We start from the raw sequence: 57,671 nt of genomic DNA on the forward strand, positions 1-57,671 counted from the left end.
AAAAAAAAACGCCTCTAGTACTAGAGGCGTTTTTTTAACAACTTTCTGGTGTACCTTCTCTATCTTTTGCTTTAAACGAAGAACCACAGCCACAGGATATTATCGCGTTCGGATTGTCAATGGTAAATCCGCCACCCATCATATTTTGCTTAAAATCGATCGTTGTGCCTTCAATTACAGGAATATCTTGCTTAAAGATCGTTACAGGGATGCCATTATTTTCCTCTTTTAAATCGAGATCCTCGTTGACTTCATAATCAAATCCTAACGAATAGGAAAGTCCACTACACCCTCCCCCTTTCACACCAAAACGGAGACGTACAGATTCTTTATCTTCATCTTTCATCATTTCTAGAATTTGAAGACGGGCATTGTCTGTTATATTTAGAACCATCCCACTTCCTCCTTTCATCACTTAAAATAAGTATACTCATTTTACACATGACTTTCAATCAATCAAGATTCTATTCATTTGTCCACTCGAAAACACCAGTGGCCGTTGTTTCCGCTTTTCCACGCATCCACACATGACTGTCTTTGCTCCACTTGATAAATAAGTCCCCTCCACTTAAATGGACACAAACTTCTTTCTCTTTTTCAGCTAAGCCATTAAGTATAGCAGCAACAACAGCAGCACAGGCCCCTGTACCACATGCTTGAGTTATACCAGACCCTCGTTCCCAAACGCGAAAATGCATTTCTTGTTTATTTACTACTTCAACAAATTCAACATTTACACCCTCCGGGAATCTTTGGTCACTTGTTATAACTGGTCCAAGTTTGCTTAACGGTGCTTGTTCAATAGTTGGAACGAAAAATATAGCATGTGGATTGCCCATTGAAACAGCAGTAACTTCTATACTTTGTTCCTCGATAGGAAATGGTTCAGCAATCACTCGTTCGTTAGGATTTCCTAACATTGGTATTTGCTCCCGTCGTAATTGCGGTTCACCCATGTCGACTGTTACCTCGTCAACACACTCTCCAATAAGGTGTACCTCAGCAGTTACATTGCCACCTTTTGTTTCAATCGTAAACGTTTTGGTTGTGACAATTCCTTGTTCATAGGCATACTTAGCAACACAGCGTAACCCATTTCCGCAGTTCTTTCCTTCTGAGCCATCTTTATTAAAAATGCGCATTCCAACATCGGCTTTTTCACTCGGATGGATTAATATTAAACCATCTGAACCTATGCCGGTATTTACATTCGCTACATCAATTGCAAGTGGGGCCAATTTCGATTCTTCTAGATGAAAAGAAAACAAATCGATATATATATAACTGTTCCCTAAACCATGCATTTTAGTAAATGGTATTTTCACGTCTACACCTTCATTCTCAATTATCTATATTAAAGCATTTTCTTCTAAGTAATCATAAACTTTTTCAACTAATTCGTCTGCATTATCAGCTACAATCGGGTCACCATTTATGATTGCAACAAAATACCGTGAGCAAATACCGCAAAAGCTTGTGCACCCATATTCTACGATTTCAAGGTCTGGATCTTTTGCTAATTCTGCTCTTGCTTTTTGTGAACCATTTGCCAAGTTGCTAACACAAAACTCGATTACGATTGGGTTCATTGTTATCTCCTTACATGTATAACTTTTATACTACTTCTATGGTTAAGGATACCATATCCAACAAACACAGACTATACTTACAGACTCCACTCCGCTTCCCTCTAATTATGCCTTTAATAAGTTTGTTTTGCTATAACCCAACTATTTCATTTTACAAAAAATCAAATTAAAGTTAAAATGATAAAAAGTAATTGATAAATAATCTCAATTACTGTGATTCAAATCATAGATATTTCATCAAAAAAAATATATAATAGTTGATAGGATGAAAGGAGAAGATGGATGATGCAAGAACAAGTACAAGAAGTGTTAAATAAATTACGTCCATTTTTACTACGTGACGGTGGGGATGTTGAATTAGTTGATGTGGAAGATGGCATTGTACGTCTTCGTCTTATGGGTGCATGCGGGAACTGTCCTAGTTCAACGATTACATTAAAAGCTGGTATCGAACGAGCATTAATGGCTGAAGTCCCAGGCGTTACCGAAATCGAACAAGTATTTTAATATGTCCAAAATCCTCTATGAGTAATAGAGGATTTTTTATTAGGAAATCTTTTTGCTAAACGAAAGTGCTGAAGTTCGACGTGGCTGCCGCTGAATGTTATCCATGCTTGGATTTATTTTATACTTTTTACCTTGCGCAAAAAGACGAATAGCGTTTAAACTATTCGTCCGTTTGTCTTAATATGATACATTTAATTTCATTGAAACAAGCCCCTCATTTTCGACTTGCAATGGTAGCCATTCAAAGTGCGAGTATGCTTCTTTCCATGAGCTTAATTTCTCCTCTATTGTTGCGTTGCTTGCAATGGCAATCATCGTTGGTCCTGCCCCACTTAAGAAAGTCCCAAAGACATCTTCTTCTAAGAATGCTTCTAGTTCCTCATAGTGGGGTACTAATTTCTTACGATAGGGTTGATGAAAAAGATCCTTCTTCATCATTTTACCTAACAATCTCCAATTTTTCTGACAAATGGCAGCAACACTTACGTTAGCAATACTGCTTGCGTGTACGCTCTCTTGATATGAGAAGGAGTCTGGTAGAACAGCCCGTGCTTCTTTTGTTTTTAATTCGAAGTTAGGAATAATAGCAAGGAACGTAACATCTTCCACTGGAACTTTAATCCAATCGACTTCATAGTCAAAATGGCCGATTACACACCCTCCCATCAGAGACGGTGCAACATTATCTGGGTGTCCCTCAATGTTAGTAGCTATTGATAATTTATCTTCTTCTGATAATTCTAGATTTAAAAGAATGTTCGCTAACTCAATCCCTGCAATTGTTGCCGTTGCGCTACTGCCAAGACCTCTAGCTAATGGAATATCGCTTTGCATTTCTACTCGGCATGGCGGAAGCTCACCATAGTTAAACTGTTTAGCTACTGTTTCTGCAATTTGATAAACAAGATTCTCTTTCCCGGTCGGAATATCCATTAAACAATCTGAGACTGGGATAAACTCCCAAGTCTCTGATTGGGTTACTTTCAATTCCAAGTACAAATTCAACGCTAAACCTATCGAATCAAATCCAGCCCCTAAGTTTGAAGTACTAGAAGGGATGCGAATTACCCAATTCATACTAATACACTACCCATAATTTCTTGAATGACAACTTCTTCTTCGTTAGGTAGGACACGAGGCTTAATTTCACTATAATCAATAGCTGTGTTTGGATCTTTAAGACCATTACCAGTTAACACGGTAACAACAGTTGAACCCGGCTCTACCTTGTTTTCCTTCATGGCTTTGAATAAACCAGCAATCGATGCACAAGAAGCCGGTTCAGCAAAAATCCCTTCGTTTGCAGCTAACCATTGATAAGCCTCAATCATTTCTTCATCTGTTATTTCATCTATAGCACCGTTTGACTCATCCCTTGCATTTACTGCTTGTTTCCAGCTAGCAGGATTCCCTATCCGAATAGCTGTACCGACTGTTTCTGGATTTTCAAATACTCGGTTGTGCACAATCGCTGCTGCACCACTCGCTTCAAAGCCCATCATTTTTGGCAGTCCTGTTTGCTTTTCTTCGTTATATTCCTTAAAACCTTTCCAATAAGCCGTAATATTTCCGGCATTACCTACCGGAATAAACAAATAATTAGGTGCTTTGCCTAAAGTATCGCAAATCTCAAATGCTGCCGTTTTTTGTCCTTCAATTCGATATGGGTTTACTGAGTTTACTAATGCGATATCATCTTTTTCACCAAGCTTACGGACGTAACGTAACGCATCATCAAAGTTACCCTCAATCGAAAAAATCTCTGCACCATACATAACTGCTTGAGCGAGCTTACCTTGAGCAATTTTGCCCTCGGGAATAACGACAATACATTTTAATCCTGCACGTGCTGCAAATGCAGCAGCAGAAGCAGATGTGTTTCCTGTTGAGGCACAGACAACAGCTTTCGCCCCATCTTCTATTGCTTTGGCCATCGCCATTACCATACCTCTGTCTTTAAACGACCCAGTTGGGTTTGCGCCTTCAATTTTTGCATAGACGTTAATTGAATGTTCCTTGGATAACTTCTCCAATTTAATTAAAGGCGTATTCCCTTCGTGTAATGTTAATGCAGGTGTTTGGTCATTAATTGGTAAATACTGTTTATACTCTGAAAGTAATCCTTTCCAAGCCATTTCTTATTCCTCCCCGTCAACGCGATAGTTGCTAATAATTTTATTCACTACTGATAATTGGTATAAATTTTCAAGACTATTTAATAGCTGTTGTTTACTTATTTGATGAGTTACCATAACAATCTCAGCTGTTCCTTTCGTGCTTCCTGGTAATTGTAAGATTTTTGCAAAACTTACCTGTTGATCAGAGAACACATTCGTAATTTTCTGGAAAGTGCCAGCCTCATCACTAACTTCCATACGAATGAAATATTTAGTATATTTGTCCGCATTTTCCTTAAGTTGTGTGCGGTACTGTGGAGAGATATAGGAGTTACCACTAATTCCTAATCGGATATTTTTAACAACCTCCATTAAATCAGACACGACAGCTGTTGCTGTTGGCATACTTCCTGCACCAGGTCCATAGAACATTGTTTCTCCAACCGCTTCACCGTAAACATAAACAGCATTATATTCATTTTTAACCTGTGCGAGTGGATGTTCGTTCGGTAATAACGTTGGTTCCACACTCACTTCTACTTTCCCACCATTAATGGAAGCTATTCCAATGAGCTTAATCGTGTAACCTAAGCTCCTTGCGAAACTAATGTCTTCTTGGGAAATATCTCTAATACCAGAAACCTCTACATCATCCAAGCTGATTTCCATTTTAAACGCTAGATTAGCAAGAAGTGTCATTTTTCTTGCAGCATCTAGACCTTCCACATCAGAAGTAGGGTCTGCCTCAGCAAATCCAAGCGATTGTGCTTCTTTTAAAACAGGCTCAAATGCTTTTTGCTCATCGGTCATTTTTGTAAGAATATAGTTGGTAGTTCCGTTAACAATCCCCATAATCTTTTGGATTTTGTCTGAAGCTAAACCGTCGGATAAGGAACGAAGAATGGGGATCCCCCCCGCAACACTTGCATCATAAAATATATCACAATTATTACGCTTAGCTAACTTTAACAATTTTTGTCCATGGACAGCCATAAGATCTTTATTTGCGGTGACAATGTGTTTTTTATTGTTTAACGCTTGTTCTAGTAACAGGTTTGTATCATCGATTCCACCCATTACCTCTACGATAACATCAATGTCTGGATTATTTACTAATTCGTTCGCATCAGTAGTTAACCATTCTTGATTAATGACAACATCTCTTTTTTTATGTACATCATTAACCAATATTTTTCTAATCGAAATCTCTGTGCCTGTTTTATGCTTTATTTCATCTTTGTGATTTTTAAGGATTTTAACTACACCTGTACCTACAGTCCCTAACCCACACAAGCCTATATTGATCTCTTTCAATTTTGTCCCCTCCCTGTATGTTTAAAGAGTACATCTGTTTATCTATAGTGGACATTATACCGTTACCTTTGTCGTTTATCAAGGAACAATTGCCTAAAAATAAGAAAATGAGCGCCTTGCCAAATCCCAAAGGGGTGAGCAAGGCGCTCTTCGCTTTTTTAAAAGATAAGAAACCACCATGGCTTTCTACAGCCACCATCTATGATGAAAAAGGATAGCATTTATTAATTTTTGAGTGTACTTATTAATTTATACTGCTTACAATGCCTTTTTTCATACAAAAGTATAAAAAAATCCAAGCGTTGTCTAGCTCCGAACGCCTCTTCGCTTTTCTTACTATACTGGAGTTTTAGGAGATAGTCCAGATAAAACAAAATCAATGTTTTCTAAACACAAATCAATCATTGTTGTTCTAGTAGCGATACTTGCAGAACCAATGTGCGGTAAACAAACGACCTGATCTAATTGTAATAACGGATGGTCTTTTTTAATAGGCTCCTGTTCAAAAACATCTAAGCCACATCCTTTAATTTCCCCATTAACCAGTGCATGGTATAACGCATGCTCATCTACATTTTGCCCTCTAGACACGTTAATAAAAATAGCAGATTGTTTCATCATGTGAAATGCCTTTGCGCCAAACATTCTCTTTGTTTTAGGAGTAAATGGCACTAAACAAACGACGAAATCAGAAGTCTTTAGTAACTCATCAAACTCCACATAACGTACACCTAATTGTTTTTCAGCTCTCTCCTTACGAGAACGATTATGATACAATATTTTCATCCCAAACCCTGCCGCACGTTTCGCTACAGCCTCACCAATTCTGCCCATTCCAACGATACCAATTGTTTTCTGATAAATATCACTTCCTGCTAACAAATACGGTGACCAATTCTCCCATTTACCTTCCTCCACAAATTTCTGCGCCTCGACAATTCTTCTCGCCGTGCTTAGCAACAAAGCAAATGTTAAATCAGCAGTTGTTTCAGTTAGTACATTTGGCGTATTTGTCACTATAATATTCCTTTTCTTTGCTGCAGTAATATCAATATTATCAAACCCAACAGCTAAGTTTGCAATCACTTTCAGATTGGATGCAGAAGACAGTGTTTCCTCATTAACAGGATCAGTTAATAAGGTTAATAACCCGTCTGCTTCAGCTATCTTTCTATTTAACGTATCTTGGTCGATTGGTTGATGCTCATGTGGCCACATCTCAATCGCATATTTCTCAGAAAAAGGTTGTATTCTTTCTTCTGGAATTTTACGGGTTATATAGATCTTCTTCATAATATCCCCCTCGTTCAGTTACCAATCTAACAGCGGAATTCCTAGTGTCCTAGCATCAACATCCATGTTGTCGTAAAACCTTGTTAAATTCCTTTCATATTTGGCATGTTGCTCTAGTAAGTCTTTATATTCTCGATATACTAATTCGGGATTATTATGGGTAAATCCTGCTTCAACAAAATCAAAAAGATGAACCGGGAATAACAACCTTGCATATAATAAGCGCCAGCTGAAAACCGACAGTGGTCTTACTTTCTCATAGGCTGTGAAAAAATGCTTTAATTCCTTAATCGATGATTCATCTTCAGCTAATAGGGCAGGACGAATATATTCTGCTATATCTCGTACGGGGTGGTCGTAGGTCAAATCTGAAGACCAAATAACTGGCTGTTGTAGCTGATTGTTATAACGCTGGAATGTAATACAAGGTTGGTCGCTATCATGGTATCTCGTCTCCGCTTCTGATTCTTGCAAATATTGTAAAGCATTTTCTGACAACCCTATTAAGTATGGAAAGGTATCAAGAAATAAACGATTAAATTTGGAAACTGGCCTTTCTTGATATTGTTGATTGTAAAAATTTTCAAAACCAGCAATTCTATTTTGCCAAAGAATTTTCCATTTTCCATAACTAGATAAATAATTTGGTTCATAAGGGTAAGCTTCCCCCTTATTATGAAAGTCAGCTAACAATTCCGGGTGAGACTTGCCAGTAAAGTTGTTTGCTAATTTTGTTTGAAAAACACAATAATCCTGTTGGTTCATTTTTGTAACTAGCGAACCTTGCCGATTACCGATTGGTACGGCAAGGTGTGAGTAGCCTTTTTTTATAAGGAAATGCCCGACTTCCTTTTGTTCCATATAGATTTCTTCATTATTTTGTTTAGGAATGGTAAAATAAATATAATCTCCCTGTTTATACCCATCTATTCCATTGATTGTCGTTTTCTTCCCATAAAAACCTTCTACATGGTTAGATATGACATTCATCATAATATTATTTCCTCTCCTTTAGAAACCGCTTGTTTGTATAGAGTCTATGTTTCATAAGAGAAATTTTGAACCATAACTGTCATTTAATAAATAAATAGTGGGTATAATTATAGACAGACTTCTTTAGTTAGGATGTGAGTGATTTGAATCAACGAACAAATCCAACAGCGTTAGAAAAAAAGGCACGAAATTGGTTAATCGAACGAGGAGTAACAATCGACGACATTGCTGACCTTGTCTATTATTTACAAAACAAATACCATGATAATTTGACGATGGAAGATTGCCGACTTCATGTTGATCGGGTTTTAATGAAACGAGAAGTTCAAAATGCTATTCTTACAGGAATTCAGCTAGATGTTCTAGCTGAGCAAAAAAAATTAGAATCCCCTTTACAAGAAACAATTGAAGTGGATGAAAGTCTTTACGGTGTCGATGAGATTATTGCCTTATCCATTGTCAATGTATACGGTTCGATTGGTTTTACCAATTACGGCTATATCGATAAGCAAAAACCCGGAATCCTAAAGAAACTTAACGACAAAACAAGTGGTGAGTGCCATACATTTCTTGATGACATTGTTGGAGCAATTGCTGCTGCAGCATCAAGTCGATTAGCACATAGTCAAGCGAACGACCCAGACGTTGATTAAGCTAGCTGTCTTTCATTTACTAAACGATCAAAATAATTTAAAAGAATTGATTTTGTCATTTTAAAATGTTCAAGGATAAGCAAATATTAAAAACCAGAGATGACTAGCGCAAAGAGCCTCATGCTTGGCAAGGCACTTTGCGCTTTTTTTACAATTTTATTATACGTATGTTCCGAATTGATAGGTTTAGTCAACAAAATAATCTTCTTGTGCGTTGATATTTCGGAAGGGAGCTTCTTCGTCTATCGTTATCTTTTTCACATGAACATTTTCGAACAATGCTCGCATAGAGCGTTTTTCATTTTGGAGCAACTGTGAAATAGTTTGTTTAACAGAACTGTGATATAACCCAATTAGTGGTTGATCTCTACCGGCAACCGTAGGGATAATCACCTGCGATTCTGTATCAATTGCAGCAATCAACTGCTGAACAACCCATTTTTCCATAAACGGAACGTCAGTAGGTAAGATAAAAAACCAATTAGCATCTATTTGTTCCATAGCCGTAAGAATGCCAGCCAAAGGTCCTTGGCCTTTCACTTCATCTTGGTCAGTAACAATAGTTATGTTCGGTTCTTTTTCCTTAAAGGTTTGCGCTAAAGATTGGTTAGTAACAATTAACAGCTCGTCACACATAGAATTTAAAGCGTCAATGGAGTAGTGATAAAATGGTATCCCTTTATGTGTAGCAAAGGATTTTGGTGATCCATATCGACGTGACTTTCCTCCTGCTAGTAATACACCCGCTATATGCAAATAAATCAACTCCCTCTCCCGTTTAGGGTTATGTTAACATAGAACTTATTAGCCTCTTAACTGACAGTTAGTAGGTTACGACAGGATAAATGATTCCATCCACTCAAAAAACTTTTGCCTGTCAGAGTTGTAAAAAATAGGATGAGCTAGATTGTTTTCTTCTATTGGTATGGAAGTGATGACTGCCTGTACGTTCGATACCTGTTCCAAAAGAGAGAGATCCTTCTCTTCTTTAATCATTATGATTTTATCAAAATCCAATGATTTATACCCTTCAACAACTAATAAGTCTACTGAAAGTACCTGATAAAAAGCAACAAGTTGGTCAAATGAAATGGAATCTGTCGACATCGTTAACTGAAATACACCACCGCCGTCTACACCAGCAAGAAGCGAGCCAGAAGCCCTATGCTTTTCACTATCTGTTCCATCAGCCAACTTTGGTTTGCCACCATGGCCATGGTGTTTAAGACTTGCTACTTTAAGACCTTTATTAGTAAAATAATTTATTAATTGGCTAGTTAATGTCGTTTTGCCACTATTTTTGTAGCCAACTACTTGGAGAATACGCAAGGATAACACCTCTTAATCTAGAACTAATTACAATCATAATAGAACGGAGCTGATTTGTGAATGAATGAGTTTACGCATTTTAATGATCATGGTCGCGCAAAGATGGTCGATATCACTGACAAACAGGAAACGTCAAGAATGGCAAAGGCACGTTCAAGCGTTTTTATGAACCAACAAGTACACGAAAATATAGTACAGCAAAAAAATAAAAAAGGTGACGTCCTCGCGGTTGCCCAAGTTGCTGGAATTATGGCAGCCAAACAGACATCAAGCCTAATTCCAATGTGTCATCCGATTCCAATAAGTGGTGTTGATTTGTCCTTCCAATGGCAGACGATTAATGATGAGGAGTATGAGTTAGTAATGGAGGCAGAAGTGAAAACCAAGGGCAGTACAGGAGTTGAAATGGAAGCATTGACTGCTGTAACTGTTGCAGCATTAACCATTTATGACATGTGTAAAGCAGTAGATAAGCGTATCGTCATTGGTTCTACCTACTTATTAACAAAAAGTGGTGGAAAAAACGGCGACTTTATCCGGTAAGAAAGGCACAAGTCGCGCCTTGTTACACTTATGACCCCCGAGGGGCTAGGCGCCCGGAGCTAGATAGCTCTTGGATTTTTTTATACTTTCTTAGTTTTGCCGATTTGTCTGATTAATGGAAAATAATAGTAAAAATGAAATAAATATACTAATCCCAACATATTTCCAAGCTAAGTTGACGTTTCCAGATTCGATTGCAAGATAAATGACAGTTGGAATTGTTTGTGTAACTTCTGGAATATTACCGGCGAACATGAGCGTTGCACCGAATTCACCGAATGCACGGGTGAAACTTAGAATTACTCCAGCAGTAATCGACCGAATGGATAACGGTAGGCTGATAAACAAAAGAATTTTAATTGTTGAGGCACCATCAACCTTAGCAGCACCTACAATGTTTTCATCAATAGAAATAAAACCTGTTTTCACCGACTGATACATTAATGGAAAAGCAACAGTTGCAGAGGCTAAAACAGCAGCTGTTGCTGTAAACATAATGCTACTACCTACTATGTATTCGATGAAACGACCAAATGGGCTATTTTTACCAAAGACAATGACTAACATAAACCCTATCACTGTAGGTGGTAAAACTAAAGGTAAGAAAAAGAATGTTTCCACTAGTGGTTTCATTCTCACACGTCTTGTCACCATAATATGAGCAAAAAGTACCGCAACAAAGAACGTTATAACTGTTGCTATCGTTGCTATAAAAAAAGATAATTTAATCGGAAACCAAGTCCACTCCATACATACTTCACCACTCTATCCCAAACCGGGGAGATACATTCTACCTTTAAGTCAACAGCCGATCATCTTAAAGTCAACTCAATCAGCGGTCATTAACTTCTATCTCAAACCCATTCGATTCAAAAATTGATAACCCCGCATCACTCATCACATAGTCAATCAACAATGTTGTCGCTTCCTTCTTTATCTTCGTATTTAATACGGCCACGTAGTAATTAATTGGTTCGTGCCTATTAGGGTTTATTTTCTCTAACAATTCAATATTCTTCTCATTAATCATATCACTCTTGTAAACAAAACCTATTTCTGTTGCCCCCTGGCTCACAAGCGTTAAGACATGTCTCACATCCTTGGCAAAGACAAATTGATTTGACAGGCTCTCCCACTTATTAAGGCTCTCAAGGGCTTCTTTGGCATAAGTGCCTGCTGGAACTACGTCTGGAGTTCCCATCGCTACCTTAGCATTGCCATTATTGTCAGCAATCCACTGCTCAAAGGAATTAGCTTGTACGCCCACACCTTTGATAATAACCAATTGATTGGTAACTAGAATATTCCCCTTAGCAACAAACCCGCCATCGACTAATTTCTGATAATCTGCTTCCGATGCTGAAAAAAAGACATCAATAGGTGCTCCTTGTTCTACTTGTCTTCTGAGAGAACCAGTACTACCAAAATTAATCGCAAGCTCAACATTTGGATTATCCTGTTCAAATTGTTCCTTTATTTCAAGCAAGCTATCTGTCAAACTCGCTGCTGCGGATATCGTTAGTTTTGTCGTCTCTGTTTGCTCCGCTGTCTCCTGACAACCAGCGGTAAGCACAACGAAACTTAATAGAAAGAAGATAAACCTTTTCAATCATTTTCATCCTTATTTACTTATTTAAATCTTTTTTAAGTTCCATAATAATATGACCAAGCTCTGGTATGATTAACTCCTGAAGCGCCAATTTAACCGCACCTGATGAACCAGGAATCGAAAAGATTGCTGTATTGTTTGCTATTCCAGCAGTTGCCCGTGACATTATGCTTGCCGAACCTATATCTTTGGTATAGCTGAGATATCGGAAGATTTCACCAAATCCTGGTAGCTCTTTATCAAAAAAGGGCTCCACTGATTCTATCGTTACATCTCGTTTTGCTATCCCGGTGCCACCGTTAATAATAATTGCATCTATCTTTGGATTCACTAGTGCTTTTTTCAAACAATCTTCAATGAGCACCTGTTCATCTGGTGAAATCCAATAGTCTAAAACAATATGCCCTGTATCCTTAAGCATCGCTTGGATTAGTTGACCACTTTTATCTGTTTCCTTATTCCTAGTATCACTAACAGTAATAATTGCACAGTTAACAACTGCTTTTGCTTCTTTTCGATGTTTTTTCAGCATTACTAAGAACCTCCGATCTAGCCCCCACTAACAGGAGGTATAATGGCTACTGCATCTCCAGATTGAATAGTATCCTCATTTAAAGCAAATTCTTCATTGATAGCTACCATTGCGTGTTCTAACTGGGATAAGTGAAAGCGTTGTGCTAAATCCTTTTTCAATGCATCTACTGTGATGCGATCAACTTCAAGTTCTATTTGAGAAGTTTTTGCTTCTTCTTGTAAATGGGCAAATAATAATACAGTTATCATGATTCTTCATCCTTTATTTCAGGTTTACCTGCTGGATATGGAACATTTTCTAATTGATCACCAATCCACGTCTCTCCATCTTCCCAGTGTTCTTTCTTCCATATCGGTACAATTTGTTTGATTCTTTCAATGGCATACTCATTGGCTTGATAGGCTGCTTTCCGGTGAGGTGAAGAAACTGCAATGACGACAGCAATATCAGAAATGTCTAGCCTCCCAATACGATGGGTAATTGCAAGCTTAGTATCTGGCCATTGTGCCTGAATTTCATGATCAATTTGCTTTAGCATTTTAACCGCCATTGGCTTATATGCTTGATACTCTAAGTACAGAGTCTTTTTCCCTTTTGTCCACTCTCTAACTGTTCCAATAAAGGTGGTAATTGCCCCCGCTTCTCGTCTTTCTACCTTTTTTATTACTTCGTCCGTTTCAATTGGTGTTTCTAGTATTTCAAACTGCTGATCAGCCATGTCCTACTACCCCCTTACTATTGTTTTACCACGTCACCTAAAAACAGACTAGTCAATTCAGCACTTTACATAAGGAGAAGCTATCCATCTAAAGACACTTGTAGCCCTTCTTGGTCTTCTAGCAACATGATTTGAACCTGATCTCCTTCTGTGTAACCCTTAGTACCTCCAGGAAGTACAATGAGAGCATTTGCTTTAGCAAGTGATGAAACAACGTTTGACTTATCAAGACCTGCTGGTGTTGCTACTAAACCTCCATGTTTATACGTTACATGTCCCCTTACAAATCGGTCAAACGGATTTGGCTTCGGAAAATCAGCACCTAACGTTCCCATAGCTTTTTTCGTTAGCGGGTTTACGCAATGTAAATATGTCCGAATAATTGGTCTAACAAACAACTCGAAACCAACATAACATGCAGATGGATTACCAGATAATCCAAATAACAACTTACCGTCTTTTTTAGCAACTGTCGTGACACTACCAGGACGCATGGCTACCTTATTAAATAAGACATTGGCACCCAATTCTTTGTATATTTGAGGTAAATAATCATAGTCTCCGACTGAAACACCACCAGTCGTAATCAAGAAATCCACCTTATCTAACGCTCGTTTCACTTGGTCAAAACAAGTAGCAAAATGATCACTAAACTGCCCCAAATACAGCGGTGTCGCGCCTGCACGAATTATCTGTGATATAACCATATAAGCATTACTATTCCTAATTTTTCCTGGTTGCAATGGCTCACCAACGTCAAGCAATTCACTTCCTGTTGCAATGATTCCAATTGTTGGGCGTTGACTAATTGGTACTTGCTTATAGCCAAAAGTTGCTAAAAGGGCAACAATTCCTGGGTTAATGTAACTTCCTCTACTCGCAAGTTCTGTTCCTTGTTTGGTATCTTCACCACGAAAAGATATATTTTCACCGGATCTAAACTTCTTTTTCACCAGAATATACGTATGTCCCGCCTCATCGATTGGCTCTACCATTTCAAGCATACATACTGCGTCACAGCCATCAGGTATTTGTGCACCAGTCATAATTCTTACAGCTTGATTTTCGCCAACAACCGTATCATGAACACTTCCAGCCCCAATTTCTCCAACTACCTCAAGCTTTAATGGCTCATTTCTTGTCACATCAACCGTATCTTGTGACCTAAGTGCAAATCCATCATAAGGTGATCGGTTAAAAAACGGTACATCATGATCAGCAATAAGTGGTTCTCCAAGAAAATTACCATAGGCTTGCTCAATTGGCACATGCGTTACCACACCAGGTGTTGAAAACTTCATTAATCGCTCAATAGCCTCTTCTACTTTAATCGGTCTGCGTGTTTCTACCATATTTTTAACCCCTTTATCCTACCAGCTGATAGTAGATACTTTTGGCCTTCTCAATAGAATTTGTACCATGAACAAACGCTCTACCATCTTTAAAAAACACGAGCCTATAATTTTGGTAGCACATCGTTAGTAAAAATGGATTACGTTTGACCTCTCCAACTGCTTGTAATCTTTTTTCAAGTATGTCTAGTGGAATAGGCTGATTTGCTCGGATTTGTACAGTATCTCTTCCACAGAGCACCTCAGTCTTCGTTTGTCCTTGGTAATTTAAATAGGAAAAACTAGGATTCACCCCACAAGTAGGACAATCTTCTCGCTTTGCACGTTCGATGTTTATCGATTGGTAACGATTGTTCCACAAGTCAAACGTAACAAGCATTGTCCGTAATGCCTCGTGATCTTCTACTAATAGCTTCAACACCTCTGTTGTCTGGTGGGCGACAACCATTTGCACTGCAGGTGATATGATGCCAACCGAGTCACATGTTGCACCAGACAATGGAGTGGCCTTTAACAAACATTGCAAACATGGCGTCTGTCCTGGGATAATCGTAAAACTCATTCCTGTGCTGCCAACACATGCACCAAATACCCATGGAATTTGATATTGTTCTAAAAGATCATTGAGCACGAATCTAATATCAAAATTGTCTGTTGCATCAATAAGAACATCAACCGTTTCTAGTAAAGGTGGCAACGATTCACTTGTAGCATCAAGGACGAATGCTTCAATCTCTGTTGTTCGATTTATTTGAGCCAACCTTTTTTTTGCAGCTATTGCTTTAGGCAGTTGATTTTGGACATCCTTTTCTGAGAATAATTGTTGACGCTGGAGATTGCTTAACTCTACGTAATCTCGATCAATCACCGTTAATTTACCGATACCAGAACGGACAAGAATTTCTGCGTTAGCAGTTCCTAGTGCGCCAGCTCCTACAATCATTACATGTTTTTGGCCAATTTTAACCTGGCCATTTTCCCCAATTGGTTTAAACAATCGTTGGCGAGAATATCGATCACTAAACACGTTGTTCCCCCTCTTCCTGTTAACCACCTATATAAGACATTTCAATTTTTTTGCGATGTTTCACTGTCTCTTCAGTCCGTTCATCCGAATATCGGTCTGTTCGCTTTTGCCATGTCTGGGCGATTGCTTCGATAACTTTCTCGTCATTTTTTTCCGAACGAAGTATTTCTTTTAAATCTAAACCGTTCGTTGCAAATAAACAAGTATATAATTTCCCATCTGCAGCTACGCGTGCACGAGTACAGGTAGAACAAAATGACTCCGACACAGATGTAATGAAGCCAACCTCTGTATCCGTTCCAACATAGCGATACCGTTTAGCGACCTCTCCAACATAGGCAGGATCAACAGGTTCCAAATCAAAGTGTTGTGATAATTGATCAAATAATTGTTTCTTCGTAATTACTTGACTAAAATCCCAACCATTTGATTGACCAACATCCATAAACTCAATGTAACGTAAGGTCATTCCATGTTCTTTAAAGTACTTAGCCATCGGAATTATCTCTTTGTCATTCATCCCTTTTTTCACTACCATATTTGCCTTAACTTCAAGTCCAACTGCTTTGGCTTTTTTCATATTCTCTAAGATTGGTGCTGTTCCAACACCACTATCATTAATCGATTTGAATGTCTCGTCGGTAATTGCATCAAGACTGACATTTACCCTTTTTAGTCCAGCATCTTTTAATGCTTGCGCATGCTTTCCTAGCAACACACCATTTGTAGTTAGGCCGATATCCGCTAATCCCTCAATAACCGATAGCTTCTTGATTAAATCTGGTAGGTTTCTTCTAAGTAGAGGCTCCCCCCCTGTTAGCCGAATTTTCCTTACACCTAAGCTAACAAATATAGTTGCTAGACGTTCTATCTCTTCAAAGCTTAACAAGTGCTCTTTCGGTAAAAAAGCAAAATCCTTCCCGAATATTTCTTTTGGCATACAATACGTACATCTAAAGTTACAACGATCTGTAACCGATATGCGGAGGTCCTGTAATGCTCTACCAAACTTATCCTGTAGTGCTTGCTTCATGGATATCTCTCCTACTATCATTTTTATAATTATTTTAACAGTATATTGAAAAAGATAAAAAAGAAAAGAAGGATTGTTTACCTTCTTTAGATAAATGATTAAAAATTAAATTTCTAATATAACAGTTGTTCCTTTTCCTGGTCCCGAGACAATGGAAAGCTGTCCATTGACTGACCTTGCTCTTTCTTCCATGCTAAATAACCCAACACCGGAAGAAGAAAGCTTTTCTCTACTAAATCCCTTACCATGGTCTTCAATAACAACTCGAACACCCTCTTCTGTCTCTCGGACGGTGATAGATGCTTGATCGACTTCAGCATATTTACGGACATTTGTTAATGATTCTTGGATAATCCGATAAATTGTTATTTCTATATTACTATCTAATCTCGTTTTTAAATAACAATCAAAATAAACATCAATTCCATAAAACTCAGAATAACGATTTAAAAACGTTCTAATTGCCGGGACAAGTCCCAAATCGTCTAGTACCGACGGGCGTAGTTCCCAGGAAAAATCCCTTACCTCTTGAATAATTTCTGATGCTTCACTTAACATTTGATCTACAAGAGGATGGTCCACTTCACTACTTATGCGATTGATTGTAATCAGATGGCTGTATAAATTCTGTCCTATCCCGTCATGTAATTCCCTTGAAAATCGCTTTCTTTCCTCTTCTTGAACATTGATAATTCTAGTCATAGTATGTTTAAGCTCTTCTTCGATTCGTTTCCGCTTTGTTATTTCAAACCGAATCGATAAATATTGATAGGGTTTCCCCTTTTCATCTAAGAACGGGACAATCGTTGTATCTACCCAATAAAACGTGCCATCTTTCGCCTTATTTTTGATTTCACTCTGCCAGACGTTCCCAGTTCCTATCGTACGCCACAAATCTTTAAAAAATTCTCGTGAATGGTAGCCCGAATTGATAATAGCGTGCGTATTTCCAAGTAGTTCCTCGCGAGAATACTTGGAAACATCGATAAACTTATCATTAACGTAAGTAATTTTACCACGTCTATCTGTAATTGCTACAATAGACGACTCATCTAGAGCGAATTTCAAATCCACTAATTCTTGCAGTGATTTTTTTAATTCTTCGACTACTCGTTTATAATCCGTTATTTCTTTTCGGATTGCCAAATAACGATGCGGTTTACCATCATTGTTTAAAAAAGGCACAATCGTCGTATCTACCCAATAATAAGAACCATCTTTAGCACGATTTTTAATATCGCCATGCCATACCCTTCCATTTGCAATCGTTCGCCATAGGTTCCTCATAAATGCTTTATCGTGGTAACCAGAATTAATGATTCGGTGGTCTTTACCAATTAATTCAGACCGTGAATATTGAGATATTTCACAGAATTTATCATTCACATATTTTATTTTACCTGTTTGATCTGTTATCGCAACAATGTTCGATTCATCTAAAGCATACTTCATGTCAAGAAGTTCATTTAACACACTTTCCAATTCCATCTCATGTTTTGGACTACTCATATGGAGGGTTAATAAGGAGTACTTCTTTTGATGAAGGACAAATTCAGTTTTCTTGACATACAATGGGCCACTTCTTTTTTCAAGATCGGTGCCGTGTTGCGGAATAATTGTCAATTGATCGATTGAATCAATATTTATGTTTGGAATCAAATCACTGATCGACTGAGGCGTCCTATTTTTGTGATTAAGACCCAGGAGGCGGAGTGCCTTACGATTGATTGATTCAATGTTACCTCCTTCATCGGTTACAATGGATGGTTCTTCATCGGTATCTCTTCGATTTTTAGCTATATCTTTGTCTTGCATCCTATTAAAACCCCCCCTTTGTCAAACCAAATAATTAGGTGGATATTGTTGAATGGATAGAGCAACCTTTTCTACAATCATACGTTCATTCTTAGTAAACACATGTAATGTTCGATAACCGATTAAGATTACCCCCTTTGGAATGCCGTTAAGGACAATTGGTACGGCATAAACAGAAATCAATTTTTCAGCTAATAAAATGGGGTAGTCTGTTGATTTCCCAAGGGTATTTTCCGGGAATTGCTCTATCAACATTGGACTGCTACTGGAGATAATCTTTCCAGCTACCCCTTTTCCAAACCGGACAGTAATATATTTGTATTTCTCGTTTGTGTTTCCACTAACATACGGCCAAATAATATCCATACCGGAGTGTTTTTGTAGAGCTATTCCTGTAAAGTCACAAGAAACTACTTCACGTAGCATGGAACACTGTTTCTTAAACCGTTCATCGATACAACTATTATATTCCATAGCCAAGAAGTCCTTTTTTCAATGCATAAGCAACCAATTCAGGTCTTGTTTTCATTTGAAGCTTTTCCATTAAATTACTTTTATGTGTTTCGACTGTTTTAACACTGATCACTAACTTTTCACCAATGTCCTTATTCGCATATCCTTTCGCTATTAAAGTCAAAACTTCTTTTTCCCGATCAGATAGTAGTTGAAATAGGTCTTGTTGATCTTGTTTTAAATTGCCCAAATATTGATCCATCAATCTTCGTGTTGCAGCAGGATGTAAATAGGCATTCCCGCTACAGACAGTTTTGATCGCATCAATTAATTCTTGATGTGGAGCACTTTTTAATACACACCCTGAAGCACCAGCTTGAATAGCTCTAAACAAATACTCCTCATCATCGTGCATCGTCAGTATTAAAATTTCCGTGTCAGGTAATTGTTTTTTCAATTCAGATGTCGCTGACAGACCATCTTTTCCGTGAGGCATACTTAAATCCATCAAGACAATTGATGGTAAAAGGTCAAGTGCCATTTTTATCCCTTCATCGCCTTCAGAGGCTTCACCAACCACTTCCATATCTGGAACAGCATTTAATAGTACTTTTAACCCCATTCGAACAACAGCGTGATCATCTACTAACAATATCTTAATCACTTTAACCCCCCCAATCAGCTATTCCTTAGGTAATGACAAACATACAATCGTTCCTTTACCTTCTGCAGAATAAATAGCAAATCCCCCTCCAGCAATCTCTAAACGGTATTTCATAGAAGCAAGTCCCATACATTCGTTTTGGTCCAAAATATTTCTTACATCAAAACCTTTACCATCATCCTCTATTATCAGTTGTAGCATATCTTGTTTCCATTTAAAAGCAATAACCGCTGTTGACGTATCTGCATATTTCGCCATATTAATCATTGCCTCTTGACAAGCCCGAAATAATGCCATACTTCGATCTTCGTCGATTGGGTACGCTTCACCAGTTGTGGTGACTTTTACTACAATTCCAAATGTAGCAGTGAAAAGCTTGGAATAGCTTTTCACTGCAGCCGTTATTCCTAATGATTCGAGTGTTGATGGATAAAGCTCTGCCGATAAAAATCTGACTTCTTTTATTGTTCTACTAACATTTTCTGATAAGTCTCTTACATAGTGTTTTAAGTCTGGATGATCAACGATGGAGTTAATATATTCTAATCCCGTATGAATACTATACAGGTGTTGACTGACTCCCTCATGAAGTTCGAGAGCAATCCGCTTTATTTCCTCATCCAGTGATTTTATTATATATGTCGTCGCATGTTTTGATGCCTCGAGCTCCATTTGGTCGTCCTCCTAATTACAATACGTTTATTTTTTTGTTTTTCATCTGTTACATCACTAAATATACCGGAATATTGAATCGTTTCTCCAGCTTCATCTTTTATTGCATGGATGGTTTGCATGTAATGTTTGCCACATTTTTTCATAGAATTCGTTTGATTGTTTTCCTGAACTTAACATATTCGGATTTTTGCCAATTGCTTCCTCGGTACTGTATCCTGTTAGTTTTGTAAAAGCAGGATTAACAGTAATAATTTTGCCTTGCTTGTCAGTAACCATCATCCCTAGTGGAGTAGTGTTCATGACTTCGTTTGAGATAACAAGTTTATCTTGGAAATACATCCACATTGCAATCACTAAGCTGACTAACGCAAATTGAGAAAGAGCCATAAATCCAATTGCATAATGTCCTGTAATTTCATACAAGCTGCTCAATATTAAAGGTGGAAAAAAACCACCTAAACCACCCATTGCAGCAACTAATCCATTAACAATCCCTGCTTGCTTTTGGAAATACATTGGTACTAATTTAAATACAATTCCATTCCCTACGCCAGCACATACAGCAATTGTTAAACAGCCAACCGTATAAAGAGTAATGGATGGGGCAAATGAAAGTAACGTAGCTGCTGCCGTAAATCCACCAAATACATACATTAACAAGATTAGTGGATTAAATTTATCCGCAAGAAATCCACCAAATGGTCTTAATAATGTTGCTAAGGCGATAAAACCAGCCGTTCTTAAACCGGCGTCTACCTTTTCTATGTCAAAATTACTCACTAAAAAGTTAGGTAAATAAACGGTAAAAGCTACAAACGATCCAAACGTGATGAAATAAAATAGGCAAAACACCCACAGCTTTTCATTCTTATAAACAGACTTTATTTGGTGAATGATCGGTGTTTTCACCTTTGCTTCATTTTTATCACCAATAAAGAAGTTAACCAAAGCAAACAACAAAAGTAAACCTAAATAAAGTTGAACCGTAGCTTGCCAACCAATAACACCGGCAATGACAGGTGCACTGAATGATGTTAGCGCAGTTCCTATGTTACCAACACCGTATATTCCATTAACAAACCCATGTTTTTCTTTTGGATAATACTTTGGCATAGATGTAACACCAACAGAAAAGATTGCCCCACCAATACCGATGAATAAACCACCAATGACTAAGTCGAAGAATGAATCAGCAATACTTATATAGTAAACTGGTGGTATCAATAAAATAAAACTCACTATGAATACTTTTCTTGCACCTATTAAATTTGTATAATAACCGATTGGTATTCTTAAAAGGGATCCTAGAATAACCGGAATAGCAGTCACCCATGCAGCCTCCTGGGCAGTAAGCTGAATGTCTTCTCGAATAAATGATAAAAGTGATGATACAATGACCAAACCATAAAACCTGTGATTAGGTTTAGTGTTTGTAGTGGTAACTGAATTTTTTTAATCATAAGTTTTCCCCTCACTTTTTGATTGCATAATACAATCGTGTTGTTTTGTCGTAAGCTATCCAGCCGTGATCATCTTGTTTTACCGAACTTGTTAATGGTACGGCAACAAAAAAATGTTGATCAAAATAAATCCGAAGGTGTGTTTTGTCAGGACATAGGCTTAATTGGTGAATTTTTCTATCTATCCAAGGCGCCTTGTCCTCTCCGTCCTCCCCTTGAATACAAACTTGAACTCTTTTATTCACTAATTCCGCTAAGTCACGTTGATTAACTTCATGCATTTACGAACATCCTTTCATAACAGGAAATACATTAAATTGTAAACCGTGAAGTAATGTCCAAAAATCTTCCGATGCATGAGCCTCCAAGTAGTCGATTACCTCATTTTCTGAATTCCAACTACTCATCCCTTTAACTTCAGCAACCACAATCTCTACGCCATCTCTTTCTTTTATATCTAGATACCAGTGGAGTCGTTCGGAATGAAACAAACGTTCAAACATAGACTGTACTTCGGCCTTGAGGAAACCATTTTTTTTACGTATGAAACAGAAATCTAGGTATGTTTCACTTTTTTGCATAACCGCTTTCCCCCTTATCCCGCTCCTTCTTATAGATTAAAATAGCAACCGGAAATAAAATGATATTGCTTGCCATGTAAAGAAGGACAGCATCGTAATTTTGAAAAAAGAATTGATGAACCATTAACTGGGTAAATATAATGTTTGCCAACAAAATAACAGAAAGACCGATGACACCTACATAACTACGCTTCATAACGCTTCACCCTAACCGCATAGACAGATTCGTTGTCAACTTGTACGATAATTTCCGGAAGCGGTCGTCTCGGAGGACCTGCTGTTGGTGCGCCAGTGACCACATCAAATTTCCCATGATGGCATGGACAGATCATTTCTTTTTCTTCTTTTACCCAATAAACCGGACACCGCAAATGTGTACAGGCATTTTGATAGGCAACATATTTATCTTGACTTAGTCTGATTAACACTGCACTATCATTTTCACTTGGAAAATGGAACTCTACTGAATCACCGATTGCAATATCCTTTACGTCTACAATTTTTTGATGTGGATATTCCTTGTCAGATAGTCCCATCAGTTCTTTTGCAGCAATTGTTCCCCATGGAAGCGATGCAACAGCAAACATACCTGCTGCACCTACCATTGTTTTCATAAAACCTCTACGGTCCAAGGAACGTTCATTGTTCCGACTAATATTGTGAGTATAATTATCATCCTTTGCAGGGATGGACTTCTTGTCTTTCATCCGTAATCACTCCTTCACTATATGAGACCAATAAGAAAAGCCTGACGTGGGTGGCGTGGTGGTCTTTGATCTTTTTATACTTTTAATCTATTTAAAATAGCTTTACCGTACCTTGTAATATACCTGGTAAGTTAACAGTTACATTTGTTTCACCTTCAAGATAAGGCATGCTAGTCACCCATTTATCGTTTCCGACATCATTTTTACTTTGTTTTACTTCAATTTCCGATTCTGTTAACCATTGAAGCGTATTCGTCGGACATACACTCGCACACATTGGAGGAATATTATCTTTAGTACGGTCGATACATAAGTCACACTTGTACATCAAGTTTTCTTCTTCATCAAATTTAGGTATTCCATATGGACAAGCGATTGTACAATTTTGACAGCCAATACATTTTTCAACTAATGCAGATAACACTGCCCCAGTTTCATGGATTTGAATGGCTTGAGCCGGACAACTTCTCGCACAGGCTGGATCAACACAGTGTAAACACATAAGTGGCATGGTTTCTCGATTTACTAGTGGATTGACATCATACACGTAGTTTCTATTTTTTTGCTCATGGCCACCACATTGTGTACAAGCTGCCAAACAGGAGCGGCAGCCGATACAATTTTCTAACTCCATATAGAGTCTTCTTCTTTCTTCCGTTTCTGTTTCCGTCTGTTTTGGTTCTCTGATTGTAAAAGTCATTTAAAGCACCTTCCCAGATTTAAGTTTCTCAATTTGGGCAGCACATGCCTTGAATTCTGGCATTCTTGATATTGGATCAAGTGCTGCAATTGTCAATAGATTGATAGACTGTTCGTGTCCGAAATGATATGGAACAAACACTGTATCCTCTCGTATCGCCTCAGTAATTTTCACTTTATAGTTACTTTCACCACGACGAGTAAACAATCGAACGATTTCTTCATGGTTAATGTTATATTTTTCTGCTGTTTTTGGATGAATTTCAACATATGGATCCGGACACATATCTTTTAAAAATTTGATTCTTCTCGTTTGGTTTCCAGATAAATAGTGATAGACTACACGGCCAGTTGTTAAACGAAGTGGATAATCCTCACAAGGTTCTTCCGCTGGCGGACGATAAGGTAATGCACAAATCTTTGCTTTGCCGTCCGGATGATAGAATTTTTTATCTAAGAACATGTGTGGTGTCCCTTTATCATCTGCATCTTTACATGGCCAAAATACTCCGTCTTGTTCATCGATTTTATCCCAGGTTGCTCCATAGTAATCAGCATTACCGCCTTTTGATGCTAAGCGAAACTCTTCGGCAACGTCCTTGGCTGTTTTCAAATGGGAAAAGTGTTTTCCTTTCCCTAACTTTTCGGCTAATTCTACTTGAATTTGCCAGTCTGGCTTTGATTCGCCAAGCGGTTCTTGTGCCTTGTTAATTTTAATAATTCTTCCCTCTAAGTTAGTTACAGTTCCTTCATCCTCTGACCACGTTACAGATGGAAGAATAACATCTGCAAACTCTGCCGATTCAGACAGATAAAAATCACTACAAACCATAAAGTCTAAATTTTTCAAGGCATTTCTAACAAAATTTAGATTTGGAGCAGAAACTGCTGGATTAGAGCAAAGTAAATATAGTCCACGAATTGTTTTCTCAGTCATTAGTTCAAACATTTCATAAGCAGACACACCTGCTTGTGGCATATCTTCTGGGTTAATCCCCCACACACCACTAACGTGTTCAACTGCTTCTTTATCATATATTTTTCGGTAACCAGGGAGTAAATCTGATTTCTGACCATGTTCACGACCACCTTGACCATTACCTTGACCTGTAAACGTAGCAACGCCTGCTTTTGGTCGTCCGATTTTGCCTGTAACTAATGCCATGTTCGTATACGCAGAAACGTTGTCGACACCTTTATGCTGTTGTTCAATCCCACGAGCAAACATAACAATAGCATTTGGAGCTTTCCCGTAAATTTCTGCAGCGCGTTCAATTTTATCAACTGCAACACCCGTTATTTCACTCGTAAATTCTGGCGTAAATTCTTTGACTATCTCTTTAGTTTCGTCAAATCCATTCGTATGCTTATTAATAAATGCTTCATCTGTGTACCCATTTTTAATTAATAGATGGAGGATGCCGTTAGCAAGTGCTAAATCTGTTCCTGGACGCAAATCTAAATGAACATCTGCACGTCTTGCAATTGGCGTCTCCCTAGGGTCAGCTACGATTAAATAGCCCCCTCTTTCTTGGACAGCCCAAACACGGAACATGGAAGTTGGATGACATTCCGCTGTATTACTTCCGGCAATAAATAAACAGTCTGTCTCATGTATATCTGTCCATGGTAATGTAGAGCCACGGTCGACACCAAATGATCTAAGGAAGCCACCAGCCGCACTCGACATACAAAATCTACCGTTATAATCGATATATCTTGTACCCATTGCAACCCGTGCAAACTTCCCAGTTAAATAACACTTTTCATTTGTCATCGAAACTCCACTAAAAACAGATAAACTATCTTTTCCAGACTCATCTTGTAACCTCTTAAAGTTTTTAGCAATTAAGTCATAGGCTTCTTCCCAGCTAGCTTCACGGAAGCCTTCTTTCGTACCCTTTAGTGATTTGTCATCTCGGATTAATGGTCTTAAAATTCGGTCTTTATGATTCGTCTGTTGATAGGCCGTTACACCTTTCGGACACATTTTTCCTACTGTTACTGGCCAATCGTATCTTGGTTCTACTCCGACAATTTTGTTGGTTATAGTATTAACACGTAAATTCATCCCACACTGCATTCCACAGTAACTACAGTGTGTCTTTACTAATTTCTCATTTGGATGATTGACATTCTCTATTTCACGAAAAAATTTATCCCTTTGCATTTTGATTTGCCTCCTTCACTGATACCTCATGGGTTGGAAACCCTGAAAATCTAGAGATGCGATATTTTCTTCGACAAGGGAGACATAATTCAGCTAGATTAAATCCCTCTTTCATATCGAACGTTAAGTTATTTTCACCTAACACGTTAATAACGTCTTGAGATTGTTCTGTTGATACAAATCCAGTCCCACAAACTTTACATGCTTGCATTGATTTTTCTCCGTAATGTTCACGATAGTTTCTCGCAAATACGCTTAGAGGGCGAAACGGAATATGAGCAAGTTTTCCGAAAGGCATATAGATTAACGTGACAATCACGGAAAACTGGTGAATGAGTGACATAACGTATTGTCCTTTTCCTTCAAAAAACAGATTAAGAACGGTCAACGTTAGCCCTGTAATACTGATGAATAAAAGTAAATAAAGTGGTAGAAAGTCATAAATCACTTGTTGTTCAGCACGCGCCTGTAAATTTCTCAATCGACGATACAACGCCATACAGACGCCAATGATTACCATAATTGCACTAATGTTTAATGCGTTGTATGACATAAATGCGATAAAGCCATCTGCCGGAACAACCATTAAATCCATACCAAACAATACAATCGTGTACATGCCATTTTCTTGCATGGTGAAATACATCCAGCTAAATACAAGTGGGAAAGTTACTAGAATGGCAAGAACACAGCCCCAACCAATAAGAATATGTTGAGTCCATCGGTAAATTCCCCTATTCCAAATAAAACGATAGGTTGCTAACTGTTCCACAGATGTTTTTGGTGTGTTTTTACGCAACAGTAATTTAATACCTTTTTTAATTATAACTTTTGTTGGAGGGCGCTCTCCCCACGAAATAAACCGATAAAAGAAGCCTCCAATAAATACTATTGTTCCGACAATATAACCATATAGATTTAAATCTACATGAGTAAACATTCTAGTTCCAATAAACGTTAGGATTAGTAACCCTATAATCGCAAGGAACATTGATTTTCCATAATGAGATGCGAAGGCTCGATCAATTGATTGTTGATTTCTTACAGTTTGAGAAACTTTTACATCTTCCATTGGATATCCCCTCACTAGCTTTTTAGTGTGTTTCATACGATTCACTATAACTAAGTGTAAAGGAAATAATCATCGTAGATAATCAGGGAAATTCCTCATCTTGTCTAAGAAAATCCCCTATTATTCGATTAGGTGTAGGCATTTTCTAGAAATAACTTGAGTTTTGAATCAATGGTGTGGGAATAGGTGAAAAACGGATTAAGAAAAGCGCAGGCGACTGGTTAGACAGCTCTTGGTTTTTTTATACTTGCTTATCTTTCGAGTAAAAACTTACTTAATGGAGGTATGATTCTTTAGTAGACTTGTTTCAAAGGAACCATAAAAAAAAGGATGTAATTGTATGGATTACACCCTTTTTCTTTTCAATTTTTCAATTAAAAAACGACAGCATCTAGAGCCTTTTGTCATACAACCTACATCTCCTAACACTGCTTCAAACAAATCTGCTTCTATTTTACATATAGCTTGATATCCCTCTGCCACTGTTGATAATGGACAATTAAATTGTTCTAAAATAAACGAATCATTTGAGGTATGAAGCTCTGTCATATATCCTTTTGTTTCTTGTAATGTGGCCAGTGCATGTACCCTATCTTCAAAGGATTGGCAATCATCTAAGTAAGCTTCAGCTTCTTTATGTTCCTTTTCAGCTCTTGTGACCGTCGATTACGGAAGAGTTATTTATCAAAACAAAACCTCCTTCCTAATCACCGGAAAAAGCAGTTACAACCCCTGTTTCACGAGACAGATAATCCCTAACTCGACCACTGAAATTTTCAAGAACAGCTTTGTTGTCACGAAATGTGCTAAAGAGGTGGTCATGATCAATTTGAAGATAATCCTTAACTAAGTCATTCCGCAATTTGATTACTGCTTTATAGCAATCGGCATCGCTTAATGGAAGAACGTTTTCATCAATTAGAATATCAATTATATCCTCAAAGCTACCTGGGTCACGCATTATAAATCCATCAATCATCATATTACCGACATCTAATATTGCTTCAATGGAGAGATGGATCATTCTTTCTAGGCTAAGCTTTTCGATAAAAGAGTTAAACGTGTGATTTTCCGACTCTTGGAGTAATCCTTCGAGAAAAAGTAACGTCTTTTCAATTTTCTTCCTATCTACAAAATACATGAAAAAACTCCTTAAATACCATTTGATTGGTTAAATCATATCATGGATTGTTTGAGATTGGAATAAATCAACTAAGTTCTATAAATGATAAATGATAAGGAATAAGGCTTGGTGGCTATATAAGTAAATTCGGAGGGATAGCATGAACAATCATACATTGCTTAAAGATACGACAGTCAACGGGAAAATAAGATTTCTTAGCATTATGGGTGAATTCCATCGCTATGATTTAGCGATTATTAATCCAGAAGCACCAGAGGATGAAATATTTATTCTTGACATCAACCAAAATAGATTTATCACTATATCAAAAAGTAAAGTAATTGATGAGGAAGGATACATTGAGCATACATTAAACTACACAGAAATAGATGCGGAGGAGTTAAGAGAACTTATTAAACAAGTATTATAATCTTCCCGTTTACCTCCTTAGTCAATCGATATACTAAGGAGGTTTATGGTTCTAAGCATTTAGCCTTTTAATCGTCTAACGACAAAATAAGCACAACCAAAGTTACAATATTCATACAAATAATCGTCTAAAGTACTTATTTTCGTATCAAAAGATGCTTTAGGATTTTGATCATCATAAAAACCTTTTAAACGGAGTTGCTCATAACCCCAGTCCCCTAAAATAAAATCGTACTTAGTTAGAATTTCACTATATCTCTCTTTAAATGCTTCGATTTGGAATCCATTTTTAACCTCTGCTACCAACTCATATTTATTTCCTTGTATTTCAACCACTGCTTCATTCACTCCTTACTAATAATTGTAGTTTACCACAACTTCTTCATTAACACTGCAAATAAAGGGTAATATTTTCTAGCATGATTCGCCGAAGCAAACGTCACAATATAAAATGGGGAGAAATAAAATCAGGAGGTAGATAAGGTGAAATTAAAACCGATTATTACTTCGATTCTTTTCACTTCTATTTTAGTCACAGGTTGTGCAACCAATGATGAAGCTGGAGACGCATTAGATCGAACTATAAACGAAAAAAATGAATTGGATCAATATGAAGCACCGTCAAACCGGAATGACGAAGAGATTACTTCCCAATTAGGGTATGTACGCTACAATGAAGACGAAATTAACACAGAAAATACTCACTACGTTGGTATCGACCGGAACAAAATGGCTGATATTATTACCCGATTAATATTGAGCAACGACAATTTTGAAGATGTTGCAACACTTGTGACAGATGAAGAAGTGCTAATTGCATACAATCAACCCGAAGAAATGGAGCGCGAAAAAGCAGCAACAATTGCAAAGAAAACAGCACTATCTGTATTACCACGGTTTTACCATGTATATGTCTCTGATCAACCAACAGCATTCAAGGATATCCAAAGTTTACAAAACTCACTAACGGTTAATGACGATTACGAAAATACACTGCAAACCATTATTGATGAAATGAAGAAAGCTCCCCAAGGTGAACCAGTAAATGATAGTAATGAAAACTATGATAATGAAGACGATCAAAACCATTATAAAGGTTTAATGGATTAAATCTTAAAGGCATCCTTTATCTTATCCAGACGATAAAGGGTGCTTTTTCCATTCATTTTTTTACAAAATTGATACAGAATAGTACTATCAGAAACTTTATAGGGGGTTAAGGTTCAACATGATAAAGCTACTTCCATTCCTTGTAATCATTAGTTTTTTTTCAGTTCCAATGATGGTTAGTGCTGAAGAAAAAAACGACGATATGGTTGAAAATCGAATGGCACTTTACAAAAAGTCGGAAGCACTTACCATGATTCCCTGGTATTATTTTGCTGCAATGGATCAATACGAAAGAAATATCAACAAGGAAACAGCTTCTGATGATTATATATCGATAACCATACCTAAAGAAAAGTGGTTTGGTTTCGCTAACCCTAGTCAAAGTGTTCATTCTGGTTGGATTGCTATGTTTTCTGGAATCGGCAAGGATGGAAATGGAGATGGTCTTGCTGATCCAACTGATGATGAGGATATATTATATACTATCGGAAAATGGATAAGTAAATACGGAAAAACAGAACAAGATTTTAAAATTGCTATATGGAATTATTATCATCGAGAGCTTTCCGTCCAAACAATTACAAATATTGCAAAAGTCTACAAAAAGTTTAATACGATTGAATTAAACGAAACTGATTTTCCAATTCCTCTTCAATACAATTATAGCTACAAGAATACGTGGGGAGATGCCAGAGGTTTTGGTGGAAGGCGAATCCATGAAGGAACAGATATCTTCGCAAATTACGGTGTTCCTGTTAAAGCAACTACTTACGGCGTGGTAGAACTTAAAGGATGGAACAAATTTGGTGGCTGGAGAATTGGCATAAGAGATATTTATGGACGATACCACTACTTTGCCCATTTAAATGGGTATCAAAAAGGTATTGAAGTAGGTGACATTGTAAAACCAGGAGACGTGATTGGTTCTGTCGGCGCAACAGGCTACGGGCCACCAGGCACCTCTGGTAAGTTCCCGCCACACTTACATTATGGGATATATAAAGATACTGGTACAACTGAATGGTCCTTTGATCCATATCCATACCTTAAAAAGTGGGAGAGACAAGCACGAAAAACTCGTTAAAGGTAAGAAAAGCTCTTGCATTTTTTTTACTTGCTTAACTTGCAAGTAAAAACGCTTGGGGGATTGACCATATACCCCAAGCGTCTCATTAAATAGGCTTAATTTGATTTTGAAGCCTTAACAGCTGTAACAATACTTGCTGCTAAACCACCCCAAATAACGACAATACCAATAATCCCCATAACAACAGCCCCAGTTGACATTATTTGGAAACCCCCTTATTTTGAGCTCGTTCAGAATTCTCATCATCTGCGTTTGCTGGCCATTTTTTTAATGTGAATAATGCTCCTACAAACATTGCAGCAATCGAAACTATCCAACCATAGTTAAATAAATATTCAATTGGATAACCACCATAGAATAAACGTTCACCAGTTTCTGGGTCAATTGTACCAATAATCTCAGAGCGAAGATTTTGAATCATCATAAAACCTAGAACAATTGGTGTTATAATTCCAATCGAAACTCTCCACCATCGACCTAATTTAATATCAGAAATTTCGTCAGCATGATTTTGAAAATCTTTTAATGATTTAGCAAACCAAGCAATGGCAACAACTTCAAATAAACCTGATAATGCAACTCCATAGTTGTTGACGAAGTGGTCTACTGTATCTAATAAGTTAAGTCCACCTTGATTTGCAAAAAATAATGAAATAATCGCTGCAAGTCCACCACCATAAGTAATAGACTTCCCACGAGAAATGTTAAATTTCTCTTGGACACCAGCAATATATGTTTCTGAAATAGAAATCATCGAAGAAAGTCCCGCTAACACTAAAGATAAGAAAAACAAAACTCCAAACAATCCAGGTAGAGGCATTTGACTAATTATTTCTGGAAATACCATAAATGCCAAACCTACTCCACCACTTACTACATCTGAAACAGCTTGATCTGTTTGGTTAGCCATAAATCCTAAGGCTGCGAACACACCAATACCAGCCAACAATTCAAATGAAGAATTAGCAAAACCTGTAATGAAAGCATTATTTGTAATATCTGACTTTTTTGGTAAATAAGATGCATAAGTAATCATAATAGCAAAAGCGATAGATAAGCTGAAGAAGATCTGACCATATGCAGCAACCCACACTTTACCATCAAAAATGGATGACCAATCAGGCTTGAAAAAGGCGTCTAGCCCGTCAAAAGCACCTGGTAACGTAACAGCACGAACTACAATAATAAGAAAAATAACGAGTAGTGCTGGAATGAAAATTTTGTTAGCTACCTCAATCCCTTTTTTAATACCACGACCTAAGAAAAATAATACGATTGCCCATACTAAAATTAGTGGTATGAGGATACTTGGAACGATCGAACCGAATGTACCAGCATCAGCTAATTGTAAATAATCAGTAACAAAGAATGTTGTAGCACTGTCTGCCTTTTCCCAACTTTGCCCAAAAGAAAAATAAGTGTACATAAATGCCCATGCAATAATAATTGGGTAATAAGTTGAGATTATAAACGATACAGCTATTTGCCACCAACCAAGCCATTCCATCCCTTTGCTAATCTTTCCATATGACCTTGGTGCGGATCCTCTAAATTTGTGACCGATTGTGTATTCCATAATTAGTAGTGGAATACCGGCAGTAAGTAATGCAAATAAGTAAGGTAAAAAGAATGCTCCCCCACCGTTCTCATAAGCAGTTGCCGGGAAACGCCAAATGTTTCCTAAACCTATTGCTGAACCCATAGCAGCAAGCAGGAAACCAAGTCTACTTCCCCATTGCGAACGTTTTTCCATCAGGTTTTCCCCTTTCATTTTTTATTGTTAAAACATTCATCTTTACAACACTATGTCCATCGACACGAATGAATGTTTTAAATTTTTATTTTTTTCTGATATTAGAGTATTATAACTAGACTATTCTCCTATGTCAAAGAAAAATCGATATATTTTTACATTTATCGCGCCATTTGTTTTTCTCGTCAGAAGCTCATACATGTTGTGCGGTGTTGTCCTGAATTTACCACATAGGAAAAGGACAGTAATAGTAATTAAATCTATTACTGTCCTTTTCCTTGTATTATACCAAGGTACTATGGAGTCTGCAATGGGTCAATCGGAATGGAGAAATCAGCATTTCCACCATTTCCGTTTGAGTCATTAAAGAACTCTGGGACATCCCCCTCAATTAATTCTGTTGCAACAGGTACTTCTTGAGTTAGTTGAGTAGTTTCAGATGAAAAAGGTAAAACGATTTGCAAATTGACTGTTAATTTAATCGTTAAAACCATTATTTTTGTGTTGATACCTGGTTCCTCTACGGATAACACCTGTTCTGAACGGACATTTCCAATCACATGAAAGGATACCGGAATTTTTGGTCCTAAATTTTCAAGTACACTAAGACCAAAAATTTGTCCAAGCGGAATCTCAATAAGCGTTGGGTCGCCTCTAACCGTTTCGATGTTTGATACTTCCTCTTGAAGTTCTACATCAAGCGTTTCTCCCGCTTCAGGTAGGGTACCGTTCTCAAGACTTGTTAGAAAATTTTCAACTCGATTCGTTGTCCCTCGTAAAACCTCATTGACTACCTTATTATTAACACTCGCATTCGCTACATAGCCATCGTTCGTATATGATATTTTAATCAAATCATCGCCCAGCTCATCGTTTAGTTTTTTACTAAACGCAGCATTTACTGCAATAGTTAAAAATTGATTTGTTTTTGCCTCCGCAATTTCTCTAAGTCTGGGCTCTATTCCCTTATTAACAATGATTAATCCTAAAAAAGTAAACACAAAGAAGAAAATCATTGTTATGACAATAATATTTTTCATCGGAGGTGGTGTCATTCTTTTTCTTATTCGTACCCTTTTTCTCAATGTAAAAACCCCCTCAAAAAACATTATGCGTTTGTACAGGGGGTTAGAATTTATTTTAATGAATTTTCTAAAGTAGAATGACACGACGTAATCGTAACATTTAATAAGTTCGACAAATCAACATCATAAGGAATAATCTCTTCACCAAATTCTTTAACAATCCGAACAACAGGTCGTTCTAATAAGTGCTTATTTTGTTTTACGACTATACCTGAGCGTCCATCGCTTAGTCCGACAGTTATTCCATTAGGGTAAACAGCAATTGTTTTTCGAAAGGCATGTACAAGGTCTTGGTCAAACAACCGACCAGATCCTGAGTATAAGATTTCTAACCCTTCATGTGGCAACAATGCGTCCCGGTAGACCCGATTACTTGTAACAGCATCAAACACGTCGGCGACAGCAAGTAACTTACCGTAGAAGTGGATATCTTGCCCGACTATCCCTCTTGGATAACCAGAGCCATCAAGTCTTTCATGGTGCTGATAGGCACAATGCGCCACAAGTAGTGGTATAGTACCGGACTTTCTTAGCATGTTAAACCCTTCGACTGTATGGGTTTTGATAATCTCATATTCATAATCTGTTAATCTTTCCTTCTTTTGAAGAATCCCCTCTGGAATAGAAACCTTTCCTACATCATGTAGCATAGACCCTAATCCAATATGCTCTAATTTTTGTTGAGGTAAGCCTAATTCTGTAGCCAATGCTAAGGCGTAAACTGTTACATTAATCGAATGGCTAAAGATGTAATCATCACTAATGATTACATCAGAAAGAATCGACAACACTTCTTCTTGATTCTTGATTTCATCAATAATGTGACTGACTATTTTACTCATTTTCTCACTGACACGGGAAAATATGTAAGCATGTTTTTGATATCCGTTTGTTTGTAGATCAGCAAACGAATTTTTCACTATCTGAACTGCCTCCAATCTAAGTTCATCAGGAATTGGTGGCTTTATGATTATATCATCAGTAAGGGCGTCCTTGATATAGACATATGTAATACCTAGCTGCTGCAAGCGCTGAATCATCTTGTTGGTGAGCTTCATGTCTTTTTGAATCAGGACCCGTCCTGTATCGCTATAAATAGCTTTTGCAAGCTCTGTACCTTCATGTATGGTTTTGGTAGCTACTAGTCTCATATTGTTCTCCTAACTACAGTAATATCAATTGACGCCTTAATTAAATACTACCAGAGAAACACAGAAGTGGCCACAAAATTATACATCATTTGACAAAAACTAACAAAAAACGCTATTTCTAGAATAGGGAAGGGAAGGGAAGGGAAGGGAGACTTCTTATCTTTTAAACTTAAGCGAAAAGGGTTAAACCAAAATCGGTCTAACCCTGCACTTTACTCCGCTATTTTTAACAAAGCTTCCTTTGCATTCATACCTTCCTGCCAGCCTTTGTTTTTTGCTTCCGTTGTAACCTTATCTAATGGTGCATCAAGCAGCTGCTCGATGGTCTTTACACCCGTAGCTCTAGCTGCGACGATTTTTCTTTCAGCAAGCTTATCATTCAATAAATCAACGTCCAATGCGCCGCACATAATGTAGCCGACATCGTTTGAAACAATTAATAAGTTTGTTTTAGGTAGCTGTACATGAATTGCAGTAAAAGGATGATTTTCAATCATAATTGGCTTTACTGACATCATATAGATGCACTCCTTTCTCCTTACAATATATGGGGAAAAGAGTGTTTTGTGATTAAAACATTAAATTTTTGTTTTCAAAGTATGAATAAGCAGATCTCTTAAAAACTCTGGCATGAAATACTCTTTGAAATTGGAACGGGCAATTTCTGGCAATAGTGGTCCAAATGTAAACGTATCTGCGGTTGCAACCTTATACACTTTGTCCAAGGACAGTGGTTCACCGTTTATCTTTACATCGATAACCTGGAATTCACCGCTTTGTCTTTGTTTTGCTAAAACATCTATATTTGAAAATATCATTTTACCAATCATTTTCCCTCTAAATCCAAAACCTTTTAATTCTAACTCCATAAACGCTTTCGTATAACTAACCCTAATGACTTCAAGGATCTCATGACCTGTAAGTTCTACTAAACATGGATTAATTGGATGTGGGCAGATACGATGAACATCCCGAGAAGTGACTTTACCAGGTCCAAGTGAGTTTAATAAGACACCTGCATTCAACATGGCGCAGTCCGCCTTTGTCCATTCCTGTAATGTTTCCGTTAGTTTATTCATTAGATATGTTTCGTCAAACCAGTTTACCTCTAATTTGTTTTCCAAATATATAATTGTTTGGTCCAGTGTTTGACACGCGTTTTCATCTAAATGTTCTAAATGTTTCTTTGTCTCTGCATGCTCAACCTGATGGTCAATATTAATAGCATAAGCTTCTTTTTCAATTAATTTCTTTTGCTCATGGTCCCAAGTTAAAATAACTTCACCGACATGAAGACCATGCTTTCCTGCTGCTGTCAGTAGTGTATTTTCAATGTATTCACCATCTTTAAAAAGATGGTGCGTATGGCCCCCAATAATTACATCAATTGATGGATACTGTCGTGCTATCTCTTCATCTTCATTGATCCCTAGATGCGAAAGTAACACAACAATGTCATTATCATGACGAAGGTCTGACAACACCGAATCTATTGCCTCGTTCGGCGAATTAATATGCCATCCTAACAAATTGTAAAATGCATTAAAAGGAGCAGTTAAACCAAACAAACCTATTCTCAGGCCACTTGGAGAGATAAACTGGGTTGATGTTTTTAACCAGGCTGGGTTTTGTCCTTTAGTACTTTCTAAATTGGCACAAACAATTTCAAAATTGGCCTCATCATACAAATGAAACAAATCGTTATAATCAAGTGTAATGCCTTCATTATTACCTATTGTAGCAAGGTTATATTCCGCGTGGTTCAACAATTGTACATTTGCCTTTCCCATCATTGCTTCCGTTATCGGGTGCGAACGATCGATATGGTCACCGATATCAAGTAGCCAGTACGATTCATTTCCTCTTTTTCGGATGTTTTTTTGCTTTTCAAAATAACTGACAATTTTAGTCCAGTTTTCAAAATGGCTATGTAAATCATTCGTATAATAAAAAAACATTTTTTCTTTCAAAGTCTAAACTCCCCTCATTTACCGACAAAAGTTTTAACAAGTTGGCAAAGGTTAATCGGAGACATGTACACACCAACATGTTTTGAAATAATAGGATAGATAATCCAACCTTCTACAGTTTATATAGAAACTAATCCCTGGTAAATCAGGCGTAATTTTATTAAATGGAATACACTCCACCTTTTGCATACCAGAATAAAGCAAGAATCCCACAGTATCAACAAATGATTGATCTATACACCTCTATTACTTTATACATAAAACAGTGATATTTTTTCCCTTTATATCGAAAAAACAATATAACAAAAGAGCCCGAAAAATTCGGACTCTTTTATTATAAAAGTTATGCTACTATTTATCCAATAGAACCTTCCATCTCGAACTTGATGAGGCGATTCATTTCTACAGCATACTCCATAGGGAGCTCTTTTGTAAATGGCTCAATAAAGCCCATAACGATCATTTCTGTAGCTTCTTCTTCAGAGATGCCACGACTCATTAAATAAAATAGTTGTTCTTCGGAAACCTTAGATACCTTCGCTTCATGCTCAAGCGAAATATTTTCATTTAAAATTTCATTATATGGAATTGTATCTGATGTAGACTTGTTATCCATAATGAGTGTATCACATTCAATGTTTGAACGTGCTCCATCTGCCTTACGTCCAAAGTGGACAATACCCCGATACGTAACCTTTCCACCATGTTTTGAAATAGATTTAGACACGATTGTAGAAGAAGTATTCGGTGCTAAATGGTGCATTTTTGCTCCAGCATCTTGGTGTTGACCTTTACCTGCTAAGGCGATTGAAAGCGTCATACCACGCGCCCCTTCACCTTTAAGGATTACCGCAGGATATTTCATCGTTAACTTAGAACCAATATTACCATCAATCCATTCCATCGTTGCGTTCTCATCACAAATGGCGCGTTTGGTAACTAGGTTATACACATTATTTGCCCAGTTTTGAATGGTTGTATAACGACAGTAGGCATTTTTCTTTACAAAGATTTCAACAACAGCACTATGAAGGGAATTTGTTGTATAAACAGGCGCGGTACAGCCTTCTACATAATGTACGGAAGCATCTTCATCAACAATAATTAGCGTACGCTCAAATTGTCCCATGTTCTCTGAGTTAATTCGGAAATATGCTTGTAAAGGAATGTCTGTTTTAACCCCTTTTGGCACATAAATGAATGAACCCCCAGACCAAACAGCCGAGTTAAGTGCAGAAAACTTATTATCTGCAGAAGGAATAACCTTCCCGAAATATTCTTTGAATAGATCTTCGTTTTCCTTAAGTGCTGTATCAGTATCTTTAAAGACAATACCTAGTTCTTGTAAATCTTCTTTTAGGTTATGATAAACTACTTCCGATTCATATTGTGCAGATACACCCGCTAAATATTTCTGTTCCGCTTCAGGAATTCCTAATTTATCGAACGTATTTTTAATTTCTTCTGGTACTTCATCCCAAGAACGCTCAGACCGTTCTGATGGCTTTACATAGTAAGTGATTTCATCAAAATTTAATTCTGAGAGATCTCCACCCCATTGTGGCATCGGTTTTTTATAAAATTGCTCCAATGCCTTAAGGCGGTAATCAAGCATCCATTGTGGTTCTTCCTTCATACGAGAAATCTCTTCGACAATTTTTTTTGTTAGACCTTTTTCTGTACGAAAAATAGAAATATCTCGATCGTGGAAGCCATATTTGTATTCTCCTACTTCAGGCGCTTTTTTTGCCATGACTAAAACCTCCTCATTAGGTTCGACCCAATCCCTTTAAACGAGCCTCACTTTTGTTCGTCAATTCCTTTTTCCATTGCTTTCCATGCTAATGTTGCACATTTGATACGCGCAGGAAACTTAGAAACACCCTGAAGTGCCTCAATATCCCCTAAGTCAATATCATCTTCATTCGGATTTTCGCCAAGCATCATATCTGAAAAGATCTTGGACAATGATAATGCTTCATCGACGCTTTTACCCTTTATTGCTTGTGTCATCATCGAAGCAGAGGAAAGGCTTATCGAACAGCCTTCTCCTTCAAACTTAGCATCTTCTACTTTTCCATCTTCTATTTGTAAGTGTAACTGGATCCGGTCACCACACGTCGGGTTATTCATATCAATTGTTAGGGAGTCATTATCTAATGCTCCACGGTTACGTGGGTTCTTATAATGGTCCATAATTACTTGACGATATAGTGTATCAAGGTTATCAAAAGACATCACCGAAGTACTCCTTTGTTTTAGCTAATGCAGTTACTAATTGATCAACTTCCTGCTCCGTATTGTATAAATAAAAGCTTGCTCTTGCAGTTGCCGTTACATCCAACCATTTCATTAACGGCTGTGCACAGTGGTGACCAGCCCTCACAGCTATCCCTTGTGAGTCAAGAACAGTCGCTGCATCATGTGGATGAACCGTGTCTAAATTGAAAGTGACTAATCCAGCTCTATTTTCAGGCCCGTAAATCGTTAAGCCTTCAATCTTTTTCATTTGTTCCATTGCATATTTTACTAGTTTGTGTTCATGCGCCTCAATTGTTTCCATTCCAATTTCGGAAAGGAAGTCAATCGCAGCCCCTAAGCCTATTGCTCCTGCTATGATTGGTGTCCCGCCTTCAAACTTCCACGGTAACTCTTTCCATGTTGAGTCATAAAGGTTAACAAAGTCAATCATTTCTCCGCCAAATTCAACAGGCTCCATTTGTTCCAATAATTCTTTCTTACCATATAAAACACCGATTCCAGTTGGACCACACATTTTATGACCAGAAAACGCATAAAAATCGCAATCTAAATCTTGCACATCAACTGCCATATGGGGTACAGCTTGTGCACCGTCAACAAGCATTACCGCTCCATTTTTATGGGCAATTTTAGCAACCTCTTTAACTGGATTGATTGTTCCAAGGACATTCGATACTTGCATCATCGCAACAATCTTTGTGTTTTCAGTTATTGTTTGTTCGACATCTTCTAAGCTTAATGTCCCGTCCGGCTGCATGGGAATATATTTTAGTGTTGCTCCTGTTGCCTTTGCTGCCTGTTGCCACGGAATAATATTACTGTGATGCTCCAACGTGGTAATAACTATCTCATCGCCCTCTTGTAAAGTTGCACGAGCATAACTATAGGCAACAGTATTTATTGCAGTCGTCGTTCCACGTGTAAAGATGATTTGCTTTGTACTTTCTGCATTAATGAAGTTACGAACCTTTTCTCTTGCTCCCTCATACTTATCAGTGGCTCGTGTACCTAATGTATGAACACCTCGGTGAACATTTGAATTGTCTTGTTTGTAATACTCATCTAATGCTTTTATCACTTGAATTGGCTTTTGTGATGTAGCAGCCGAATCAAGATATACTAACGGGTTACCATTTATTTCTTGGTCTAGGATTGGGAACTGTTTACGGATTTCTTTGGCATCCATTAGTAAACTTTCCTTTCAATCACTTCAGTGAGTTGTTCTCTTACCGATGCAATCGGAATCTCGTTTACTACCGGTGCAAGGAAACCATGAATAATTAATCGTTCTGCTTCTTGCTTCGAAATCCCTCTACTCATTAGATAGTACAATTGTACTGGATCTACTCGGCCTACAGAAGCTGCGTGTCCAGCAGTAACATCGTCTTCGTCAATAAGTAAGATTGGGTTAGCATCTCCTCTTGCGCCTTTATCTAACATTAAGACACGTGACTCTTGTTCAGCATTTGATTTCGTTGCACCGTGCTCAATTTTCCCAATACCATTAAAGATAGAGGAAGCATCATCCTTCATTACACCGTGTTGAAGAATATAACCTTCTGATTGTTTACCATAGTGGACAATCTTTGCAGTGAAGTTTTGTGATTGCTTTCCACGTCCAACAGTTACTGTCTTTGCATTGGAGTGTGAGTTATCACCAATTAAATTCGTAATATTTTCCGAAACAGTGTTCCCATCGTTCATTTGGCCTAGTGCCCAATCAATTGACGCATCACGGTAAGCTACACCACGACGGTTAATATAGGCAGTTGTACCTTTTGCAAAATTATCAACTGCACCGAAAGATATAGAAGCATTGTCATGCGCGATAACCTCTGTCACAATATTTGCTACTGTTTCTTGTTCCGTATTATGGGAAATATAATTTTCCACATAAGTAAGTGAGCTATTTTCTTCTGCCACCACAATTACATGGTTAAAAGATGCAGCTTCTAAGTCCTCTTGCCAGAAAATGGCCTGAAGTGGCTCTTCAACCACGACACTTTTTGGAACATAGACAAACACTCCACCGTTCATTAATGCAGCATGTATTGCTGTTAGTCTATTTTCATCAACTGAAACAGCGTCTTGCATATAGTACCGTTGCACTAAATCAGCGTGGTCTTTCAGAGCTGTAAAAATATCTGTAAAGATGACACCCTTTTCCTGAAGTGACGAAGAAAGGGATTGATACGCATTGATTTGGTCTCGTTGAATCACTAAATTATTGTTCTTATTCTTAACATCGACAAATACTTTAATTGTTTCCGGAAGCTCTTCAAGTGATTGAAGCTTTGCCCCTTCCACATGATGCTTAAATGTATCAAAATTCCATTTCGTGATATTCGTTTTATCTGGCTTTGGCATTGGAAGTGTTTCAGCCAATTCAAACCCACGAAGTCGTAAAGATGTCATCCAGTCTGGCTCATTACGGCCTGTTGAATAAGTACTTACATAATTCTTATCATATGGTAGCTTTGTATCCACAGTCATACAACCCCTCCTTACTACGCTTTTTGCTCTACAGTTTCGTCTTCGATTCCTAATTCTTTTTTAATCCAGTCATAGCCTTCTGCCTCTAAGCGTTGTGCTAATTCAGGACCACCTGATTTTACGACGCGCCCTTTCATCATAACATGGACATAATCTGGTGTGATATAGTCTAACAAACGTTGGTAGTGGGTGATCATTAAGCAACCAAATTCTTCACTACGTAATTTGTTAATACCTTTTGATACTACTTTTAAGGCATCGATATCTAAACCAGAGTCGATCTCATCTAAAATACCAATTGCAGGCTTTATCATCATTAATTGGAGGATTTCGTTACGTTTCTTTTCTCCACCAGAAAAACCTTCATTTAAATAACGTTGTGCCATATTTTTATCCATTTCCAAATAGTCCATTGCTGCATCCATTTCTTTAATGAATTTCATTAAAGAAATTTCATCACCTTCCGCGCGGTGAGCATTTATAGACGAGCGGAGGAAGTCAGAAGTTGTCACGCCACTAATTTCACTTGGGTATTGCATTGCCAGAAACAAACCTGCTTTTGCACGCTCATCTACTTCCATTTCTAACACATCTTCTCCATCAAGTAAGATGCTTCCTTGTGTTACCTCGTATTTTGGGTGTCCCATGATTGCCGATGCAAGTGTCGATTTACCAGTTCCATTTGGTCCCATTACTGCATGGAACTCGCCACCCTTAATCGTTAAATTTACACCCTTTAAAATTTCTTGATCTTCTATGGATACATGTAAATCCTTAATTTCTAAAGTAGATCCTGCCATAGCTAATACCTCCAAAACAAGTGTTTTATATTATTGCAGACATGGAAATGTTCCATTCTCAATTTATTCTCATTCTAATCTTATATCATTTCGAATCTATTATCAACAATTTGACTGTTCATTTGACAGCTTTCTAAACATTTTAGTTAGTAAAGACCGACAAATTCAAACAAGCTTCAATACCTAGTTTTTCCTATATTTATATAATTATTTTACTGTTCCTAATAAAGTAGAAATGGAAAGAGGGTACCCTAAGGGACACCCTCTTGTTTATTTTATCGATGAATTTGTCGATCCATTTCGTTAACCACTTCTTGACTTTGTTTGTGACTTTTCTCACGTTTCTTTTCGACCTTTAAACGTTGGTTTAACTTTCTAGCATACTCTGCATAACCAACCCCATGCGATTGATGCATTGCCTTTTCCATTTCAGGGGTATAAGTTAATTCCAAACCACTAGTAATAATGAATCCACCCTTTCTTCGATTTGACAGTTTCATTGTAACAAATGAATGACCTCTTCTCAAAGTAGCTACAGACTCATTTGGTCTTGATTGTGCGGTTTTTAATTAAAAACGAAAAAATAACAGTCACATCATTACAAATACAACAAATTTCTCTTTTATTGTTAAAAATCCTAACATTTCATCGATTAATTTTTATTTTCCACCGACGGGTACTACCTCGCCATTATAGGTTTCAGTGATAAAGTTTTGAATAGCTTCTGATTGAAGGACTTGTACTAATTTTTGAAGTGCTTCATTGTCCTCATCTTCTGCACGTGCTGCTATTACGTTTACGTATGGAGAGTCAGCACCTTCCACAAATAATGAATCCTCTATTGGGGATAAACCAGCCTCAATTGCATAATTGGTATTAATTGCAACTAGTGCATCTCCCTCTTGTTCATACATTTCTGGTAAGAAAGCAGCATCGGCATCAGGTGAGAATGTTAAATTCAAAGGATTCTCTACAATATCGTCTACCGTAGCAGATGCTTTATTCACTTCTTCATCAAGTTTAATTAATCCTTGTGCTTCAAATAACGCTAAAATTCTGCCATGATCCGGAACTGAGCGACTAATAATTACTTCAGCACCTTCAGGAATATCATCGACACTTGTTATATTTTTAGAATAAACGGCCATCGGCTCTACATGAATACCACCAAGACTTACAAAGTCATAGCCAAACTCTTCCATTTGATCTTCTAGGTACGGAATGTGTTGGAAATAGTTAGCATCTAAATCACCATTAGCTAAATCTTCATTTGGCAAAATATAATCTTGGTACTCTTCAATAACTAAATCAACACCTTGTTCTTTTAACATTGGTTTTGCTTCTTCAAGAATTTCGGCATGCGGAGTACTAGATGCACCAACTTTGATGGTTACTAGTTCCTCTGGTTCATCTGTCCCTTCAGCTGTGTCACTACTATTTTCTTCTGTTCCTGCGTTGTTATCAAGTTCTTGACCCTCTTCTTCTTCTGCAGTTCCACATGCTGCTAAGACTGCAATGAATAACACTGCAAATAAAAATCCTACTATTTTTTTCATTTTGTCTTGCTCCCCTTTTTATTATTTCTATATTTACCTTGCCACAATTGTATTAAAATTATGATAACAAGGAATATGACATTTTTATCTTTTATCTAATTTGTTTGAGATGGTGTCACCAATAAATTGGAAAATAAATACGATAATAACAATTAATACAGTACATATAAAAACAACATCAAAGGACCGTCTTTGGAATCCGTAAAAGTATGCAAAGTCTCCAAGCCCTCCAGCACCAATAACACCGGCAATAGCCGTATAACCAATCAGCGCAATAGCAGTCACGGTAATTCCTGACACAAGTGCTGGCATCGATTCAGGCAACAATACTTTGAAAATAATTGTTGATGTTTTGGCACCCATTGCCTTAGCTGCTTCAACTACTCCTTTGTCGACTTCTCTTAGACCAATTTCAACAAGTCGGCCATAAAATGGTGCTGCTCCAATAATTAAAGCGGGTAAAGCTGCATTTGGACCTCTGATTGTGCCTATTAAGAATTTAGTAAATGGGAATAATAACAAAATCAAGATAATAAATGGAATTGCCCGAAACACGTTAACAAATGTTGCCACAAGCAAATGAACGAATTTATTTTGCCAAAGACCTCCACGTGAAGTGAGATAAAGCAGCAATCCAAGCAAAATACCTAAGATGAAAGTGCCTAAGATAGCAATTAACGTCATATAAAACGTTTCATAGGTTGCTGTCCATACTTCATCTAGCTTTACGTTTGGAAATAGTTCACTAAGCATGATCAATCTCCTCCACTTCTACTGAGGTGGAAGTTATATACCGGATTACATTACTTATTTCATCCTTCTTCCCATCCATATGAACAAATAATGAACCATAAGCCCCTTTTTGTGTTTGGGTGATCTTTCCATGTAATATGTTCACTTCCACATCAAACTGTTTAGATAATTTACTGATAAGCGCCTGATTGGTAACTTCTCCTACAAAATGTAATCTAACTACTTTCCCAGTAGTAAACTGGTTTGCAAGCAAATGAAGTGCATCTTCCTGCTCTGTGTCACCCATTATTTGCTCTACAAATTTTTTAGTCACTTCTGTTTTCGGATGAAGGAAAACCTCAAGTACATCTCCCTGTTCAACGACCATGCCAGCTTCCATCACAGCAACCCTGTGGCAGATTTTGCGAATGACATGCATTTCATGTGTTATCAAAATGATCGTTAGACCTAACTTTTCATTAATATCAACGAGAAGCTGTAAAATGGAATTAGTTGTTTCTGGGTCTAATGCAGACGTTGCTTCATCACACAATAATACTTTCGGGTTGTTTGCTAATGCCCGTGCAATTCCAACACGTTGTTTTTGACCCCCGCTTAACTCTGATGGATAAGCATCCTCTCTCCCAGTTAAGCCAACTAGTCCTATTAGTTCGTCAACTCTTTCCATTCTTTTTTGCTTTGGTACACCCGCAATTTCTAATGGAAACGCAATATTATCTCGGACCGTTCTAGACCACAGTAAGTTAAAATGTTGAAAAATCATTCCAATTTCTTGCCTTGCCAAGCGCAATTCATTTTTTCGTAATGCTGTTATATTCTCACCGTCTATAATAACTTGTCCATCGGTAGGGTCTTCTAACCGATTAAGTAAGCGAATGAAAGTACTTTTCCCTGCACCACTATAACCAATGACGCCAAATATTTCTCCCTTGTTGATATCTAAACTCAACCCATTTACCGCCTGGATTGAATTTTTTCCATTCGGTGAAAATACCTTACTTAAATCTTTAATCGATATCAATTTGTTTCCCTCCTTGCTTTGGCAAAAGTTTTTGTTATCTTCCCCATCCTATTAAACTTTCTTCTCTTTAAAAAAAGCCTTCCTGCATGAACACAGAAAGACGCACAATACCATTCTGTACTCTCATCTGTCAAAGCAAGTTGCATCGTTAGGAATTGGCACCTTTCCAAGGGTTAACTTGATGGTTGCCGGGTTTCATTGGGCCAGTCCCTCCACCACTCTTGATAAGAGATAATTAAGTAACGTATTCAATTTTACACAAATAGAATGATAGCATGCATAAAAAAAATGTGTCAAGATATAACTTATCTTAATAATCATTTTACCTAGTAAACGATTGTAAATGATGATAAATATTTGTAACAGATTCAAACGAATAAATCTTTTGTTCAACTTGACCGTTTGCAATAATCAAAAGACAAGGAACGCTTTTGATTTTTAATTGCTGAAGTAACGTTGGAGCTATCGCACCATTTAACGTTAAAAAATGATAATTATCGTTTACCTCTTCCAAAGTTTCAAGCATTTTCCTCGCAAGTTTACACGTACCACAAAATGGGGTATGTACAAAAATAAATACAAGTGACTGATTAGCCACTTGCTCAAATTGAGTAACATTAATCTCTCTCATTTTCTACCAACCTTATAATAAAAATAATGGATTTATTTGAAAACGTCTGCTAAGTAAAGCAGTAGCTAGCTCCGATGCTGGAGTAGCCGCAACCTCCCGAAAGGTTTTATCGACATAAATGTGTTCAGCATGGGGCAATTCAAACGAGAGTTGCTTTCTTAGCTTCTTGCCTGAATCATCCTCATCTACCAAAATATATACCTCTTTGTTATCAAGGTCATATTCAATGAGTAACTCTTCCAACCTTTCGACTCCGAGAGTTCCGTTCGTACAAATTATTTCTACATCTTCTTCAATTACTTTTTCAATTTGCTTTTTATCGGTTCGCCCTTCAACAATAATGACTTTCTTCACCGTATCCAATTTAGATCACCCTGTTTCAGTAATAGATAATAAATTAATGAAGAAATAAATATTCCTTACAACCTCTTACACCTATTTTATGAATAACCCCCTGTTACGGTGATGTAACAGAGGGGTACAACAGGTTCCTATTATCATTGTATTAGTTTAATGATTAAATCATGCACATACGGTTAATAGAAATAGATTAACTTATGGCCAAACCTTAATCTTCCTGATTAATCATTGCCTCGTACTGTTCAGCGGTCATTAGCTCGTCGATTTGCGAACGGTCGGAAGGTTCTACAACAAGCATCCATGCTTTGTCATAAGGAGATTCATTGACAAACTCCGGTTTATCATCTAAGTTTTTGTTAACTTCAACAACTTTCCCGGAAACTGGAGCATAGAGTTCGGATACAGTTTTCACTGATTCGACACTTCCGAATGGTTCTTCTGCTTTAACTTCATCACCAACAGCCGGAAGCTCAACAAAGACAATATCACCCAATTCTGATTGTGCATGTTCTGTAACGCCAATTCGAACTTTTTCTCCCTCAGCCTTTACCCACTCGTGTTCTTCTGAATAACGTAAATCCTTTGGCAAATTCATTTTGATATTCCTCCATCTATTAACATTTATATTCTCAGGTCCCTACTATTTCCATGTTTGATTGAATATTTCCTCTTTAAACCCAACAGTAGTTTGTTTACCATCTGTGACAATTGGCCGTTTTATCAGCATGCCAAAAGAGGCAAGCAAATCTAACATTTCTTGTTCATTAGCGGTTTTAAGCTTGTCCTTTAATCCTAGTTCCCTATATTTCTTTCCACTTGTATTAAAGAACTTTTTGATTGGTAATCCACTATTGGTGACCATTTCTTGGAGCTTCTCTTTGCTTGGCGGATTTTCCACGATATGTATTGTTTCAAAGGCAACACCATTGTTGTCAAACCATTTTTTAGCCTTACGACAGGTATCACAATTGGGATACCAATAAAACTTAAGTGCCACTTGTACACCTCCCTTTTGGCCATATTTTATCATATTATCCATGTGATGTTTATTTAAACGATTTGAACTAGTATTACCTACTAAGGAAAGAGCAAGTCGCTGAAGTTATCTTAAAAAAAAGAAAGCAGAAACGTTAATACTATTACAGTTTCTGCTTTTTCTCCGTTCCTAGACTCGATATTTTTCCGCTTTTATAATTGCTTTTGCGATTTCGCGTTTTTTATTTATAACATTGGTTGGATCATGTCGGGTTAGTTTCCTCATAGCTGATAATGTCATGCGTAGCGTGTCCCCTACTTCACTAGCAATAATAGTTTCTTTTGCGTGTGCCTCAATCCGATTAAACGCCTCTTGAACATATACCTCCGTGTAAAGTATTTTCAAGTTATTCTTCTCGCTATCTTCCTTTTCGATTGCTTTTTGCGTCCGTAATAGAGCTGATTCCATTAAATAAACTTCAGACACAATATCAGCAAGATTAGCTAAAATCTCTTGCTCTTTTTCTAAGTTGACACCAAACTTCTGAGCAGCTAATCCGGCTGCAAGTAAGCCTATTTTCTTGGCATTTTTCACCAAATATTTTTCTTGTTCTAAAACTTTATCCTCTACCTCTTCTGGTATTAGCATCATTAATTCTTCTTGAAGTGCTTGTGCTTTTTGCAGAAGTGGGAGTTCACCTTTCATTGCACGTTTCATCAATGCACCTGGGATCAACAACCGATTAATTTCATTCGTCCCTTCAAAAATCCGTTGAATTCTTGAGTCACGATACATTCTTTCCACTTCATACTCTTGCATAAACCCGTATCCACCGTGAATCTGAACCGCTTCGTCAGCAACAAAGTCCATTAATTCTGTTCCAAATACTTTGGTTAAGGAACATTCAATCTGGTATTCAGCAATAGCATTAGCAACTTCCTTCCCATTCCTCAAAGCTTCTTCTGTTAAATTGCCCATCCGTTGTTCAAACAGGCCAACAGTTCGGTACACCGCACTTTCATTCGCATAAGTGTTCGCGGCCATTGTTCCTAACTTTTCTTGAATGAGCGAAAAACTAGAGATAGGTGTTTGGAACTGCTTCCGTTGATTCGCATATTTGACCGCTAACTCAATACCTCTTTTAGCACCGCCTATTCCGCCAACAGCAAGCTTATATCGTCCAACGTTTAAGATATTAAAGGCAATGATGTGACCACGACCAATTTCACCTAACACGTTTTCATCAGGAACTTGGGCGTCTTCTAAAATAACTGTCCTTGTCGAAGAACTTTTTATTCCCATTTTCTTTTCCTCTGGACCTGTTGAAACACCCGGGAAGTCACGCTCAACGATAAATGCGGTGAATTTATTACCGTCAATTTGTGCATAAACAATGAATATATCTGCAAACGCTGAATTTGTTATCCATTGTTTTTCCCCATTTAAAACATAATGTGTTCCTTCGTCATTAAGGACAGCAGTAGTTTTCGCGCCTAGAGCATCTGAACCAGACCCAGGTTCGGTCAGTGCATACGCAGCAATTTTTTCACCCGTCGCAAGCAGAGGGAGATACTTCTCTTTTTGTGCTTCATTACCGAAAAAAACAATTGGTAGTGAACCAATCCCAACGTGGGCACCGTGTGTAACAGAAAATCCTCCTGCACGTGCAAACTTCTCCGTAATAAGGGAAGAACTTATTTTGTCTAAGCCAAGTCCTCCATATTCCTCAGGAACATCAACACCAAGTAACCCTAACTCACCAGCTTGTTTCAGTAAGTTGACAGCGTATTCAAATTCGTGGTTTTCTAATTTATCAACAACTGGTAACACTTCACCGATAACAAAATCTTCAGTTGTCTTTGCAATCATCTCGTGTTCTTCAGTAAAATCCTCTGGGGTAATAATATCGTTTGGGGTTAAGTCCTCAATAATAAAAGCTCCACCTTTAACTATCCTTTCCATTGTTTCACCCATAGCCCTTCCCCCTTTATATTAATTCAAATACACCAGCAGCACCCATTCCTCCACCAATACACATCGTAACCACTCCAAACTGTACATTCCGCCGCTTCATTTCATGGATTAACGTCAAAGTTAATTTAGTCCCTGTACAGCCAAGCGGATGCCCGAGTGCGATTGCACCACCATTAACATTTACCTTTTCTTCATCTAAATCAAGTTGCCTGATCACACGAATTGCTTGGGAGGCAAATGCTTCGTTTAATTCAAATAGTCCGATGTCGGATACTGTTAACCCCGCCATCTTCAAAGCCTTTGGAACAGCTTCAACTGGGCCCACACCCATGATTTCAGGTTCGACACCACTAACAGCAAATGATTTGAACTTAACCATTGGCGTTAACCCTTCTGCTTCTGCTTTTTCCCGGTCCATAACTAATACACTAGCAGCACCATCACTCATTTGGGATGCATTTCCTGCCGTAACCGTTCCGTTTCTCGAAAATGCAGGTTTTAATGATGCTAACACTTCTTTTGTAGTATCTGGTCTCACACCTTCATCACTACTAAATGAACAAACCTCTTCAACTAATTTGTTATCTATGCCGACTTCCCTTCTGGTGACATCAACTGGTACAATTTCTTCCTCAAACAACCCCTTTGTTTGTGCCTCATGTGCTCGGTTATGACTACGAACAGCGAACTGATCTTGGTCTTCTCTTGAAATCCCGAAACGATTCGCGACCTCTTCAGCAGTATGGCCCATTGACATATAATAGCCTGGTGCATTTTCAACCAATTCTACATTTGGTCGAATCACGTGACCTCCCATTGGAATAAGGCTCATCGACTCTGCTCCACCTGCAATAATAGTAATACTATGCCCCAGCATTATTTGGTCTGCAGCATAAGCGATGCTCTGCAATCCCGAAGAACAATATCGATTAATTGTTATTCCTGGCACGGTGATAGGTAACCCCGCTAAAGCGGCAATGTTTCTAGCCATGTTCATTCCTTGCTCTGCCTCGGGCATTGCACATCCGATAATGACGTCATCAATGTTCCCTTGGTAATTACCGGCTCTTCTTAATGTTTCCTTAATAGTAAGTGCTGATAAATCATCAGGTCGCACATGGGCTAGCGACCCCTTATTCGCTTTACCAACCGGAGTTCTTGCCCCAGATACAATCACAGCTTCCCTCATATTCTTCCCCCTTCATAGAAAAGCGTAGGTGCCTCGCTAAGCCCCGACAAGCGTAAGTCAATCCTCATAATGGCGCTTTTTGCCATGGAGAGGATTGACTTACGACCTCGAGGGGCTAGGCACCGAAGCTAGACAATATAGAAAAGCGTAGGTGCCTTGCTAAGCCCCGACAAGCGTAAGTCAAGCCTCATAATGGCGCTTTTTGCCATGGAGAGGATTGACTTACGACCTCGAGGGGCTAGGCACCGAAGCTAGACAATATAGAAAAGCGTAGGTGCCTTGCTAAGCCGTTAGGCAAACTTTAGTTTCTTAATGGCTTTCCTTTAACCAACATGTGTTGCATTCGCTGTTGCGTTTTCGGTTCTCCTATCAAACTTAAGAAGGCTTCTCGCTCAATATCTAATAAATACTGTTCATCAACAAGTGTTCCTGCCTGCAATCTACCACCTGCTAATACAAAAGCAAGCTTACTAGCAATTTTTAAATCATGGTCGGTAGCGTAACCACCTTGAACAAGTGACTTTGCCCCTAAGAGCATTGTTGCATATCCAGACTCGCCAACAACTGGTATCTTCTCTTGACGTTTAGGCAGAAACCCTTCTTCTGTCATATTCAAAACCCTTTGTTTCGCGTCGTGAAGAAGGTGATCAGGATTAACAGATATTCGGTCTAAGTGATCTAAGTATCCAAGCTCTTTCGCTTCTTCAGCCGAAGTTGACACTTTCGCTAACGCAATTGTTTCAAAAACTTTATTCGTTACTTTTTCTAAATCAAGCTCGACACCTGTTGGTAAATTTCGGATGTGCTTTAAATAAAGCTCTTTATTTCCTCCTCCACCCGGGATTAGACCGACACCGAATTCGACAAGGCCGATGTACGTTTCTTGTGAAGCTTGGATGGCACTTGCAGGAAGGCTTACCTCTGCTCCACCGCCAAGCGTCATGCCAAAAGGCGCTACTACTACTGGTTTATTGGAATATTTAATATTCATCATGGCTTGCTGAAATTGGCGGACGACCAACTCAATTTCAAAAAAGTCACCATCTTGAGCAGCCATCAGCATCATCGCCAAGTTTGCACCAACACAGAAATTTTTCCCTTGATTACCAATGACGAGTCCATGATAATTCCGATCAACTTCTTCGATCGATTTATTTATCATTTGGATAATATCCATTCCTATGGCGTTACTTTTCGATTGGAATTCTAAACAAGCAACCCCATCGCCAATATCGACTAGGCGAGCACCAGAATTTTTTAAAATAACTGAACGAGCTTCTTGTTTTAAATGCAAATGAATTACCTTATCGTTACATTCCACTTTTTGATATTGTACAAAGTCGTAATAATAGACTTCGCCGTTTTCTTCAAAATAGAAGGATTCCTTCCCTTGTTGTACCATTTGTTCAATCCAGTCAGGCACTTTTTCATTTTCCTCTTTCATCCTTGCAACTACTTCTTTTAGTCCAATAACATCCCAAAGTTCAAATGGACCTTGCTTCCAACCGAATCCCCATTTCATTGCTTGGTCAACAGAAACGATATCATCAGCAATTTCGTCAACTAGTTTTGCAGTATAAAGGAATACTGGTTTTAGAATGGACCAAAGGAATTCACTTGCTTTGTCACCGTCCGTGAATAATAACGCTTTCATTTTTTGCGAAATGTTTGATTCTTGCTTTGCTAATTCAGTAGCTTTTGTTTTAAGCTTTTTCTTGTCTTGGTACTTTAGTGTTACATGGTCAAGTTCATAAATAATACTTCGGCCGTCCTGTTTCTTTTTCAAATAAAAACCCTGCCCCGTCTTTGCTCCTAGCCAATTATTTTTCAACATCGCTTTCATAAAGTCTGGGACAGCAAAGATATCTTTTTCTGCTCCTTCAACCTGATGATAAACATTGTTGGCTACATGGATAAAAGTATCTAAACCAACGACATCCAAGGTACGAAAGGTTGCACTTTTCGGTCTTCCTATAAGTGGGCCAGTAATCGAATCAACTTCACTAACCGATAAGCCCCTGTTTAACATTTCTTGAACAGTAACTAGTAATCCGTACGTACCAATTCTATTTGCGATAAAATTTGGAGTGTCTTTGGCAATGACAACCCCTTTACCTAACACATCTTCTCCAAATGTTTTCATAAAGAATAAAATTTGTTTATTTGTCCAGTCTGTTGGTATTAGTTCGAGCAGTTTAAGGTAACGAGGAGGATTAAAAAAGTGTGTACCTAAGAAGTGTGTTTTTAAATCATTAGAACAGTCAGCTACTATTTTCGTTAACGATATTCCTGAAGTGTTTGAGCTTACAATACAACCGGGACTCCGATGTTTATCTATCGTTGCTAACACCTTTTTCTTTACATCTAGATTCTCGACGACAACTTCGATAATCCAATCAACATCGCTCAATAATGGAACATCATCTTCGAGGTTACCTACTTCAATTAAATCTAAACTTTTATGACTAGTTATTGGTGAGGGTTTTTGTTGCTTAAGTGCCTGCTTGCTTTTTAGCGCTAAACGATTACGAACTTTAGGACTTTCAAGGGTAAGTCCAGCCGATAATTCCTCCTTCGTCAATTGTTGTGGGGCAAGGTCTAATATTAATGTAGAAATGCCAACATTGGCTAGGTGTGCAGCAATACTTGACCCCATTACACCTGAGCCGATTACAGCAGCTCTTCTAATGCTTCTCGTCATTATATTCTCCCCTGTTCCTTTGAATGAATCCTCATTCATTATTTCGGATAAAAAAATAAAGATGAACTATCTTCTTACTTAACAATATAAAATATTTCACAACGTTTATCAATCTTTTTTTTATGAATACCTTAACAAAACGGAATCGTTCTCATTCACAAAACGTAATGAATACGATAAAATGTTCTACATCCTAGTAAAGAGGAATTAAATGAAGTCCTTTGTTGGTCTTAGTGTTATATTTATATCTTTAGCAAATGGATTTAATACAGATTTAGACAATTACTTATTTGGGTCTGTGTCTGCTGTTAGTCGCGAGAATATGATTAGTATATCCTTGCCATCACCATTCTTGTCTTAGTCACGTTGGCTGTGTTCTACAAATAATTATTCATGTTATCTTTTGATGAAGAATTTGCGACCGTTTCCGGCATTCGGGCAAAGCGTATTCACTTTTTAATTATTCTATTAACGGCATTAGTTATTGCCAGGTCAATCCGCATCGTAGGTGTTTTACTAGTGTCTGCGTTAATGACCTTACCGGTTGCAGCAAGTATGCGTATTGCCAAAGGATTTAAGCAAACGATGTTTTTATCCGTTGTTTTTGGTGAAATTTCTGTTATTATAGGATTAATTTCTGGTTATTATTTTGAAATACCTCCAGGTGGAACGATTGTCGCTACTTCTATCCTTATTCTGTTACTTACTATATTGGTTAAGAGATTATCTATTAATCTTACTAGAAAGAAGGCTATGCAATGAACGTTGACGAAGCATTGACCATTCTAAAAGAACACGGGTATAAATATACAGGGAAAAGAGAGGACATTCTTTCCTTCTTTGCAACAGAAGATCGTTATCGTACCGCAAAGGATTTGCTGCAATACATGGAGCCAAATTATAGCGGAATCAGCTTTGATACTATTTACCGGAATCTACACTTATTTCGGGAAGTCGGAATTTTAGAATCAACTGATTTAAATGGGGAAAAGCACTTCCGTATGAAATGTGCCCACCATCATCACCATCACTTCATCTGTAAAGATTGTGGGTTAACAAAGGAAATCGAAACATGTCCGATGGAAACGGTGAAAACTGAATTACAAAGCTTTGCGATTGAAGATCACAAATTTGAAATTTACGGACTATGTCCAGCATGTCAGTAAGCTGATTTCTGTAACCTAGACAATAATAAGTAGGTGCCAAGTTATGCTTGACACCTACTTTAAATTATATTATTTCTTCAACAATTTTTTGTGGCTTCTTATCCAAAATGTTCTGATTCATAATTTTATTAACAGACTTATTCATATAATGTTCGAGTAGTTCTGCCTCTTCCTTGTTACCCGCGATAACTATCTCCTCCCAGCCCTTGTCCTTAGCAAGCCTATCCACCATCGGCGCTAACGATTTGAACGTTCTGTTTGGATTTAACTTAACTTGGGTATTTGCTAGGCGAAAGGAGGTATCTTCCATTTGATTAGTAGGAATCCACTTTTCCGTTTCACCATCTACAGCGAGTTCCACTGTGTCATTTACTTCCCCTACTTCTGCATCAATGACCCTCGTTTTTGCATGTTGTAATAAAATAATCCCTGTTCTTGGAAACCTTGACTTTAATTGATATAGTTGATCAGTTACAGCGTTTTCTTGCCAGAAAAATTCGGAATCTACATTCATCTGAAATGTTTCTGCAAACCAAACAGTGTCATCAGACGAAGCAATTAACACAACACTTTTTTTGAAAAACAATTGGTTTGCTTCTACATAATTTTCGACTTTCTCTCGTACGTGTTGAAAATGCTTGTATTCCACTAGATTGCCGCTCTGTTCTAAATAGTTTTCAAAACTGTTCAAACCATTCTTTAGTTGTAACTTCCATTCACCACGGTGGCCAGGATCGGTTGAATCTGTGTTTAAGTACATACTAAAAACGCTATGAGGCTTGTCCAAATTTACTCGTTGAAGGTCTTTTAATATCCGATCTAAATTCATATATCTGTTTCCCCTCCCAAGTCTTGGTTTGAAATCCCTTATATTAATGTGTATCCTAAATCTGAACCATTCAAACATCAATTTTATTGCTTAAAGGAATTGGAAAACCTTATAATTTTAATACTATAATAAACAGTCAGCTTGGAGTGGGGTAAATTGGCAAAAAAATTAAAAACACAAGTACTTCAATTTGGATTCATCGGTGCAAGCAATGCAGTCGTTGATATTTTATCTCTAAACATTCTCTTGTTGATCTGGCCCACAAAAGGTACGGGAATGTTATTAACGTTTAACACCATTTCCTACATCCTTGCCATCATAAATAGTTATATTTGGAATACGAAATTCACCTTTAGCCACCGGGCAACGAGTGACACAAGAGAAATGTTTTTATTCATCATCCAAGCATCGATCGCTTTAGTCATCAGTAACCTTGTCTTTATTGGAGCTTTTCAACTGTTAGAAGTACAACCATTACTCCCGATTCCTTCCTTTATTAATCAAAATATTGCTAAAGGATTAGCGATGTTTCTTTCATCAACTGCAAGTTTTTTGCTAATGAGATACTTAGTCTTTCGTAAAAGGGAAACACGGCAAACAGAATAGTAACAGTGAAAACCATATAAAGATAAAGGATGATATTCAGAAACTGGGAAAGACTACTTGAGGAAGCTCAAATAGGAGGTGGCACCCAATGACTGTAGGTACACAAATGCAACAGGCTATCGCTAGCTGTGAGAGTGTGCTCTCAAGCTTACACAGCTTTGCGCTTGAAACACAAGACCAAACAGCTAAACAGATGTTTCAAAATCTAGGGAACCAGCAACAACAAATTCTTGATAACCTAAAGGCTCGTTTACAATATGTCGAATCACAAGAACCTCAATATAAAAATCAATAGGGATGGATCATACCATCCCCTAATTTCACAATAATAACTGCACAATTTGCTCGTTTAGCAACTTTATGACTAACGCTTCGTAGCACCATTTCTTGCATTTAAGCCTCTACTACCAACAACACACAAATCGATTTTGTTTTCATTTGCATACCTCACAATAGCAGGCCCTGGTTCCTACTCTCGTTTATTTGATTATAACAAAAGAAGGACTTCCTAAACTTGTTAAACTTCCCATAGTCTACAATATGTATTTAACTTAAAACTGCGAATACTACTTTCTAGGAAGGAGAGAAATTATGAACCACTTGAAAGCCATAAGCATTAAATTTATTGTGGTAACAATTGTTTTATATTCCGTTCTTTCTGGTTTTTATAGTGCAAGTATAGGTAATATTTTTGTCATGAGTTTACTTGTAACTGGAATCGCTTATGTCATTGGTGATTTGTTCATCTTACCAAAGTTCGGTAATCTTATCGCAACACTTGCCGATTTCGGCTTAGCTTTTTTCTCCTTATGGGTTCTAACTGATGTAATGTTTGCTAGCGATTATGGCATCATTACTGCTTCGATATTTAGCGCAATCCTCATAAGCAGTACAGAAGCGATTTTCCATTTATATATGCAAAGTAAAATACTCGATTCCGATGATAGTATGTATATAAAAGATGTAAGAAAATACCAAACAGAAGCAGGCGAAGAAAATCCAGATTGGGACATTATCGAAATCAAGAAGCGCAAAGAAAAGTAGTGTTTAAACCAAGTGGGCGGGAATTAATCCCGCCCACTTTCACCATAGATACTTAATCATTTCCTCTTTAAATAAGTTAGTGTCTATATTACATGTTTCAGCCTCGATTCCGTATTGCCATCCGTAAAGCTTAAAGTTTTCTGGTCCCTCTGGCTGATACGAAGGGGCGTTTTCTTTTGTTGTTATCTGTGTTTTCGGGTATGCAGACCATATAATGGTATTTTTCTTTGCTTCATTGCTAATAGCATTAAAGGCGTTCGATAAATTTGAATCAGGTTCAAATACTCCGTAAAGACCAGCTACATAGTCTGAAGCATTAATTGTGTCATACCACCCTTGAATAAACGCAGAATCAACCGGATAAATTGGTTCAGCATCAACAAATATTGCCACACCAGCTGGGATTCCTAAGTCTTCGGCCATTGAAATGGCAGATTCAGCCTCATTTACACCTTTTTCATATCCAGTTAGATTTTCAACATGATTGTAGATGGGTAGGATCTCAATATTATTATCCTGTAACAATTCAACTTCTTGTTGGTCTAAGCCAGCTGATATTCCTTCCTTTGTTCCAAGATACCTGCCCCAAACTTGCGGATTACCATAATTACTTGTTACACACTGGAGCAGGTTTACCGTTGTATAGCTCGCTGAATCTACTCCCCATACGATAGGGTCCTCTTGTTCGGTTCGG

General features: G+C 37.7%; 65 protein-coding genes, 3 pseudogenes and 1 riboswitch (1 of these 69 running past the window's edge). Of the genes and pseudogenes, 11 read left to right on the plus strand and 57 right to left on the minus strand.

The window, feature by feature from the left end; genetic code table 11:
• Positions 1-34 precede the first annotated feature (34 nt).
• The 3 genes from NC799_RS13145 to NC799_RS13155 form a co-directional block, all read right to left on the minus strand.
• Positions 35-394, minus strand: coding sequence for a HesB/IscA family protein (locus tag NC799_RS13145; protein ID WP_272446903.1), 360 nt, complete (start codon positions 392-394; stop codon positions 35-37).
• Between the two features lie 70 nt (positions 395-464).
• Positions 465-1,304 (minus strand): diaminopimelate epimerase, encoded by an 840-nt coding sequence (gene dapF, locus NC799_RS13150; protein ID WP_272446964.1) that lies wholly within the window; start codon positions 1,302-1,304, stop codon positions 465-467.
• Positions 1,305-1,349: 45 nt separating this feature from the next.
• The gene (locus NC799_RS13155) at positions 1,350-1,589 is read right to left on the minus strand and encodes a DUF1450 domain-containing protein (RefSeq protein ID WP_272446904.1); all 240 of its coding nucleotides are present in this window, start codon (positions 1,587-1,589) and stop codon (positions 1,350-1,352) included.
• 285 nt (positions 1,590-1,874) lie between these two features.
• On the opposite strand from NC799_RS13155, the gene NC799_RS13160 reads away from it, so the two are divergent.
• Positions 1,875-2,096 carry a NifU family protein gene (locus NC799_RS13160; protein ID WP_204498469.1) on the plus strand — a complete coding sequence of 74 codons (222 nt, stop codon included), beginning with the start codon at positions 1,875-1,877 and terminating at the stop codon, positions 2,094-2,096.
• Between the two features lie 177 nt (positions 2,097-2,273).
• On the opposite strand, the gene thrB is transcribed toward NC799_RS13160, so the two are convergent.
• The 5 genes from thrB to NC799_RS13185 form a co-directional block, all read right to left on the minus strand.
• Positions 2,274-3,173 carry a homoserine kinase gene (gene thrB / locus NC799_RS13165; protein ID WP_272446905.1) on the minus strand — a complete coding sequence of 300 codons (900 nt, stop codon included), beginning with the start codon at positions 3,171-3,173 and terminating at the stop codon, positions 2,274-2,276.
• Positions 3,170-4,231: a threonine synthase gene (gene thrC, locus NC799_RS13170; RefSeq protein ID WP_272446906.1), complete on the minus strand. Its 1,062-nt coding sequence runs from the start codon at positions 4,229-4,231 to the stop codon at positions 3,170-3,172. Before thrC ends, thrB begins: the two co-directional genes overlap by 4 nt.
• Before the next feature lie 3 nt (positions 4,232-4,234).
• Positions 4,235-5,527 (minus strand): homoserine dehydrogenase, encoded by a 1,293-nt coding sequence (locus tag NC799_RS13175; RefSeq protein WP_272446907.1) that lies wholly within the window; start codon positions 5,525-5,527, stop codon positions 4,235-4,237.
• Between the two features lie 336 nt (positions 5,528-5,863).
• Positions 5,864-6,820 (minus strand): 2-hydroxyacid dehydrogenase, encoded by a 957-nt coding sequence (locus NC799_RS13180; protein ID WP_272446908.1) that lies wholly within the window; start codon positions 6,818-6,820, stop codon positions 5,864-5,866.
• A gap of 18 nt (positions 6,821-6,838) precedes the next feature.
• On the minus strand, positions 6,839-7,813 hold the full coding sequence (locus tag NC799_RS13185) for a protein kinase family protein (RefSeq protein WP_272446909.1): 975 nt from the start codon (positions 7,811-7,813) through the stop codon (positions 6,839-6,841).
• 143 nt (positions 7,814-7,956) lie between these two features.
• Here NC799_RS13185 and NC799_RS13190 point away from each other — a divergent pair, with 143 nt between their 5' ends.
• Positions 7,957-8,466, plus strand: coding sequence for a phosphatidylglycerophosphatase A family protein (locus NC799_RS13190; RefSeq protein WP_272446910.1), 510 nt, complete (start codon positions 7,957-7,959; stop codon positions 8,464-8,466).
• A 186-nt stretch (positions 8,467-8,652) separates the two neighbouring features.
• Here the strand turns inward: NC799_RS13190 and NC799_RS13195 are convergent, their stop codons facing one another.
• Complete coding sequence (locus tag NC799_RS13195; RefSeq protein ID WP_272446911.1) at positions 8,653-9,231, minus strand: molybdenum cofactor guanylyltransferase; 579 nt, start codon at positions 9,229-9,231, stop codon at positions 8,653-8,655.
• Between the two features lie 66 nt (positions 9,232-9,297).
• Positions 9,298-9,795: a molybdopterin-guanine dinucleotide biosynthesis protein B gene (mobB, locus tag NC799_RS13200; protein ID WP_272446912.1), complete on the minus strand. Its 498-nt coding sequence runs from the start codon at positions 9,793-9,795 to the stop codon at positions 9,298-9,300.
• Between the two features lie 60 nt (positions 9,796-9,855).
• Between mobB and moaC the strand changes: the two genes are divergently transcribed.
• Positions 9,856-10,338 (plus strand): cyclic pyranopterin monophosphate synthase MoaC, encoded by a 483-nt coding sequence (moaC, locus tag NC799_RS13205; RefSeq protein WP_272446913.1) that lies wholly within the window; start codon positions 9,856-9,858, stop codon positions 10,336-10,338.
• Between the two features lie 90 nt (positions 10,339-10,428).
• On the opposite strand, the gene modB is transcribed toward moaC, so the two are convergent.
• The 21 genes and pseudogenes from modB to NC799_RS13310 form a co-directional block, all read right to left on the minus strand.
• A complete protein-coding gene (gene modB / locus NC799_RS13210; RefSeq protein WP_272446914.1) occupies positions 10,429-11,088 on the minus strand; it encodes a molybdate ABC transporter permease subunit in 660 nt (219 codons plus the stop codon).
• A gap of 82 nt (positions 11,089-11,170) precedes the next feature.
• Positions 11,171-11,947, minus strand: a complete 777-nt coding sequence (gene modA / locus NC799_RS13215; RefSeq protein WP_272446915.1) for a molybdate ABC transporter substrate-binding protein — start codon at positions 11,945-11,947, stop codon at positions 11,171-11,173.
• 16 nt (positions 11,948-11,963) lie between these two features.
• Positions 11,964-12,479: a MogA/MoaB family molybdenum cofactor biosynthesis protein gene (locus tag NC799_RS13220; RefSeq protein ID WP_272446916.1), complete on the minus strand. Its 516-nt coding sequence runs from the start codon at positions 12,477-12,479 to the stop codon at positions 11,964-11,966.
• Between the two features lie 17 nt (positions 12,480-12,496).
• Positions 12,497-12,730 carry a molybdopterin converting factor subunit 1 gene (gene moaD / locus NC799_RS13225; protein ID WP_272446917.1) on the minus strand — a complete coding sequence of 78 codons (234 nt, stop codon included), beginning with the start codon at positions 12,728-12,730 and terminating at the stop codon, positions 12,497-12,499.
• Positions 12,727-13,200 carry a molybdenum cofactor biosynthesis protein MoaE gene (locus NC799_RS13230; protein ID WP_272446918.1) on the minus strand — a complete coding sequence of 158 codons (474 nt, stop codon included), beginning with the start codon at positions 13,198-13,200 and terminating at the stop codon, positions 12,727-12,729. Before NC799_RS13230 ends, moaD begins: the two co-directional genes overlap by 4 nt.
• An 80-nt stretch (positions 13,201-13,280) precedes the next feature.
• Complete coding sequence (locus NC799_RS13235) at positions 13,281-14,552, minus strand: molybdopterin molybdotransferase MoeA (RefSeq protein WP_272446919.1); 1,272 nt, start codon at positions 14,550-14,552, stop codon at positions 13,281-13,283.
• Positions 14,553-14,565: 13 nt separating this feature from the next.
• Positions 14,566-15,579, minus strand: a complete 1,014-nt coding sequence (locus NC799_RS13240; protein WP_272446920.1) for a MoeB/ThiF family adenylyltransferase — start codon at positions 15,577-15,579, stop codon at positions 14,566-14,568.
• A 19-nt stretch (positions 15,580-15,598) separates the two neighbouring features.
• Positions 15,599-16,612: a GTP 3',8-cyclase MoaA gene (moaA, locus tag NC799_RS13245; protein WP_272446921.1), complete on the minus strand. Its 1,014-nt coding sequence runs from the start codon at positions 16,610-16,612 to the stop codon at positions 15,599-15,601.
• A 105-nt stretch (positions 16,613-16,717) separates the two neighbouring features.
• Positions 16,718-18,427, minus strand: a complete 1,710-nt coding sequence (locus NC799_RS13250; RefSeq protein WP_272446922.1) for a PAS domain-containing sensor histidine kinase — start codon at positions 18,425-18,427, stop codon at positions 16,718-16,720.
• Positions 18,428-18,448: 21 nt separating this feature from the next.
• Positions 18,449-18,901, minus strand: a complete 453-nt coding sequence (locus NC799_RS13255) for a GAF domain-containing protein (protein WP_272446923.1) — start codon at positions 18,899-18,901, stop codon at positions 18,449-18,451.
• A complete protein-coding gene (locus NC799_RS13260) occupies positions 18,891-19,544 on the minus strand; it encodes a response regulator (protein ID WP_272446924.1) in 654 nt (217 codons plus the stop codon). The genes NC799_RS13255 and NC799_RS13260 overlap by 11 nt, the downstream gene beginning before the upstream one ends.
• 18 nt (positions 19,545-19,562) lie before the next feature.
• On the minus strand, positions 19,563-20,216 hold the full coding sequence (locus NC799_RS13265) for a sensor histidine kinase (RefSeq protein ID WP_272446925.1): 654 nt from the start codon (positions 20,214-20,216) through the stop codon (positions 19,563-19,565).
• Positions 20,177-21,679 (minus strand): annotated as a pseudogene (locus NC799_RS13270) (nitrate/nitrite transporter). The gene NC799_RS13265 and the pseudogene NC799_RS13270 overlap by 40 nt, the downstream one beginning before the upstream one ends.
• A gap of 11 nt (positions 21,680-21,690) precedes the next feature.
• Positions 21,691-21,960 (minus strand): hypothetical protein, encoded by a 270-nt coding sequence (locus NC799_RS13275; protein WP_272446926.1) that lies wholly within the window; start codon positions 21,958-21,960, stop codon positions 21,691-21,693.
• The gene (locus NC799_RS13280) at positions 21,961-22,260 is read right to left on the minus strand and encodes a hypothetical protein (protein WP_272446927.1); all 300 of its coding nucleotides are present in this window, start codon (positions 22,258-22,260) and stop codon (positions 21,961-21,963) included.
• Positions 22,247-22,456 (minus strand): hypothetical protein, encoded by a 210-nt coding sequence (locus NC799_RS13285; protein WP_272446928.1) that lies wholly within the window; start codon positions 22,454-22,456, stop codon positions 22,247-22,249. The genes NC799_RS13280 and NC799_RS13285 overlap by 14 nt, the downstream gene beginning before the upstream one ends.
• Entirely contained in the window at positions 22,446-22,967 is a 522-nt protein-coding gene (locus NC799_RS13290; protein ID WP_272446929.1) for a QcrA and Rieske domain-containing protein, read from the minus strand. Before NC799_RS13290 ends, NC799_RS13285 begins: the two co-directional genes overlap by 11 nt.
• A gap of 91 nt (positions 22,968-23,058) precedes the next feature.
• A complete protein-coding gene (locus tag NC799_RS13295; RefSeq protein ID WP_272446930.1) occupies positions 23,059-23,667 on the minus strand; it encodes a 4Fe-4S dicluster domain-containing protein in 609 nt (202 codons plus the stop codon).
• Positions 23,668-25,836, minus strand: a complete 2,169-nt coding sequence (locus tag NC799_RS13300; protein ID WP_272446931.1) for a molybdopterin oxidoreductase family protein — start codon at positions 25,834-25,836, stop codon at positions 23,668-23,670.
• Positions 25,823-26,908: a hypothetical protein gene (locus NC799_RS13305; RefSeq protein WP_272446932.1), complete on the minus strand. Its 1,086-nt coding sequence runs from the start codon at positions 26,906-26,908 to the stop codon at positions 25,823-25,825. Before NC799_RS13305 ends, NC799_RS13300 begins: the two co-directional genes overlap by 14 nt.
• Positions 26,909-27,611: 703 nt before the next feature.
• Positions 27,612-28,049: a DUF86 domain-containing protein gene (locus NC799_RS13310; RefSeq protein WP_272446933.1), complete on the minus strand. Its 438-nt coding sequence runs from the start codon at positions 28,047-28,049 to the stop codon at positions 27,612-27,614.
• A gap of 142 nt (positions 28,050-28,191) precedes the next feature.
• Here NC799_RS13310 and NC799_RS13315 point away from each other — a divergent pair, with 142 nt between their 5' ends.
• Entirely contained in the window at positions 28,192-28,461 is a 270-nt protein-coding gene (locus NC799_RS13315) for an SAV0927 family protein (RefSeq protein ID WP_272446934.1), read from the plus strand.
• A 59-nt stretch (positions 28,462-28,520) separates the two neighbouring features.
• Here NC799_RS13315 and NC799_RS13320 read toward each other — a convergent pair whose 3' ends face one another.
• Positions 28,521-28,796: a YutD family protein gene (locus tag NC799_RS13320; protein ID WP_272446935.1), complete on the minus strand. Its 276-nt coding sequence runs from the start codon at positions 28,794-28,796 to the stop codon at positions 28,521-28,523.
• A gap of 147 nt (positions 28,797-28,943) precedes the next feature.
• On the opposite strand from NC799_RS13320, the gene NC799_RS13325 reads away from it, so the two are divergent.
• Positions 28,944-29,570, plus strand: a complete 627-nt coding sequence (locus tag NC799_RS13325) for a YhcN/YlaJ family sporulation lipoprotein (protein WP_272446936.1) — start codon at positions 28,944-28,946, stop codon at positions 29,568-29,570.
• A gap of 118 nt (positions 29,571-29,688) precedes the next feature.
• Complete coding sequence (locus NC799_RS13330; RefSeq protein ID WP_272446937.1) at positions 29,689-30,654, plus strand: M23 family metallopeptidase; 966 nt, start codon at positions 29,689-29,691, stop codon at positions 30,652-30,654.
• A 98-nt stretch (positions 30,655-30,752) separates the two neighbouring features.
• On the opposite strand, the gene NC799_RS13335 is transcribed toward NC799_RS13330, so the two are convergent.
• The 22 genes from NC799_RS13335 to NC799_RS13440 form a co-directional block, all read right to left on the minus strand.
• Positions 30,753-30,857: a methionine/alanine import family NSS transporter small subunit gene (locus NC799_RS13335; RefSeq protein WP_272446938.1), complete on the minus strand. Its 105-nt coding sequence runs from the start codon at positions 30,855-30,857 to the stop codon at positions 30,753-30,755.
• Complete coding sequence (locus NC799_RS13340; RefSeq protein ID WP_272446939.1) at positions 30,857-32,410, minus strand: sodium-dependent transporter; 1,554 nt, start codon at positions 32,408-32,410, stop codon at positions 30,857-30,859. Before NC799_RS13340 ends, NC799_RS13335 begins: the two co-directional genes overlap by 1 nt.
• Positions 32,411-32,706: 296 nt before the next feature.
• Positions 32,707-33,495, minus strand: a complete 789-nt coding sequence (yunB, locus tag NC799_RS13345) for a sporulation protein YunB (protein WP_272446940.1) — start codon at positions 33,493-33,495, stop codon at positions 32,707-32,709.
• 50 nt (positions 33,496-33,545) lie between these two features.
• The gene (locus NC799_RS13350) at positions 33,546-34,646 is read right to left on the minus strand and encodes an HD-GYP domain-containing protein (RefSeq protein WP_272446941.1); all 1,101 of its coding nucleotides are present in this window, start codon (positions 34,644-34,646) and stop codon (positions 33,546-33,548) included.
• Positions 34,647-34,858: 212 nt separating this feature from the next.
• Complete coding sequence (locus tag NC799_RS13355; protein WP_272446942.1) at positions 34,859-35,164, minus strand: YunC family protein; 306 nt, start codon at positions 35,162-35,164, stop codon at positions 34,859-34,861.
• Between the two features lie 60 nt (positions 35,165-35,224).
• A complete protein-coding gene (locus NC799_RS13360; RefSeq protein WP_272446943.1) occupies positions 35,225-36,616 on the minus strand; it encodes a bifunctional metallophosphatase/5'-nucleotidase in 1,392 nt (463 codons plus the stop codon).
• 355 nt (positions 36,617-36,971) lie between these two features.
• The gene (gene sufB / locus NC799_RS13365; protein WP_272446944.1) at positions 36,972-38,369 is read right to left on the minus strand and encodes a Fe-S cluster assembly protein SufB; all 1,398 of its coding nucleotides are present in this window, start codon (positions 38,367-38,369) and stop codon (positions 36,972-36,974) included.
• A 47-nt stretch (positions 38,370-38,416) separates the two neighbouring features.
• Positions 38,417-38,854, minus strand: coding sequence for a Fe-S cluster assembly sulfur transfer protein SufU (sufU, locus tag NC799_RS13370; protein ID WP_272446965.1), 438 nt, complete (start codon positions 38,852-38,854; stop codon positions 38,417-38,419).
• Positions 38,844-40,064, minus strand: coding sequence for a cysteine desulfurase (locus NC799_RS13375; protein WP_272446945.1), 1,221 nt, complete (start codon positions 40,062-40,064; stop codon positions 38,844-38,846). The genes sufU and NC799_RS13375 overlap by 11 nt, the downstream gene beginning before the upstream one ends.
• Complete coding sequence (gene sufD, locus NC799_RS13380) at positions 40,064-41,371, minus strand: Fe-S cluster assembly protein SufD (protein ID WP_272446946.1); 1,308 nt, start codon at positions 41,369-41,371, stop codon at positions 40,064-40,066. Before sufD ends, NC799_RS13375 begins: the two co-directional genes overlap by 1 nt.
• 14 nt (positions 41,372-41,385) lie before the next feature.
• Complete coding sequence (gene sufC, locus NC799_RS13385; protein WP_272446947.1) at positions 41,386-42,171, minus strand: Fe-S cluster assembly ATPase SufC; 786 nt, start codon at positions 42,169-42,171, stop codon at positions 41,386-41,388.
• A gap of 275 nt (positions 42,172-42,446) precedes the next feature.
• Positions 42,447-42,698: a hypothetical protein gene (locus NC799_RS13390; RefSeq protein ID WP_272446966.1), complete on the minus strand. Its 252-nt coding sequence runs from the start codon at positions 42,696-42,698 to the stop codon at positions 42,447-42,449.
• A gap of 132 nt (positions 42,699-42,830) precedes the next feature.
• On the minus strand, positions 42,831-43,727 hold the full coding sequence (locus NC799_RS13395; protein WP_272446948.1) for a MetQ/NlpA family ABC transporter substrate-binding protein: 897 nt from the start codon (positions 43,725-43,727) through the stop codon (positions 42,831-42,833).
• 84 nt (positions 43,728-43,811) lie between these two features.
• Entirely contained in the window at positions 43,812-44,480 is a 669-nt protein-coding gene (locus NC799_RS13400; protein WP_272446949.1) for a methionine ABC transporter permease, read from the minus strand.
• The gene (locus NC799_RS13405; RefSeq protein WP_272446950.1) at positions 44,473-45,501 is read right to left on the minus strand and encodes a methionine ABC transporter ATP-binding protein; all 1,029 of its coding nucleotides are present in this window, start codon (positions 45,499-45,501) and stop codon (positions 44,473-44,475) included. Before NC799_RS13405 ends, NC799_RS13400 begins: the two co-directional genes overlap by 8 nt.
• A gap of 120 nt (positions 45,502-45,621) precedes the next feature.
• Positions 45,622-45,732, minus strand: a riboswitch (SAM riboswitch).
• Positions 45,733-45,823: 91 nt separating this feature from the next.
• Entirely contained in the window at positions 45,824-46,132 is a 309-nt protein-coding gene (locus tag NC799_RS13410) for a thioredoxin family protein (RefSeq protein WP_272446951.1), read from the minus strand.
• A gap of 12 nt (positions 46,133-46,144) precedes the next feature.
• Positions 46,145-46,495, minus strand: coding sequence for a toprim domain-containing protein (locus tag NC799_RS13415; protein ID WP_272446952.1), 351 nt, complete (start codon positions 46,493-46,495; stop codon positions 46,145-46,147).
• 205 nt (positions 46,496-46,700) lie between these two features.
• The gene (gene gcvH / locus NC799_RS13420) at positions 46,701-47,087 is read right to left on the minus strand and encodes a glycine cleavage system protein GcvH (RefSeq protein ID WP_272446953.1); all 387 of its coding nucleotides are present in this window, start codon (positions 47,085-47,087) and stop codon (positions 46,701-46,703) included.
• Between the two features lie 45 nt (positions 47,088-47,132).
• Positions 47,133-47,489, minus strand: coding sequence for an arsenate reductase family protein (locus NC799_RS13425; RefSeq protein WP_272446954.1), 357 nt, complete (start codon positions 47,487-47,489; stop codon positions 47,133-47,135).
• A 168-nt stretch (positions 47,490-47,657) separates the two neighbouring features.
• Positions 47,658-49,442, minus strand: coding sequence for an acyl-CoA dehydrogenase family protein (locus NC799_RS13430; RefSeq protein WP_272446955.1), 1,785 nt, complete (start codon positions 49,440-49,442; stop codon positions 47,658-47,660).
• Positions 49,443-49,455: 13 nt separating this feature from the next.
• Positions 49,456-50,631, minus strand: a complete 1,176-nt coding sequence (locus tag NC799_RS13435; protein WP_272446956.1) for an acetyl-CoA C-acetyltransferase — start codon at positions 50,629-50,631, stop codon at positions 49,456-49,458.
• 301 nt (positions 50,632-50,932) lie between these two features.
• Positions 50,933-53,332 carry a 3-hydroxyacyl-CoA dehydrogenase/enoyl-CoA hydratase family protein gene (locus NC799_RS13440; RefSeq protein ID WP_272446957.1) on the minus strand — a complete coding sequence of 800 codons (2,400 nt, stop codon included), beginning with the start codon at positions 53,330-53,332 and terminating at the stop codon, positions 50,933-50,935.
• Between the two features lie 211 nt (positions 53,333-53,543).
• On the opposite strand from NC799_RS13440, the pseudogene NC799_RS13445 reads away from it, so the two are divergent.
• Both NC799_RS13445 and NC799_RS13450 read left to right on the plus strand, forming a co-directional pair.
• Positions 53,544-54,094, plus strand: a pseudogene (locus NC799_RS13445) (metal ABC transporter permease); the annotation flags it as partial.
• On the plus strand, positions 54,091-54,498 hold the full coding sequence (locus NC799_RS13450) for a Fur family transcriptional regulator (RefSeq protein WP_272446958.1): 408 nt from the start codon (positions 54,091-54,093) through the stop codon (positions 54,496-54,498). The pseudogene NC799_RS13445 and the gene NC799_RS13450, both read left to right, overlap by 4 nt.
• 64 nt (positions 54,499-54,562) lie before the next feature.
• On the opposite strand, the gene NC799_RS13455 is transcribed toward NC799_RS13450, so the two are convergent.
• On the minus strand, positions 54,563-55,327 hold the full coding sequence (locus tag NC799_RS13455) for a VLRF1 family aeRF1-type release factor (RefSeq protein WP_272446959.1): 765 nt from the start codon (positions 55,325-55,327) through the stop codon (positions 54,563-54,565).
• Between the two features lie 156 nt (positions 55,328-55,483).
• Between NC799_RS13455 and NC799_RS13460 the strand changes: the two genes are divergently transcribed.
• Entirely contained in the window at positions 55,484-55,933 is a 450-nt protein-coding gene (locus NC799_RS13460) for a GtrA family protein (RefSeq protein WP_272446960.1), read from the plus strand.
• Positions 55,934-56,021: 88 nt separating this feature from the next.
• Positions 56,022-56,228 carry a DUF1657 domain-containing protein gene (locus tag NC799_RS13465; protein WP_272446961.1) on the plus strand — a complete coding sequence of 69 codons (207 nt, stop codon included), beginning with the start codon at positions 56,022-56,024 and terminating at the stop codon, positions 56,226-56,228.
• Here NC799_RS13465 and NC799_RS13470 read toward each other — a convergent pair.
• Positions 56,222-56,402, minus strand: a pseudogene (locus NC799_RS13470) (universal stress protein); the annotation flags it as partial. The gene NC799_RS13465 and the pseudogene NC799_RS13470 sit on opposite strands and share 7 nt — an antisense overlap.
• Before the next feature lie 122 nt (positions 56,403-56,524).
• Here NC799_RS13470 and NC799_RS13475 point away from each other — a divergent pair.
• Positions 56,525-56,977 carry a YndM family protein gene (locus NC799_RS13475; RefSeq protein WP_272446962.1) on the plus strand — a complete coding sequence of 151 codons (453 nt, stop codon included), beginning with the start codon at positions 56,525-56,527 and terminating at the stop codon, positions 56,975-56,977.
• Positions 56,978-57,016: 39 nt separating this feature from the next.
• Here NC799_RS13475 and NC799_RS13480 read toward each other — a convergent pair whose 3' ends face one another.
• A protein-coding gene (locus tag NC799_RS13480; RefSeq protein ID WP_272446963.1) for a glycoside hydrolase domain-containing protein crosses the window boundary here: on the minus strand, positions 57,017-57,671 show its 3' portion. Its footprint extends 212 nt past the window's final position; 655 of the gene's 867 nt are visible here — the last part of the coding sequence; the start codon falls outside the window, past its right edge; it ends in the stop codon at positions 57,017-57,019.

Origin of the sequence: Aquibacillus salsiterrae (assembly GCF_028416595.1) — a bacterium.
Taxonomy (GTDB): domain Bacteria; phylum Bacillota; class Bacilli; order Bacillales; family Amphibacillaceae; genus Aquibacillus_A; species Aquibacillus_A salsiterrae.

Coding starts and splice junctions, on each gene's coding strand:
- NC799_RS13455 (WP_272446959.1), bottom strand. CDS start 55,327: ATGAATTTAGATCGGATATTAAAAGACCTTCAACGAGTAAATTTGGAC.
- NC799_RS13335 (WP_272446938.1), bottom strand. CDS start 30,857: ATGTCAACTGGGGCTGTTGTTATGGGGATTATTGGTATTGTCGTTATT.
- NC799_RS13400 (WP_272446949.1), bottom strand. CDS start 44,480: ATGCTTAGTGAACTATTTCCAAACGTAAAGCTAGATGAAGTATGGACA.
- NC799_RS13160 (WP_204498469.1), top strand. CDS start 1,875: ATGCAAGAACAAGTACAAGAAGTGTTAAATAAATTACGTCCATTTTTA.
- NC799_RS13255 (WP_272446923.1), bottom strand. CDS start 18,901: ATGGAATATAATAGTTGTATCGATGAACGGTTTAAGAAACAGTGTTCC.
- NC799_RS13315 (WP_272446934.1), top strand. CDS start 28,192: ATGAACAATCATACATTGCTTAAAGATACGACAGTCAACGGGAAAATA.
- NC799_RS13220 (WP_272446916.1), bottom strand. CDS start 12,479: ATGCTGAAAAAACATCGAAAAGAAGCAAAAGCAGTTGTTAACTGTGCA.
- NC799_RS13290 (WP_272446929.1), bottom strand. CDS start 22,967: ATGAAAGACAAGAAGTCCATCCCTGCAAAGGATGATAATTATACTCAC.
- NC799_RS13355 (WP_272446942.1), bottom strand. CDS start 35,164: ATGATGTCAGTAAAGCCAATTATGATTGAAAATCATCCTTTTACTGCA.
- NC799_RS13430 (WP_272446955.1), bottom strand. CDS start 49,442: ATGGGTGAAACAATGGAAAGGATAGTTAAAGGTGGAGCTTTTATTATT.
- NC799_RS13280 (WP_272446927.1), bottom strand. CDS start 22,260: ATGCAAAAAAGTGAAACATACCTAGATTTCTGTTTCATACGTAAAAAA.
- moaC (WP_272446913.1), top strand. CDS start 9,856: ATGAATGAGTTTACGCATTTTAATGATCATGGTCGCGCAAAGATGGTC.
- NC799_RS13435 (WP_272446956.1), bottom strand. CDS start 50,631: ATGAGGGAAGCTGTGATTGTATCTGGGGCAAGAACTCCGGTTGGTAAA.
- NC799_RS13375 (WP_272446945.1), bottom strand. CDS start 40,064: ATGGATGCCAAAGAAATCCGTAAACAGTTCCCAATCCTAGACCAAGAA.
- sufD (WP_272446946.1), bottom strand. CDS start 41,371: ATGACTGTGGATACAAAGCTACCATATGATAAGAATTATGTAAGTACT.
- NC799_RS13235 (WP_272446919.1), bottom strand. CDS start 14,552: ATGGTAGAAACACGCAGACCGATTAAAGTAGAAGAGGCTATTGAGCGA.
- NC799_RS13180 (WP_272446908.1), bottom strand. CDS start 6,820: ATGAAGAAGATCTATATAACCCGTAAAATTCCAGAAGAAAGAATACAA.
- NC799_RS13275 (WP_272446926.1), bottom strand. CDS start 21,960: ATGCATGAAGTTAATCAACGTGACTTAGCGGAATTAGTGAATAAAAGA.
- sufU (WP_272446965.1), bottom strand. CDS start 38,854: ATGTCTTTTGATAACCTTGATACACTATATCGTCAAGTAATTATGGAC.
- NC799_RS13300 (WP_272446931.1), bottom strand. CDS start 25,836: ATGCAAAGGGATAAATTTTTTCGTGAAATAGAGAATGTCAATCATCCA.
- NC799_RS13410 (WP_272446951.1), bottom strand. CDS start 46,132: ATGAGAGAGATTAATGTTACTCAATTTGAGCAAGTGGCTAATCAGTCA.
- NC799_RS13145 (WP_272446903.1), bottom strand. CDS start 394: ATGGTTCTAAATATAACAGACAATGCCCGTCTTCAAATTCTAGAAATG.
- NC799_RS13440 (WP_272446957.1), bottom strand. CDS start 53,332: ATGACGAGAAGCATTAGAAGAGCTGCTGTAATCGGCTCAGGTGTAATG.
- NC799_RS13330 (WP_272446937.1), top strand. CDS start 29,689: ATGATAAAGCTACTTCCATTCCTTGTAATCATTAGTTTTTTTTCAGTT.
- dapF (WP_272446964.1), bottom strand. CDS start 1,304: ATGCATGGTTTAGGGAACAGTTATATATATATCGATTTGTTTTCTTTT.
- thrB (WP_272446905.1), bottom strand. CDS start 3,173: ATGAATTGGGTAATTCGCATCCCTTCTAGTACTTCAAACTTAGGGGCT.
- modB (WP_272446914.1), bottom strand. CDS start 11,088: ATGGAGTGGACTTGGTTTCCGATTAAATTATCTTTTTTTATAGCAACG.
- NC799_RS13230 (WP_272446918.1), bottom strand. CDS start 13,200: ATGGCTGATCAGCAGTTTGAAATACTAGAAACACCAATTGAAACGGAC.
- NC799_RS13340 (WP_272446939.1), bottom strand. CDS start 32,410: ATGGAAAAACGTTCGCAATGGGGAAGTAGACTTGGTTTCCTGCTTGCT.
- NC799_RS13450 (WP_272446958.1), top strand. CDS start 54,091: ATGAACGTTGACGAAGCATTGACCATTCTAAAAGAACACGGGTATAAA.
- NC799_RS13185 (WP_272446909.1), bottom strand. CDS start 7,813: ATGATGAATGTCATATCTAACCATGTAGAAGGTTTTTATGGGAAGAAA.
- sufC (WP_272446947.1), bottom strand. CDS start 42,171: ATGGCAGGATCTACTTTAGAAATTAAGGATTTACATGTATCCATAGAA.
- thrC (WP_272446906.1), bottom strand. CDS start 4,231: ATGGCTTGGAAAGGATTACTTTCAGAGTATAAACAGTATTTACCAATT.
- moaD (WP_272446917.1), bottom strand. CDS start 12,730: ATGATAACTGTATTATTATTTGCCCATTTACAAGAAGAAGCAAAAACT.
- gcvH (WP_272446953.1), bottom strand. CDS start 47,087: ATGAATTTGCCAAAGGATTTACGTTATTCAGAAGAACACGAGTGGGTA.
- NC799_RS13305 (WP_272446932.1), bottom strand. CDS start 26,908: ATGGAAGATGTAAAAGTTTCTCAAACTGTAAGAAATCAACAATCAATT.
- NC799_RS13475 (WP_272446962.1), top strand. CDS start 56,525: ATGAACCACTTGAAAGCCATAAGCATTAAATTTATTGTGGTAACAATT.
- NC799_RS13465 (WP_272446961.1), top strand. CDS start 56,022: ATGACTGTAGGTACACAAATGCAACAGGCTATCGCTAGCTGTGAGAGT.
- NC799_RS13265 (WP_272446925.1), bottom strand. CDS start 20,216: ATGGAGCTCGAGGCATCAAAACATGCGACGACATATATAATAAAATCA.
- sufB (WP_272446944.1), bottom strand. CDS start 38,369: ATGGCAAAAAAAGCGCCTGAAGTAGGAGAATACAAATATGGCTTCCAC.
- NC799_RS13285 (WP_272446928.1), bottom strand. CDS start 22,456: ATGAAGCGTAGTTATGTAGGTGTCATCGGTCTTTCTGTTATTTTGTTG.
- NC799_RS13395 (WP_272446948.1), bottom strand. CDS start 43,727: ATGAAAAAAATAGTAGGATTTTTATTTGCAGTGTTATTCATTGCAGTC.
- NC799_RS13310 (WP_272446933.1), bottom strand. CDS start 28,049: ATGTATTTTGTAGATAGGAAGAAAATTGAAAAGACGTTACTTTTTCTC.
- NC799_RS13295 (WP_272446930.1), bottom strand. CDS start 23,667: ATGACTTTTACAATCAGAGAACCAAAACAGACGGAAACAGAAACGGAA.
- NC799_RS13155 (WP_272446904.1), bottom strand. CDS start 1,589: ATGAACCCAATCGTAATCGAGTTTTGTGTTAGCAACTTGGCAAATGGT.
- moaA (WP_272446921.1), bottom strand. CDS start 16,612: ATGAAGCAAGCACTACAGGATAAGTTTGGTAGAGCATTACAGGACCTC.
- NC799_RS13350 (WP_272446941.1), bottom strand. CDS start 34,646: ATGAGACTAGTAGCTACCAAAACCATACATGAAGGTACAGAGCTTGCA.
- NC799_RS13250 (WP_272446922.1), bottom strand. CDS start 18,427: ATGCAAGACAAAGATATAGCTAAAAATCGAAGAGATACCGATGAAGAA.